Origin of the sequence: Bradyrhizobium sp. Arg816 (assembly GCF_029989365.1) — a bacterium.
GTDB lineage: Bacteria > Pseudomonadota > Alphaproteobacteria > Rhizobiales > Xanthobacteraceae > Bradyrhizobium.
This window is the reverse complement of the sequence record NZ_JAPRAQ010000019.1, coordinates 1-55,410: the sequence shown is the minus strand read 5'-3', so window position 1 is coordinate 55,410 and position 55,410 is coordinate 1. Positions and strand designations below refer to the sequence as shown.

Genomic DNA, 55,410 nt, shown 5'->3' with positions numbered 1-55,410 from the left:
AGGGATTTGTGCTCGACCAGGGCGACATCGACCTGCTGCGCACGGCAACGGACGATTTCAAGGACGATCCGGCATCGAGCGCCATCTTCCTCAACAACGGCCAGCCGTTCGGCGTGGGCGATCGACTGCTGCAATCCGAACTGGCGAAAACCCTGCGCGAGATCAGCAGCAAGGGCACCGACGGCTTCTATAAAGGCTGGGTCGGCAGCGCCATCGTGGCATCGAGCCAGGCCGGCAAAGGCCTGCTGACGCAGGACGACCTCGACGGCTACAAGACGCGCGAGCTTGCACCTGTCGAATGCGACTATCGCGGCTATCACGTGATTTCCGCGCCGCCGCCGAGCTCGGGCGGCGTCGTCATCTGCGAGATCCTGAATATCCTGGAGGGCTACCCTCTGAAGGAGCAGGGCTACCATTCCGCGCAGGCCGTGCACGTGCAGATCGAGGCCATGCGGCATGCTTACGTGGACCGCAACAGCTATCTCGGCGATCCGGATTTCGTGAAGAATCCGCTCGATCGCCTGCTCGACAAGAATTACGCGACCAAGATCCGCGCCGTGATCGATCCGAACAAGGCCGGGATCTCCAAGGACATCAAGCCGGGCGTCGCGCCGCACGAGGGCAGCAACACCACGCACTATTCAATCGCGGACAAGGACGGCAACGCGGTATCGGTGACGTACACGCTGAACGATTGGTTCGGCGCCAAGGTGACGGCGGCCAAGACCGGCGTGCTGCTGAACGACGAAATGGACGACTTCACGGCCAAGGTCGGGGTGCCGAACCTGTATGGCCTGGTGCAGGGTGAGGCCAACGCTATTGCTCCCGGCAAGCGTCCACTGTCCTCGATGAGCCCGACCATCGTCACCAAGGACGGCAAGACGGTCATGGTGGTGGGCACGCCCGGCGGCAGCCGCATCATCACGGCGGTCCTGCAAACCATGATCAATGCGATCGACTACGGCATGAACGCGCAGGAGGCCGTCGACATGCCGCGCATCCACCAGCAATGGCTGCCCGATCTGACCAACGTCGAGAACTATGCGCTGTCACCGGACACGCAGAAGATCCTGGAAGGCATGGGCCACAAATTCGGACCGCCGCAGCCGGCGAACCATCTCGCGGTCATCATCGTCGGCGCGCCGTCACTGAACGGCGAGCAAGTCGGCAATAATCGTTATTACGGTGCGAACGATCCGCGTCGGAACAGCGGGCTAGCTGCGGGATATTGATCGTCTACGCCATCCTCACGACTGTCATACCCCGCGACCCGGCTACGCCAAGGCTTCGCCGGGGCTGCCGTCCAGGGGCGCCGAAGCTTTAGCGTAGGCGGCAAGCGGGGTATCCAGTACGCCGCGGCCCCCCCCGCATCTCAATGCTGCCTCTGGAATACTGGATTGCCCGCTTTCGCGGGCAATGACGGCGGGAGATGTGGTCGGGATCCCTGCCCCTCACCACTTCTCCTTCGACGTCCGCACGTCGAGCTCGAACGACCAGGCGCGCTCGGGCTGGCGATAGAGGAAGGCGAAGGCATCGACGATGCCATCGATGTCGATCAGGCTGTCCTCGCGGCCGGCCGCATCCAGGAACCGTGAAAAAATCTTGTCGCCGGCGATCGCGCCGTCGACCACGACATGGCCGACATGGATGCCGTCGCTCGCGTATTCCTTGGCCATCGCCTGCGCCAGCGTGCGCAGGCCGGCCTTGGACGAGTTGAAAGCGCCGTAGCCGGAGCGTCCGCGCAGCGAGGCACTGGCGCCGGTGAACAGCAGCGTGCCGGTCTTCTTCGGCACCATGCGGCGCACCGCCTCGCGGCCGAACAGGAAGCCGCCGAAGCAGACCACGCGCCAGGCGTTCTCGAAATAGTCGGCCTCCATGTCGATGATCTTGCCGGGCGTGTTGTTGCCGGCGTTGTAGATGGCGAGGTCGAGGTTGTCGCCGGCGGCATCGAACAGCGCGACGATGTCTCCCTCCTTGGTCGCATCAGCAACGAAGGGCACGGCTGCGCCACCCGCCTTCGTGATGTCGTCGACAACGGCCTGCAAGGCAGACAGCGTCCGGCCCGCGACGATCACCTTGAGCCCATCGGCCGCAAAACGCTTGCAAAGCCGGGCCCCGAGCCCGCGGTCCGGACCAACGCCGATCACGATTGCCGTCTTCATTGCAACTCTCCTGGGGTTGATAGGGTCAGGCCGCCGAGGCGGGCTCGGGGCAATTGGTCAGCCGCGCGGGATTGCCGATCGCGGTGCAGCCGGCGGGCACGTCGCCGGTCACAACGGCGCCGGCGCCGATCTTTGCGAAATCGCCGATATTGATGTCACCGAGAATGGTCGCGCCGCCGCCGATGTAGACGCCGCGGCCGATGCGCGGCGAGCGCGCCGGCAATTCACCGCGGCGGCCGATGCTGACGTTCTGGAGGATGGTGACCTCGTCGCCGATCACCACATTCGCACCGATCACGATGCCGGTGGCGTGGTCGAGATAGACGGACGATCCAATGGATGCGGCCGGATGAATGCTGATCTGCAGCAGGTTGGACGCCTCGTTCTGAAACAGCAGCGCCGCGTCGCGATGGTCATGACGCCAGAGCCAGTTCGAGACGCGCCAGGCTTGCAGCGCGACATAGCCCTTGTAGTGCAGCAGCGGCGGCAGCAGTTCGGCGATGGCGGGATCGCGCCGTGCGATGGCCTGCAAATCTCGGCTGGCGGTTTCGATCAGGTCTGGCTCACCTTGAAAGGCGTCGTGGGAATAGGACGTGAAGCGCGTGCGCCCGGCGGGGCCGCTGCCGAGCCGCTGCCCGATCAAATCGGCCAAAGCGGCGGCAAAATCATCATGAGCGAGAATGGCACGCGCAAGGGCCTTGCCGAACACGGGGTCTGCATCGGCCGCGCGCTGCGCCTCGCTGCGAACCTGTTGCCAGAGGCCGTCGCTCGCCGTGATCGCAGCTTCCGCCATTGTCGCCTCCGGTCCGCCCACTCTTGTGAAGGCGAATATAGGCGGTCCGGATCGGGGCGCCAGTCACGCCGCCGGGACGCGCTTGCTTTCGCCCTGAAGACCGGGCCGGGCCTGCTTGCGCAGGCTGAGCGCGTAGAGCCAGCCGCCCGCCGCGATCAGGATGGGCAGGACGAAGAGCACGAAATCGCGGAGCAGGATCATGGGGCGATGCTCCCCTTCGCAAACGAGACCGCGCGGCCGAGTGCGAACGAGGCGAACCAATAGAGATAAAGGCTGAGAAAGAACCGCCAGGATTCGCCGAGCTGCCACTGCGGATAGAGCTGGACCTCCGTCGGCCATCCATTGAGGAACGCGATCGCCACCGGCACGGTGTTTCCGAACCGGTCGAACAGCGCCGCGGCGCGCTCGAGGAGCGCGATGCTAAGGCTGATCTCTTTGCGTTCGGCGTTGGCCATGCTCGTACCCGTTGGCGCCGCGGAAGGCGCGCCGTCAGGGCTTGGTCGGGCCCGGCGCGGATCGGGTTCTACCGGTCCTGCACATGTACGTGATCAACGCCGCAGAACGCACGCCCGCCGGCGCAGAGGCGAAAATGGCAATCGGGATCGGACGCGCAGCTGCCATAGACCAAGCGATGTAGCCCAACACCGCCAAGGCGGTCACGCCAAGCAGCAGGCGGGTGTAGAGGTCCATGATGTGTCGTCCAGACAAGAGCAGCCCGGCGGATCGAGGTGGCACGCGCAAGTCTTCGCGCAAGTCTTGGTGTCGGATCGTCGGCAGTTGGTTCTGGTCCCCGAAAAACCAAACCGCCCGCCTGCGGGTTGCGCAGGCGGGCGGCTCGGGGCCATCAGGACTTTGGGGGCATGCGCCTGAAGGCTTTGAGAGGCAGACCCCGGATCAGCCTTGAGACTGCTGATCGGTCGGCGGCGGGGTCGGGCGCGTCTTGTGCTGCGCCATGAACTGGTCGAACTCTTCCTTGTCCTTGGCGTGACGCAGACGGTCGAGGAAGTTCTTGAACTCGACCTGCTCTTCCTCGAGCCGTTGAAGCGTCTCGGTGCGGTACTCGTCGAAGGCGCGGTTGCCGCTCGAGGGCGGACCGAAGCCGAAGCCAAAGCCCCGGCGCTCCATGCGGCCGCGCATGCGGTCCATCTTGTACTGCATCCGCTCCATCTTGTTCTGCCAGCGATCCTGGTTGCTCCAGCACGACATTCTTCTGCTCCCGAGTGTGAAAAAGAGAAGGGCAAGTCCGATCGGCCACCAGATGATGAAGCCGAGGATGGTCACGGCGATCCAGCCGGGATGCCAGGGCGTGTCGAGCATGCGCGGATGCTCGTATTGTTGGTGTTGGTCCGAGGGGCCGCGCCATCGATTGACATCAGCGGTGTAGGCCATTTCCATCTCCATCACGGCACCAGCGCCGTTGTGAATGTAAATAACATTTACATAGCTAGACCATCCCGCGATTTTGTCAAGCCGGCCGCCTGACAGGGTCGCCAAATTATTTGCGCAATTTTATTTCGGCTTGCCCCAGGGTCCGCCGGGCGGCAGGCCAGAACCGGAGGATGCCTCCGGTGGCACCGGCGGCGGCTCGGCGCTTCTCGCCGGCGGACGGCGGTCGGTCGGAAAGCCGAGGCCGCGCAGATAGATCAGCACCTCGGCTTCGAGCAGCTCGTCCGGCGACATCGGCAGTTTTCGCCGCGCGGCGTCGCCGCGCGAGAACAGCGAGGCCACGCCGTGCGCCATCGACCAGATGTGCAGCGCCATCATCATGGCTGGTGGCCGCGGCGTGCCGGGCGGCGCCAGCGCGGCAAGCCGCTCGGCGGCGGCGCGAATGATGTTGAAGGCGCGTTCACTGGCGGCCTGCAGAGCCGGATTTGAATCGACCGGCACGCCTGATTCGAACATCGCGTTGTAGAAGGCAGGCTCCTCGCGGGCAAAGGCGAGATAGGCCTTGCCGACGCGCTCGAACGCCGTGACCGTATCCGGGCGCCCGTCGTCCCAGGCCGCGGTCAGGCGCTGCTCGAACTGCTCGAAGCCGCGCTGCGCGATCGAGGCCAGCAACTCGTCGCGGTCACGGAAATGCCGGTAAGGCGCCGCCGCGCTGACGCCCGCCATGCGCGCGGCATCGGCGAAGGTGAACCCGGCCGCGCCCTTCTCGGCGATCAGCCCGAGGGCGGCCTGCAACAGGGCTTCCTTCAGATTGCCGTGGTGATAGCCGCGCTCGGCGCGGCCCTGGTCCTTGCGCCAGCTCATGTGAACGAGCTTTACATGAGCCGGGCGTGAAGGTCACTAGCGCAGGCCGGACTTGATTAACCGGCCACCTCGTCATTCCGGGGGCGGCTCGACCCGGGGCTGCTCGACGAGCCGAACCCGGAATCTCGAGATTTCCGGGTTCGCGCGTGTGCGCGCCCCCGGAATGACACGGCCTAGCCGCCGGGAATCGGCAGCACCGGCATGATCTCGACGCGTTCACCGGGGAAGATCGCGAAGTGCGGGTGGTTCTCGAACATCTTGGCTGCGGCCTCATGGGACGCGGCGCGGACCACGGTGAAAGCGCCCATCTCGTTGGCGATGTCCGCGACGCCCTTGCCGTCGACCTTCTTGGTCTTGCCGAGAGGGCCGCCCATGGCCTGGATCGCGCCTTGATGCTTCTCGACCCAGCCTTTCCAGGCCGCCATGCCCTCCTGCTCCTTCGCCTTCCGCTCGGTCTCGGACATCGCGTTCCATGCGGCCCATTGCGGGCTGGTCTTGCTGCCGAGGAAAACGGCGAGATAGGTATCGGTGCTCATTGGTTCACTCCTTTGTTGATGGATGATGGATTGACGAAGCCGCGATTTGATCCGCGGCCGTCTCGGCTACGCCTTCAGATCGTCGAAGCCGGCGGCGGCTGCCTGTACCTCCGGCGAAAAGTCGGCCATCTCCTGCACCTGCCGGATCTCGATGACTTCATTGGCGGAGGCCGGGCACTTCTTCGCCCAGGCGATCGCCTCCTCGCGCGAGGCAACCTCGATCATCCAGTAGCCGCCCAGGACTTCCTTGGCTTCGGCGAAGGGGCCGTCGGTCACGATGGGCTCGCCGGTCGCGAACGAGACGCGCGCGCCCATCGACGGCGGGTGCAGGCCGTCGAGCGTGATCAGCACGCCGGCATCCTTCAGAGCCTCGTTGTAGCGCATCATCGCGGCGACGCGTTCGGGATCGAGTTGCACGTCCGGCGGCGCGGTCTCGTAGCCGAGCGGAATCATTAGCATCATGAATCGCATGAGCAGTCCTTGCTTGCTTTGCCGTTTCGGGTTTGCGCGGCGCGGCGCCACCCCCGGAAGGACGGGAGCGGCGGTCCGGGCCGCCCGCCCTTACCTCTAAGACGAACCAACCTTTACGGAACCGACAAGGTGATGAAAATTATTCCGGAGGTCATTGCGCCGGCCGCTAGCGCGGCTGTGGCAGGAAACGCCCATCCTTCCGAGCCGCGCCGAAATAGACGTCGATGCGGCGGACCTTGCCACCGCCAAAGGTGAAGAACTCCGTGTTGCGAAAGCTCCTGCCATCTTTCGCCAGACAGAGATAGGTGACGAAGGCCTCGTCGCCCCGGACGAAAATCCGCTCGATGTCGTGTCGCGCGATCCAGCCGGCGTCCCGCCAGCAGCGCTCGAAATAGGCCGCCTTGTCGAGGTCGTCGTCGAACGGACTGGTGAAGCGGAAATCGTCCGCCAATGCGTCGGCGACCCGTTGCCGGTCGTTGCCGAGATAGGCGGCGAACAGGTCTCGAATCAGGTGCTCGCGGTCGTCAGGCATCGATGGTCTCCGCTGAGAAGTTCCTCTTGAAGACAATGCACGAACGCGTGCCCCGACATTGCTCGCCGAATTTCAACAGAGACGATGCGAAAATATCGCGAGGCGGGTCCGTACGAATACGGTCCGAATATGTTCACCGCCGTGCATATAGGACGAGAATCTTCGCGCGCAGAACAACATGGCCAGCGCCGGAGACCGCGCAGCTTGCTGCAAGGGTTTACAGTTGATCAACGCGCGCATGCAACTTTTCGAGAAGGCCCATTGCAGCTCGGCCGACGCATAGTTGAAACATTACGGGGAACTTCAAGTGTTCAATTTCAACAGCAAGGCCAGGATCCAGCACGCGCTCGCGGAAGTCGACGCCCTCGATCGCTCGCAGGCCGTCATCGAATTCGATCTCGATGGCACCATCCTCGATGCCAACGAGAACCTTCTGAAAATGAGCGGCTATTCGCTCGCCGAGATCAAGGGCAAGCATCACAGCATCTTCGTCAGCCCGACTGAGCGCGAGAGCGCCCGCTACCGCGACTTCTGGGCCAGCCTGAACCGCGGCGAATTCCAGACCACGCAATACAAGCGCTTCGGCAAGAACGGCAAGGAAGTCTGGGTTCATGCCTCCTACGCCCCGCTGCTGGACAAGAACGGCAAGGTGGTCAGCTTCATCAAGTTCGCCACCGACATCACGGCGTACAAGATCAAGACCATGGAAGACTCCGGCAAGATCGCCGCGATCAACCGCGCGCAGGCCGTGATCGAGTTCAACATGGACGGCACCATCGTCACCGCCAACGAGAACTTCCTGGGCGCAATGGGCTATTCGCTCGACGAGATCAGGGGCAAGCATCACAGCATGTTCGTGACGCCCGAGGACCGCGCGAGCTCGGCCTATGCCGCGTTCTGGGCCAGGCTGAACCGCGGCGAGTTCGAGGCGGCCGAGTACAAGCGGCTCGGCAAGGGGGCTAAGGAGATCTGGATTCTCGCGACCTACAACCCGATCCTCGACGAGACCGGCAAGCCGTTCAAGGTGGTGAAGTTCGCAACCGACATCACCGCGCAGAAGATGAAGGCCGCCGACAATGACGGCCAGCTCGCAGCGATCCAGAAGTCGCAGGCGGTGATCGAGTTCAACATGGACGGCACGATCCGCACCGCCAACGAGACTTTTCTCAAGGCGGTGGGCTATTCGCTGGCCGAGATCAAGGGCCAGCACCATTCCATGTTCGTCGAGCCGAACGAGAAGCATTCGGCGGCCTACCGCCAGTTCTGGGAGACGCTCAACCGCGGCGAATACCAGGCCGCCGAATACAAGCGGATCGCCAAGGGCGGCCGCGAGATCTGGATCCAGGCATCCTACAATCCGATTCTGGATCTCAACGGAAAACCCTACAAGGTGGTGAAATACGCCACCGACATCACCGCGCAGGCGATCGGCCGCAAGAAGGCCGACAATGCGCGCGGGCTGATCGAGGCGGTGGCGGCCGGCAGCGAGCAGATGAGTGCATCGATCCGCGAGATCTCCGAGACCATGGCGAAATCGCGCGAGACCTCCAAGGTCGCGAGCAGCCGGGTCGACGCCGCCGACGGTCAGGCCCAGCGACTGAACGCGGCCGCGCAGGCCATGAGCGGCATCGTCGAGATGATTTCGGGCATCACCAGTCAGATCAACCTGCTTGCGCTCAACGCCACGATCGAATCGGCGCGGGCGGGCGAAGCGGGCCGCGGCTTTGCCGTGGTCGCCTCCGAGGTGAAGAACCTCGCCAGCCAGGCCAAGCAGGCCACCGACACGATTACCTCCGAGATCGACGCGCTGAACACCATCTCGGGTGACGTTGCGAGCTCGCTCACCGCGATCAAGGCCGCGATCGCCGGCGTCAACGAGTTCATCGCCTCCACCGCGGCCGCGGTCGAGGAGCAGAGCATCGTGACCTCAGACATGTCGTCGAACATGCAGCGCGCATCGGCGGAGCTGGCGTAAGCCCTGGCCCTATCACTATCCCCGTCGCCCTTCGAGGGCCGCTGCAGAAGCGGCCGCCCTGGGGTGACGGTGATAGAGACAGGCGCCCTTACCCTACCGCTCCCAGCGTCGCGTCGCTTCACTCGCCCCTTCCGGCAGCATCTCGAAGACCGGCGAGGCCAACACCGCATGCACGTGCAGCATGGTCGCTCCCGAATTGCGAAAGCCGTGCTTGCGGCCGGCGGGAACCAGCAGCGCCTGTCCGGCCGTCACCGTGATACGCTCGGCTTCGACCCACATCTCCGCCTCGCCCGCCCGCACGGTGAGCACCTCCTCGACCGTGTGACTGTGCGTCGGCGCGCCGGCGCCGGGATCGACCCATTGCTCGAAGATGCAGAGCGCGGTCGCGCCGTTGTGCGCGGATGCGACCATGCGGGTCTTCACACCTGGCCGCCATTCCTCGAGCGGGATCGTGCTGGGATCGATGAGCATGGCCTGGAGCCCTTCTTGCCGGGACGAAAGCGAAGTAAAAGGAGCCCGCGCTCGTGCGCGCCCCTTTCGGACACAGGACAGATTAGCAAATGCCGCAGGCCCTACAAAACGTCGCCCTCGTCACCGGAGCCGCGCGAGGCATCGGGCTGGCGACGGCCAAGAAATTCCTGGCCGAAGGGTGGCGCGTCGCGCTGCTCGATATCGAGGGGGAGCTGCAGGCAAGCGCGGCGGCGGCGCTGAAGAATCCCGATAACACGCTGGCAATCACCTGCGACGTCTCCGACGCAGCCGCCGTGGCAGCTGCAATGGCGGCGGTCATGAGCCGCTTCGGTCGGCTCGATGCTCTCGTCAACAACGCCGGCGTCGCCGTGTTCGCGCCAGTGCTGGAGACCAGCGATGCCGACTGGAACAGGATCATGGCGGTCAATCTCACCGGCCCGTTTTTGTGCACCAAGGCGGCCGCGCCGCTGATGCGCGAGCAAGGCGGCGGCGCCATCGTCAACGTCACCTCGATCTCGGCGGTGCGCGCCTCGACGCTGCGTTCGGCCTATGGCACCAGCAAGGCGGGCCTTGCGCACCTGACCAAGCAGCTCGCGGTCGAGCTCGCCTCGCTCAACATCCGCGTCAACGCGGTTGCGCCGGGGCCGGTCGACACCGCGATGGCGAAGCAGGTGCATACCAGGGAGATCCGCGCCGACTATCACGACGCCATTCCGCTCAACCGCTACGGCCTGGAGGAGGAACTCGCCGAAGCGATCTATTTCCTGTGCTCGGAACGATCGAGCTACATCACCGGCCAAATTTTGGCCGTCGATGGCGGCTTCGATGCGGCTGGCATCGGCCTGCCTACGCTGCGCGGCGAACGGCGGAACGGGTAGGCACAGGATTTGTAGGGTGGGCAAAGGCGCGAAGCGCCGTTCCCACCTTCCCTCCAGATTTGCGATGCCATTGGTGGGCTACGCTTTGCCCACCCTACGGGATCGAGCTTGTGGAGTGCTCCATGCGACGCATGTTCTTTGTTGGTGCCTGGATGCTCGCATCTGCGCTCTTTACCGCCACCCCCGCCATGGCCGAAATCCGCATCATCCAGTCGCCGGGCGGACAGGTCGGGCCGTTCCTCGACCTGTTCGAGCAGGTGCGCGAGAGCGGCGAGCGCGTAGTGATCGACGGTCCGTGCCTGTCCGCCTGCACGCTGGTGCTGAGCATCGTGCCGGGCGAGCGCATCTGCGTCACCAAACGCGCGGTGCTCGGCTTCCACGCGGCGCGTTCGGTCGACCGGCGCGGGCGCTTTTATGCCGAGCCCGAAGCCTCCGACGCGGTGCTGCAGGCCTATCCCGGCCCGGTGCGCGACTGGATCAGCCGGCACGGTGGCCTCTCGTCCAGATTGCTTTTGCTGAAGGGCCGCGACCTTGCCGCGATTTATCCACGCTGCCGCTGAGCAACAGGCGGCCGCCAGCGATGTGACCGGGTTGCATCCGCCACTGTCCGGCGATTAGGCAGTCTTGCAAAATTCCGGCGATCCGGGCACGAAATCCGCTCAACCGCTTCGCAATGCCTGCCCAATTTAGGCGGTTTGCGGCTTTTCCCGACCGTCTATGATGGTCCCGTCCAGATTGAGGCCGCTCGGGTCACGATGGCTGCAGGGCCGTCATAATCTCAGCAATGGTCGCAGACTAGGATGGTTCCGCTTTTTCGAGATTACTCATTTTCAAACCGGTCGCAGGTCGTGCAGCCCCTCGATTTTCACTACCGCCTGTCGGACCAGGGACGCATTGTCCTTGGCCAGTTGAGCTCCCAGGAAACCGTCGAATTCGAATTGCTGTCGCGGCGCGACCGCGAGGGTCTGATGGACCTGCCGTCCGAGCTGCGGCTGCTCGAGCTCTATGTGAAATATATCGGCTCGGGCGCAGAGGCTGCGCTCGCGCCGTCGGAGCCCGCATGGCAGGTGAGCGAACAGCGGCGGAGACCGCCGCGCGCGCGAACGGCACGGCCGCGCAACTACATCCTCTCGATGGTCGTGATCGCGAGCGTCAGCTTCACGCTCATCGCGTTGCTGGTGGGCTAGCAGGCAAGCGCGACGGCGAAATTGCGCCGGTCGCGCATTTCGTCGGGCCTAGTAGAGCCTCTGGATGGTCTGCGCCAATTCCAAGGTCGCGCAGATGAGCATGCCCCAAAGTGCAAAATTGATTTGTAGCGCCGCTGCCATCGGTCGCTCCCCTTCCAAGTTGCGCCCACCCCAGTTTGTAGAATTTATGAAGAAATTATTAGCGATTCTGTCGTGGAGTTCACAGCCTAATATTTCGCCAGTTGTTGTGCGATGCGATCCGCATCATTTCACGAAGCGGCCTCACTGCTCTCGCAATGTGATGCGAGAGAACGATTCCATATTGGATCTGGCGGCCACGTCGTTTCCCTTAGGTTCCATTTAACCGGCGCGATGCAAGGCTCCGCACGCGGAGTTTGCGTGTCGCGTACCGTACCAAGGGTCCGGCATGCTGCGTCACGGCTTCATCTTGCTCACTTTTTGCGCAGCGCTCCTCGGATGCGCGGCCGCGCCGGCGCAGGAGCGCCGACCGATCGCATGGGACGGCCTCGGCCGGGATCCGAACCAGGCCCATCACCGTCCCTCTGTCACAAAGCGGAGCGCAGCCAACCCGGCGCCTGCGCAGGACAATCCCAATCAGGAGCGGGAAAGAGTGCTCGGCACCTTACGCCCGTTCTCCGAGGCGTGGTGGGTGGTCCATGACGAAATCGAGGCGGAGAACGACAGGCAGCTTGGCACGAAACTCGTGATCTGCCCTCGCTGCGTCGAACCGTCCCCGCCAAGCGATGACGCGACCGGATCGATCCGGTGAGCGATCCAGCCGACCGGCCGTGTGACGCGACGACAGCATAAGCGGCCCTCTCCCGCAACTACGGGAGAGGGATCACGGCTTGCCGCATCAGGCGGTCACGCCTGTCACATTCCCTCGGCCGGGCAGTTCACCATCCAGGGAATCCCGAACTTGTCGACGCACATGCCAAAACCCTTGGCCCAGAACGTCTTGCTGTAGGGCATGGTGACGGTGCCGCCGTCGGCGAGCGCGTTGAACTTGCGCTCACCGTCCGCGGGGTCCTTGACCGTGAACGAGATCGCGAAGCCCTGCGGCTTGCTAAAGTGCTCGGGCGGCACGTCGGAAGCCATCAGCACACTGCCATCGGGCAGCGACATCCGCGCATGCATGATCATCTTCTCGCGGCCGGGCGCGGCGGGCATGTCCGGCGGCGCGTCCGATGAGCGCATCATGGCGTCGATCTTGCCGCCCAAAACCTTGGCGTAGAAGTTGAACGCCGCTTCGCAGGTGTCCTGATAGAACAGATAGGCATTGAGCATCGTTTCTCTCCTTCGCTTTCTTGTCGGTTTCTTGTCGGTTCCTTGGCAGTTCCTTACAGTTTCTTGGCGGTTTCCTGGCTGCTCCTTAGCTGCTCCTTGGGGCAGCAAGCCTTGTTACTTCTCGGTGAGCTTCTTCAGGCTGGCGAGGCCGGCCTCGAAGTCCTTGCCGATCATGTTGTCCATGTTGATGAACACCTGCATCACCTTGGACATGAACGGCGCCGGACCGTACATCGCCCATGTGACCAGTGTGGCATCGCCTTGCGGCACAAAGGTGAACTCGGCGGTGTTGTGGCCTTCGAACGGGCGCTCGAAATCGAGCTTGATGCGAAGCTTCGACGACGTGCTCGCCTCGAGGATCTCCATATGCCCGGCGCCGACATTGTTGTTGCCGTCCCAGGCATAGGTCGCGCCCTTGCCTGACGTGGTTCTGCCGAAGGTCCGCTTCATGGCGGGGTCGCGCTCCTCATAGGGCGACCAGCTCATCCAGAAATGGAAATCGGCAACGTGCGGATAAATCGCATCGGCCGGCGCCTTCACGGCGAGCGAGCGCTCGACACGGAACGTGTCGGGCTTTGTCAATGCGAAGACGAGGACCGCGGCTATGCCGACGGCGAGCACGACGGCGATGATGGCAATGGCTTTCAGCATGAGTGGGCTCCCTGGATATGGAATTAAGACGAAAGGGAACGGCGGGAGCCGACAATTGGCGGGACGAAATTTTTGGCCGTCACTTTGCCTTTGCGCCCTGCCTGGCGCCGCCATTGGCGCCCTTCGGCTGGCTGTCCCGGATCAGGCGATCGATGTGCATGCGGATATGGGCGGCTTCCGCCGAAGTATTGGCGAGTGCGATGGCGCGGTCGAAGGCGATGCGGGCTTCGTCGTTGCGGCCGAGCTGCATCAGGAAGGCACCACGCACGCCGTGGAAATGAAAGTAGTTGGCGAGTTTCGGCGCCAGCGGCTCGATCAGCTCGAGCGCCGCTTGCGGCCCGCGCACCTTGGAGACCGCAACCGCGCGGTTGAGCGTCACCACCGGCGAAGGCTGCATCACTTCGAGCGCGCCGTAGAGCAGGTCGATCTGCGTCCAGTCGGTTTCCTCGGGCGTCGACGCGCGCGCATGCAGCGCGGCGATCGCGGCCTGGACCTGATAGGGGCCGCTGCGGCGATGGCGCATCGCCTTGTCGATCAGCGCCAGGCCTTCCGCGATCATGGTGCCGTTCCACAGTTTACGATCCTGGTCGTCGAGCAGGATCACCGCGCCGTCCGCGGCAAAGCGCGCGGCGCTGCGCGCATGCTGCAACAGCAGCAGCGCCGCGAGCCCCATGATCTCCGGCTCGCTCTGGAACAGCCGCAACAGCAACCGCGCCAGCCGGATCGCCTCCTCGCACAGCGGCTTTCGGATCTCCGCGGTGTCGCCGCTGGCCGAATAGCCTTCGTTGAAGATCAGGTAGATCATTGCGGCAACGCCGGCGAGCCGCTCGGAGCGCTCGACCGCGCCGGGCGTTTCGAACGGCGTCCCCGCTTCCGCAACCTTCGCCTTGGCACGGGTGATGCGCTGCTCCATCGCCGCTTCCGAGACCAGGAAGGCGCGCGCGATCTGCTTCACGGTGAGACCGGAGACGATGCGCAGCGCCAGCGCGATCTGCTGGGTCGCCGGCAGCTGCGGGTGGCAGCAGATGAACATCAGGCGCAGGATGTCGTCGCGGTAGTGCGAGCCGTCGAGCCGCTCGGCGAGCGCACCCTCGGCATCGTCGAGATCGGAGATGGCCTGGTCGTCCTCGGGCAGCGGCTGCTGCTTGCGGGCGCGGCGGACCTCGTCGATGGCGACGTTGCGGCCGACCATGATCAGCCAGGCCGCGGGATCGCGCGGCGGCCCGTTCTGCGGCCAGGTCTTGAGCGCGCGCAGGCAGGCGTTCTGGAAGGCCTCTTCGGCGGTGTCGAGATCGCGGAAATAGCGCAGCAGCGCGCCGACCGCCTGGGGTCGCGCCGAGGTCAGCGCGGTCTCGATCCAGGCGGTGTCGGCCTCGCTCACGTCAGATTTCCTCCGGGCCGGAATACGCCCACGGGCCGCACCTCATAGGCACCGCCTGGATTGGCCGAGCCGAGGTCGCGCGCAACGTCGAGCGCTTCGTCGAGGTTCTTGCAGTCGACGATGTAGAAGCCGAGCAATTGCTCCTTGGTCTCGGCATAGGGGCCGTCGAGCACCAGCGGCGGGTCTTCCTTGCGCAGCGTCGCCGCCGCGGTGGTCGGCAGCAGCCGCGCCACCGGACCGAGCCGGCCCTGCTGTGTGAGCTTGTCCTGCACCACGGCGAGCTTCTTCATCACGGCCTCGTCCTGGTCCTTGCTCCAGGAGCCGACGAAGTCCTCGTCGTGATAGCAGAGGATCGCATAAAGCATGGGCAGCACCTTCCTGAACGCTTGTTTTTAAGACGATCCAATATGCCCCGCCCCGACAGGGCTGCGGAAAAAATTTGCGAGAAAAATCCGTCGGATCGTGCCAAGGAGGGTTTTCAAAGCGGAACCGACGAGGCACTTCGAATGAGCATGGGCACACTGGCCGTCCTGATCAACAGCACGCAGCAGAACTGGCTGCCGGAGCGCTGGAAGGCCCGGTTCGACGCGGTCTGCGACGGCCGCCGCGTGGTGCTGCTGCCCGACGCCTCCCTCGATCCGGCCGAGGTGCACTATGCCGCGGTGTGGAAGCCGGTGCCGGGCGACCTCGGCGCTTTCCCCAATCTGCGTGCGATCTTCAATCTGGGCGCGGGCGTCGATGCGCTGATGGCCGACAAGAGCCTGCCCGACGTACCGCTGGTGCGCGTCGCCGTGCCTGATCTCACCAATCGCATGACCGAGTATGTCGTGCTGCACGTGCTGATGCACCACCGCCAGGAGCTGTACTTGCGGGACTCGCAGCGCGCAAAACGCTGGGAGCCGCAATATCAGTGGCCGGCGAGCGCCGTCACCGTCGGCGTGATGGGGCTTGGCACGCTGGGTGCCGATGCCGCCGACGTGCTGCGCCGGCTCGGCTTCCGCGTTGCCGGCTGGAGCCGCAGCCCGCGCACGATCGCGGGCGTCGAATGCTTCCATGGCGCCGCGCAGATCGATGCATTCCTGCGCAAGACCGACATCCTGGTCTGCCTGTTGCCGCTGACGCCTGATACGCACGGCATCCTCAACCGCGACGTCTTCACCAAGCTCAACCGCAACAGCCCGCTCGGCGCGCCCGTGCTGATCAATGCGGGTCGCGGCGGCTTGCAGAACGAGGCCGACATCCTGGCCTGCCTCGACGACGGTACGCTTGGCGGGGCCTCGCTCGACGTTTTCGTGCAGGAGCCGCAGCCTGCGGACAGCCGGTTCTGGACCCACCCCAAGGTGCTGCTGACCCCGCACAACGCGGCCGACACCGACGCCGATGCAATCTCGGCCTATGTCGCCGAGCAAATCGCAAAGTTCGAGGCCGGCGGTGCGCTGGAGAACGTGGTGGATCGGTCGCGGGGGTATTAGGGCTCTTCAGACACCCTCGGTTGTCGTCCCGCCCTCGTTCACCCTCTCTTAGCGAGGAGTTGATAGGCGTTGTTAACCAACGCTCAAACAACGAGTCGGACATGCGGGCAACGCTCGGCCTCAGGATGCGGATCACGGTTGCGCTGGCGGTGACTGCGGCGGCGACCGCGCTGTTTGCAGTGCTCGGGGCGATGTGGATCATCGCCGGGATCATCGACCGGGCCGACCAGCGGGAGCTGCGCAGCCATTACGATGCCTTGCAGTCGCGCATCGCCGAGGAATCGCAGCGCGCCGCCGCGATGAGCGCCGTGGTGGCGGCCATGCCGGCGACCCAGGAGGCGATGGCAAAGCAGGACCGGGAGGCGCTGGTGCGCCTGTTCGGGCCGGTGTTCGCCGCCATCAAATCCGACTACGGCGTCGATCAATTCCAGTTTCACGTGCCGCCGGCGACCTCCTACCTGCGCGTCCACCAGCCGGCCAAGTTCGGTGACGACCTCTCGGGCTTCCGCAAGACCGTCGTCGTCGCCAACCAGGACCACAAGGTCGTGGTCGGTCTGGAAGGTGGCGTGGCCGGGCTCGGCATCCGCGGCGTGGTGCCGATCGCGCAAGGCGGCAAACATCTCGGCACGGTCGAATTCGGTCTGACCTTCGGCCAGCCCTTCCTCGACGACTTCAAGGCCAGCCGCCATGTCGACGTCGCCTTCCATCTCGCCGACGGCTCGGGCTTCAAGCTGTTCGGCGGCACGCTGAAGGGCAAGAGCTTCTTCGACGCGGCCGACTACGGCCGCGCCGCCGGCGACGGATTCACGGTGCGGCAGGCCAGGCTCGACAACACGCCGGTCGCCGCGCTGCTCGGACCGATCAAGGACTTTTCCGGAAAGCCGTTGGGCGCGGTCGAACTGGTGATGGACAACGCCGATTACGAGGCCTCCGCCGACCGCGCCTGGTTGCTGGCGATCGGAATTGCCGCGCTCGGCCTCGTGCTGGCGGCGCTCGTCGGCTATCTCATCGCCCGCAGCATCTCGCGCCCGATTCTCTCGATCACATCGGTGATGCGCGAACTCGCCGACGGCCGGCTCGACGTCGCCGTTCCCGCCATCAAGGCGAATGACGAGGTCGGCGCTATGGTGAGGGCGGTGGCGGTGTTCCGCGACAATGCGGTCAACTTCAACAAGCTTCAGGCGGAGCAAGCCGACATCCAGGCGCGGTCCGAAGCGGAGAAGCGCCGCGCCTTCGCCGCGCTGGCCGACAATTTCGAGGCCAGCATCCGCGAGGTCGTCACCACGGTGTCCGCGGCCGCGGTCGAGATGGAGCACACCGCGCGCTCGATGTCCGGCATCGTCGAACAGTCGCGGCAGCAGACCCGCGCGGTGTCGTCGGCCTCGGCCTGGCCTCGGAGAACGTGCAGACGGTCGCGGCCGCCGCGGAAGAATTGTCCTCGTCGATGACCGAGATCAGCCGCCGCCTCGCCCACGCGACCGAAGTCGTCGGCAAGGCCGCAAGCGACGGCCGGCAGTCGAACGCACGGGTCCAGAGCCTCGCGGACGCCGCGCAGAAGATCGGCGACGTCGTCTCCTTCATCAATGGCATCGCGGGGCAAACCAATCTGCTCGCGCTCAACGCGACGATCGAGGCGGCGCGCGCCGGCGAAGCCGGTCGCGGCTTTGCGGTGGTTGCTTCCGAGGTGAAGGCGCTCGCAACCCAGACCGCGAAGGCGACCGAGGAAATCGGCGCGCAGGTGACGGCGGTGCAAGGCGAGACATCAGGCGCAGTGGACGGCATCCAGTCGATCTGCGCGACGATCCAGCAGGTCGACGAGATTTCGGCTGCGATCGCCGCAGCCGTCGGCCAGCAGGGCACCGCGACGCAGGAAATCGCACAGAACGTCCAGCAGGCGGCAGCCCGCACCGGCGAGGTCTCGCAAAACATCTCCGGCGTCACCGCCGGCATCGCCGCGACCGGCACGGCGGCCGAGGAAGTGCTGGGCTCGGCGGTCGAGCTGTCGAAGCAGTCGCAGCGGCTGCGGGACGAGGTGGATCGCTTCCTCGCACATATTCGCGCGGCGTAGCGAGGCCACGATCTCGCCCCATCCCCGGTGTCGTCCTCGCGAACGCAGGGACCCATACCGCGTGATCTATCGATAGCGCACGGTCGGCGTACCGAAGACCCTTCAACTCCGAATTTTCGCCAAACCACTCCCTGTGGTTATGGGTCCCGGGCTCTTGCTGCGCGCGCCCCGGGACGACGGCTAGGGCCTGGGCCCCACCATCACGTCGATCGCTCCCTTCACGATCGCCTCGAGCTCTTTGCGCGACACGCGGGCGCGGGAGCGGATAGCGATTGAATGCACGGTTGCGGACGCGACCTGCGCAAGCACGGCCGGGTCGGCGCTCGCGGGCAACTCGCCCTTCTCCTTGGCGCGTCGGAAACAACTGGCAAAGGCCTTGTCGAGCTCGGTCAGTCCATCCAGCACCATGGCACGGATCTCGGGATCGCCGACGGCTTCGGACGCCGCGGTCACCACCGTGAAGCAGCCGCGCGGACCGGTCTCGCCGGAGAGATAGATGTTCAGCGCGGACGCGAAGACGCGCTCGAGCCGCTGGCGCACCGGCATCTCCTGGCGAAAGATCTCGACCATCGAGGCGCGCGCGTCCTCGCGGTAGCGCTGGTAGCTCTTGATGTAGAGCTCGCGCTTGTCGCCGAAGGCGCCGTAGAGGCTCGGCCGGTTCATGCCGGTCGCTTCGCTGAGATCGTCCAGCGACGTCGCCGCAAAGCCCTGCCGGCGGAACAGGTCGAGCGCCTTGCCGAGCGCGACCTCTGGCTCGTAGGCACGCGGACGGCCACGGCGCTTCGGCTCATTGGCAGCAGCTGGCGGCTTCGATTTTTGTACCATTTCGCAAATTAATCCTTGACCGCCGCCATATTATACAAGATGGTACAAAAATCAATCTGGCCAGGTTGAGCGACACTGACAACGAGGAATTGCCCAAGGAGGCCCAAGATGGATCTTTATTTCTCGCCGCTCGCCTGTTCGATGGCGACGCGCGTCGCGCTGTACGAAGCCGGCGCCGAAGCGAATTATCTCGAAGTCGATCCGCCGACCAAGACAGTGCTGAACGACGGCACCGACTTCCGGACCGTCAACCCGATCGGCCTCGTGCCGACGCTGCGCACCGACGAGGGCGTGGTGCTGACCGAGAACGCCGCGATCCTGCAATATGTCGCGGATCGGTTCCCGCAATCCGGCCTCGGTGCGGCCCAGGGCATCGATCGCACCCGGCTGCATCAATGGCTCTGCTTCATCGGCACCGAGCTGCATAAGGGCCTCTTCATCCCCGTGCTCGACCGCAAGGCGCCGCAGGAGATGAAGGCCTATGTGCTGGAGAAGAACCTGTCGCGGCTCGACTATCTCGACAATTACCTGAAGGGGCGCGAGTTCCTGCTCGACCAGTTCAGCGTGGCCGACGCCTATCTCGTCACGGTCATCAACTGGACCATGGCGACCCCGCCGATCGAGCTCGCCAAATGGCCGAACGTGAAGGCGTATCACGACCGCCTGCGCCAGCGGCCGTCGGTCGCGAAGGCGATCGCCGAAGAGTTCGAGCTGTACAAGGCCGAGCAGGCGCGGAAGAAAGCTGCGGCGTAAGACCAAAGCGAGATCTTCATAGCGACGTCGTCCTGGCCAAACCGGGACGGCGTCGTTCTCTCGGCAATTCAGCTACCTCGGCGCTTGCAGCACGATCCCATAGCGACCGTATATCCGATCGATCGTGCCGTCGTTGCGCAGCCGTTCCAGCGCTCCGTCGATCGCCTCGCGCAACGCATCATCCGGGCGGACCATGCCGACGGCGACATTCCAGTTGAGGTCGGCCACGCCCTCGTCGCGATCCAGGATCCGGAGTGCCTTGTCAGGATGCGTCAGATTGAAATAGCTCGCCGCGGTGGGCGTGACCGCAGCCGCATCGATCTCATGGTTTGAAACAGCATCGAGGCTGTCGGTCTCGAAGCCGAAGGTCGATATGGGCACGCGCCGTTGACCGATGATCATGGCGGCGACAGAGCCGACCTGCACTCCCACCTTGGTATGCTCGCTGAGGCTCTTGAACGATGTGAGCGCACTGGATGACGGCACCGCGAGCGCGACGCCCGTGCGGTAGTATGGTTTCGAGAGCCTCAAACGGGTTTCGCCTTGCGCTTCGCGATCGGCGATGACATCCAGAAGAATGTCGCAATTGGCGCTGCGCATTTGATACTGCGTGATGATCCAGTCGAGCCGTAGCGGGACACCGAGCTCGCGTGCCAGCACCTGTCCCAACTCGACCTGAAAGCCGGGCGGATCGCCGCTCTTGCGCGCAAAAGGAAGCGAGTTGGGATGCGCGCATAGTCCGAGCGCGCCACTCGCGCGGATCGCGTCGAGGGTTCGCGCCTGCGCCGGTCCGCACAGCCCGATGGCGGCACCGACGATAACCAGGACAATTGCCTTCATGCCGCGTCCTCATCTGGATGGATCAGGTTCCGGAGGGTCAGCCCTCGCGCGGCTTCAAGGCGCGGATATATTTGACGATCTGGTCGATCTGCGCGTCACTGAAGCTCTCGCCGAATGCCGGCATCGCACCTTGCTTGCCGATCTTGATACGGTTGTGCAGAAATTCGTTGTCTCGTTGCGAATTCATCAGTTGCGGTCCCCTGCCAGCAGCCCGGCCGCCGTCGGAGTGGCAAAAGCCGCAGGTCCCCGCGAACAATTGCTCGACGTCCAACGACCCGTTGTCCGGCGCCGGCGTGGCAGATTGAGCTCGAGCCACCACAACGCACAGCAACGAAGCGCCCAGCACCGCCGGAAGCGACTTCAAATGCAGTTTCAACACGTCCGCTCCATTCCTGAATCACGCGCGGCCGCTGCAATCGACCGAGAAGCGGGCTTGCACCCGCTTCTCGGCAGATCGCTTGAGGCAGACTACTTCAAGCTGTAGACGATGAGCGCGCCGTCGTCGCGCGGCATGCTCTTGTAGACACCGCCGAAGGTCGGCGCGTAGTCATCCGAAGCCATGCCGCCGAAGCCGGCGACGACCGCGACGTACTGCTTGCCATTCACGGAATAGCTGATGATGCCGCCCTGATGGCCGGTACCGTCGCCGTGGCTCCACAGCTCGGCACCGGAGTCGGCATCGTAGGCATGAACCGTGCCCCGCGAATCCGGCACGAACACCAGATTGCCTCCGGTCGACAATACGCTTCCGAGCGGTGGCTCAGGGAAGCGGACTTCCCACTTCTTGGCGCCGGTGATGGGGTCGCGCGCGTCGAGATGGCCATAGATCTCACCGCTAGGCGGCGGCGCGATCTTGAAGTCGGCGCCGATGTTGAGCTGAGCCTGAGGAGCAACGATCGGAGTCGTCTTCTGAACTTCGAGCGTCATGCACCATTCCTGGCCGAGCTTGTAGTAGAGCCCCGTCTTCGGGTTGTACGACCCGGCGTTCCAGCTCACCCCACCGGAAATGTGCGGGCACAACGGTTCGGAAACCTTGCCGGCGGAGAAGTCGCGACGGCCGATCAGTTCGCCCGTCTTGGGATCAATGTCCTTGACGAAATTGCTGTTCTGCGTGATCCGCCAGACGTTCTTGACGCCGAGGTTGCGGTCATAGACGAAGATGTATCCGCTCTTGTTCGGATGCACGACGTACTTCTGGCCGTCGCGATCGAGCATCACGAACTCGCCGACCGCGCTGTCGAAGTCCCAGGCGTCATGAGGCAGCTCTTGGTGATAGGATTTCAGCTTGCCGGTATCGATATCGAGCGCGATCACCGAGGTGGTGTAGAGATTGTCTCCCGGACGCGCGCCCTGCGTCTTGTAATCGGCTCCCGACCAGTCGTAGAGCGGCGCCGGGTTGGCAGTGCCCCACAGGACGGTGTTGTTCTCAGCATCGTAGGTGCCCGGCATCCATCCGCCGCCGCCGCCAGTCCGCCAGGAGTCATTGCCCCAGGTCTTCACGGCCTCGTCCGTGCCGGCAACCGTCAGGAATTCCCATTTCTTCTTGCCGGTGGTGGCATCTACACCGAAGATCGGACCCCGGCCCGGCCATTCGCCGCCCTGCGAGCCGATCACCACCGTGCCTTTGGCGTAAAGCGGCGCTCCGGTGAACCCAACGGTCAGCTTCTGGGAATCAATCAGCTTGGTGTCCCACATGACCTTTCCGGTCTTCATGTCGAGCGCGATGAGATGGCCATCCATTGTCCCGACATAGACCTTTCCCTCGCCGAGGGCAGCACCGCGATTGTAGGGCGAATGGGTCTGCCGCGCGACCAAGGCTTCATCCAGCTCGGGGAAGTAGGACCAGATCACCTCGCCGGTAGCGCCGTTCAGCGCAAAGGTGCGGCTATAGGAGCCGGTGTAGTAGAGCACGCCATCGGCCGCGAGCGGCATCGATTGCAGCCCCCGGGTCGAACGTCCGGGGATGTGGATCCACGCGACACCCAGATTGCTCACATTACCGGTATTGATCTGTGAGAGGGGACTGTAGTGATACGACTTGTATGAGCCGTGATAGGTGAGCCAATCGTTCTGACCGCCGGCCTCGATCCGGGCAGTATCCACGGCTTGGGCCCATGCCGATGACGCGATCAGCGTCGCGCCTGCAACAAGAGGTAGGCCAAACTTACACCAACGCTTCTTCATCCGTTCCTCCCGCTTTTGTGTTTTGTTGAACTCGCGTCTCGCAGACGCGGCGAGGGATGTTTGCAGCTCGCTAAGTGTCGGTTCTTCTCCATCGCATATGAGCTGCCAACAGCTCTCGATCTCTCTCGGCGGACATCGCCAAAAGGAGCTACGTTTCCTGGACTGGTTGCTGTTGCACTCCTGCTCGCTCTCACAGAGTACGCCGGATGAGGGAGAGCGCAAAGATGGAATGCGCGAGCGGCGCGAATTTGACGCGCAGCACGAATTTGAAACGGCAGTGGCGCTGACCGTTTCGTCCCAGCCGACAGATCTTCGGACTGAAGCGGGTTATCCGAACGGCACGCGCGGTTGCACCGTGACGATCCCGCGCCAGAGCGTCAGCGGCCGTACGAAGCCGATCGTGATAACGAGGTCGGACAGCGTGACGCGCGCGATAGCGGAGCCCGTCACCTCACCTCGCGCGTCCATAGATCGCAACCGCATTGTCGGCAGACACCAGGCCGCTTGCGACATCGTCGTTGACCGCCACGCGATCGCGCTCGCGCGGATCGCCGATGCCGGCACCGCCCGGCGTCATCACCACCAGCCGGTCATCCGGCGGCACGGTCTGAAAACCCTTGCCGCGCATCTTCTGGCCGGACTTCAGGCCGACATATCCGGCCTCGCCATTCTGGCCGCCATCGCGTCCGCGCGGCGGATGATCGATGCGGTCGAACGCAGCCAGGATATCGAACGGTGCATCGATGCCGCTGCCGACCTCGATGATCTGGCCGAGACCGCCGCGGGTGCGCCCGGCACCGCCGGAATCCGGGCGAAGCTCCTTGCGCCAGAAGATCAGCGGCGTTTGCGTCTCCGCGATCTCGACCGGCGTGCCGCGCACGCCGCTGGGATAGGCGGTCGCCGACAGCCCGTCCTTCGCAAAGCGCGCACCGGTGCCGCCGTTCGAAGTCACCGCCATCGAGAACCCGTAATTGCCGCCGACGCCGCTTCGCGTCTGGCCGCGGACATTGAGATTCCACAGGCACGAGGTGCCTTCCGCCGGCACTCGTTCGGGAATGATCTGGCGCAGGCAGCCGAACACCACGTCGGGCAGCATCTGGCCGATGATGTGGCGCGAGGCGACCGACGCGGGCTTTGGTGCGTTCAGGATCGCGCCAGGGGGAGCCGACACCGTCAGCGGCGAGAGCGAGCCGGCATTGTTCGGGATCTGCGAGGCGACGACGCAGCCGAGGCCGAATACGGTGTAGGCCGTGGTGTAGGACAGGGGCACGTTGATGCCGAACTTCGAAGCGGCCGAGGTGCCGTCGAAATCGACGTGGATACCCTCATCCGAGATCGTCAGCGTCGCGGCGAGCGTGACCGGCGCATCATAGCCATCGACGACCATGGTGTTGTGCCAGCTTCCCTTCGGCAGTTTTGCGATCTCGGCCAGCACGGCCTCGCGCGAGCGGTCGCAGATGTAGTCGCCGAGCTCGTCGAGCGTGTCGATCTCGAACTCGGTCATCATCTCGACCAGGCGTTCGCAGCCGACGTCGTTGCAGCCGGCGAGCGAATAGGTGTCGCCCTCGGTGTCGATCGGCAGCCGCGTGTTGGTGCGGATCATCGCCATCAGCGTCTCGTTGACGACGCCCTGGTCGATCAGCTTGAGCATGGGGATGTAGAGCCCCTCCATGAACACGTCGGTGGCGTCAGGGCCGAACCCGATGCCGCCGATGTCCATGAGATGGCTGGTGCAGGAGAACAGCGCGACCGGCTTGCCGTCCTTGAAGCAGGGCGTGGTGACGACGAAGTCGTTGAGATGACCTGTGCCCATCCAGGGATCGTTGGTGATGTAGGCGTCGCCTTCCTTCATCGTCTCGATCGGGAAATGCGCGATGAAGTGCTTGACCGATTCCGCCATCGAGTTGACGTGGCCTGGCGTGCCGGTCACCGCCTGCGCCAGCATCCGCCCCCTGAGGTCGAACACGCCGGCGGAGAGGTCGCCGCATTCACGCACGATCGGGCTGAAGGCGGTGCGGAGCAGCACCTGCGCCTGCTCCTCGACCACGGCGATCAGCCGGTGCCACATGATCTGAAGATCGATCAGGCTCGCGCCATTTGCCTTGCTCATGATCAGGCCGCCTTTCGTTCCATGACGATGCTGCCGGCACCGTCGATATGGGCGTCAAAACTGTTGGAGACGAAGGTGGACGTCTCGTCCTCGGCGATCACGGCGGGGCCGGCAATGGTCGCGCCCGGTGCCATGTCCTCGCGGCGATAGAGCGGGATCTCGATCACCTCCCCCGCCCGTCCGTCGAAGAATTTGCGGCTGCCCGAGGCCTTGCCGGCGGGCTTGCGCGCAACGGAAGCGACGACAGAAGGATTATGCGCATCGGTGGTCGCGAGCACCGACCAGCTCAGGACCTCGATTGCGGCGCCTGGGATCGGACGCTCGAACATCGCCGAATAGTCGGCCTCGAACTTCTGGCGCAGCCCGGCGAGATCGGCCGATGTCAGCCGCCGGTTCGGCAGCTCGACCGGGATCTCGTGGCCCTGGCCGACATAGCGCATGAAGGCCGCGCGGCGTTCGCGCACCGGCGCACCGGCCGCGCCCGGCTCCACCAGCGCGCGCGCCTCGGTCACCATTTCCTGGAGCAGCTCCGAGACCCCCTCCGTGTCGAAATCATCGAGGCGGACATGGCGGCTGCGCACCAGCTCATAGGCAATGGGAGCAGCCAGGAAGCCGACGGCCGAGCCGACGCCGGCATTCGAGGGCACGATGACCCTGGAGACGCCGATCTTCTCGGCGACGCGCGCCGCATGCAGCGGCGCCGCGCCACCGAAGGCGATCAGCGTGTGCTGGCCGACGATCTCGCCGCGCTCGACCGCATGCACGCGCGCCGCGCTCGCCATGTTCTCGCAGACGACCTCGTGCACGGCATAGGCCGCGGTTTCCGCCGACAGCCCCAGCGGCTCACCGACGGCGCGCAACAGCGCCGCCTTCGAAAGCTCCGGGCTGAGCTTGATCGTGCCGCCCGCGAAGGCATCAGGATCGATCATACCGAGGGCTACGTCCGCATCCGTCACGGCCGGACGCTGGCCGCCGCGGCCGTAGCAGGCAGGGCCCGGCTCCGACGAGGCGCTCTCGGGGCCGACGGTGACGCGCTTCATCGCATCGACATGCGCGATCGAGCCGCCGCCGGCGCCGATCTCGACCATCTCGATCACGGGGATGCGCACCGGCAGGCCGGAGCCCTTCAGGAAGCGCGCCGCACGATCGACCTCGAACACGCGCGAGGTCTCGGGCTGGTATTTTTCGATCAGGCAGATTTTTGCGGTCGTGCCGCCCATGTCGAAGGACAGCACCTTGCTCTCGCCAAGCCGCGCCGCGATCTGCGCCGCGAAGATCGCGCCGCCGGCGGGACCGGATTCGACGAGGCGCACCGGAAAGCGCCGCGCCGTCTCGATCGAGGTGACGCCGCCGCCGGAGGTGACGAGATAGATCGCGCCGCGGAACTGCTCGACCTGCAAGGCATCCGCCATGCGGGCGAGATAACCGTCGATCAGGGGTTGCACATAGGCGTTGGCAACTGCGGTCGACGTGCGCTCGTATTCGCGGATCTCCGGACACACCGCGGAGGACACGGTCACGGAGATGCCGGGCATCTCCTCGCCGAGGATCGCGGCCGTGCGGCGCTCGTGCTCGGGATTGGCATAGGAGTGCAGAAAGGCGATTGCGACGCTCTCGACGCTCAGCGCGCGCAATTTTGGCGCGAGTGCGCGGACCGCTGCTTCGTCCAACGGGAGACGAACGGCGCCGTGCGCGTCGATCCGCTCAGGCACGGTGAAGCGGAGCGACCGCGGCGCCAGCGGCCTCGGCTTGTCGATGCTGAGATCGTACTGGTCATAGCGGCTCTCGGTGCCGATATCGAGCACGTCGCGAAAGCCGTCGGTCGCAATCAGCGCGGTCTTGGCGCCGCGGCGCTCGATGATCGCATTGGTCGCGAGCGTCGTGCCGTGAATGAAGACGTCGATGTCGCTGATATGCGCGCGCGCGTCAGTGAGAATGAGACGCATGCCGTCCAGCACCGCCTGCTCGGGCCGCTGCGGCGTCGTCAGCACCTTGCGCGTCTTGCGATCATGCCCCACGTCCAGCACGATGTCGGTGAACGTGCCACCGATATCAACGGCAAGCCGCACCTCGGCTCCCTCAAGCATTCCAAATTCTCCGTGCTGACCGATAAACTGCGCGAAAACCGCAGCAATTTTCATACCAGCGACAACGCCCGGGGTGAAGCGTCCGAGCCGTTTTGCGTGGCACCTATGCGGTAGAAGGGTGCGGCCCGCGCGCTCAGAGCAGGAATGCAAGCGCCGCCTCGCAGCGCTCCTCGACCTTGAGCGTGAGGAGATCGTCGGCGCGGGTGCGTCCGAGATTGACCGCGGCGATGGGAATTTGCCGGTTTGCGGCCGCCCGCACGAAGCGGAAACCGGAATAGACCATCAGCGAGGAGCCGACGATCAGCATGGCGTCGGCCTGCGCCAGATGATCCTGCGCGGTGGCCACCACGTCGCGCGGAACGTTCTCGCCGAAGAACACCACGTCGGGCTTGAGGATGCCGCCGCAGGCTTCGCAGGCCGGCACCTTGAACGACGAGAAATCCGCATGCTCGAGATCGGCGTCACCATCAGGCGCATCCGCGGCGTCGAGCGTCAGCCATTCCGCATTGGCACGGCCGAGCCTGTCCTGGAATTCGTTGCGCGGGGTCTTCGCCCCGCAGCCCATGCAGCGGACCAGATCGAGCCGGCCATGCAAATCGATCACCTGCCGGTGGCCGGCGGACTGATGCAGCCGGTCGACGTTCTGGGTCAGCAGCATCTCGCAGCGCCCGCTCGCCTCGAGCCGGGCCAGCGCATGATGCGCATCGTTCGGCCTCGCCTGGCCGAACCGCCGCCAGCCGATCAGGCTGCGCGCCCAATAGCGCTGGCGCGTAGGCTCCTCCGACATGAAGGCCTGGAAATTGACCGGCTGGGTCCGCTTCCAATTGCCATGGCTGTCGCGGTAATCGGGAATGCCCGAATTGGTGCTGCAGCCGGCGCCGGTCAGCACGAACAGACGTTCGTGCCGACCGACGAAATCCTCGAGCGAACGGTTTGCCTGCGGAGGTTTTGCCATGGCGCAGATGTAGTCTGCGCCGTGTCGTTTTGCCAGATGTCCGCCGCCGCAACGTGCGCCAGCCCCCCGCAGTCGAAGCTGATCAAATCTAGCTCGCCCAATTGTCCCGAAACTCCGGGAACAGCGTCAGGCCTCCGCAGGCATAGATGGTCTGGCCCGTGATGTAGCTCGCTTCATCCGAGGCGAGGAAGGCGAACACGGCGGCGATCTCTTCCGGCGTGCCGACCCGTCCCAGCGGAATGTGACTGGTGACGACGCCGCGCTTGGCGGGATCACCCGTCCACGCCGCGTTGATCGGCGTGTCGATCGCGCCGGGGCCGACCGCATTGACACGAATGCCGCGGCCGGCGAATTCGAGCGCCAGCGTACGCGTCAGATTGGCGATGCCGCCCTTGCTGATCGAATAAGCGAGATAGCCAGGCTTCGGAATGATCTGGTGGACGCTGGAGCAGTTGATGATGCTGCCGCCTGCCCCGCGCGCGACGAAATGGGCGAGCGCCTTCTGCGCGCAGAGCACGGCGCCGTTGAGGTTGACGTCGATGATGCGGCGGTAGGTGTCGATGTCGAGCGCCTCGCTCGGCGACTCCCGCTGGAAGCCGGCGTTGTTGACGAGACAGTCGAGCCGCTTCCAGCGCGAAAGCACCGTCTCGAACATCGCACCGACCTCCTGCTCATTGCTGACATCGGCCTTGACGACGACATGATCGAGCTTGCCGTGGCCGCGGTCAGCCGATCCTGTCCTTGCAAGCGCAAGTGTTTCCTCGGCCCTCTCGGGATGATCGACATAGTTGATGGCGACGGTCGCGCCCTCCTGCGCGAGCCGGATGGCGACGGCGCGGCCGATGCCCTGGGAGGCACCGGTCACCAGCGCGTATTGGCCGACGAGGCGCGAGGAAAAGGTGGTTGAGCGATCGGTCTGTGGCATGAGCTTTCTCCAGAATGAATCATCATGGATGGAACCGGCGTTTTGTTCCATCCCGCTGGCGCATCGCAGGGATTCAGTCGGCGGGGCGTGCGAGCGGCGAGGTCAGGATCTGGTAGAGGATGATGGCGCCGAAGGTCGCCGTGCCGATCCCGCCGATCGTGAACGCGCCGAATTTGAGCGTGAGGTCACCCGCGCCCGCGGTCAGCGCCACGGCGACGGTGATCAGGTTGGCGGGATTGGCGAAGTCGACCTTGTTCTCGACCCAGATCCGTCCGGCCATCGCGGCGATCAATCCGAACAGCACGATCGACAGGCCGCCGATGACGGGACCGGGAATCGACAGGATCAGTGCGCCGAATTTCGGCGAGAAGCCGAGCAGGATCGAGACCGTCGCGGCAAACGCGAACAGCAAGGTTGAATAGACCTTCGTCGCCGCCATGACGCCGATGTTCTCGGCATAGGTGGTGACGCCGGTGCCGCCGCCGCTGGCCGCCACGATGGTCGCGAGGCTGTCGGCGAACAGCGCGCGGCCGAGATAGCCATCGAGGCTCCGGCCCGTCATGGCGCCGACGGCCTTGATGTGACCGAGGTTCTCGGCGACCAGAATGACCGCCACCGGCGCAATCAGAAAGATTGCATCGGCGTGGAACGTCGGTGTGGTGAAGCTCGGCATGCCAAGCCACGGCGCGGCCGAAAGCTGGGCGAAGTCGATCGGCTTGCCGAAGCCGAGGCCGTTCGCGAACAGCAGGTACAGGAGATATCCACCCACCGCACCGAGGATGATCGGCAGGCGGCGCCACAGGCCCGGAGCGGCAACGGCCACCACACCGATGATCAGAACGGTCGCGAGCCCGATCCAGGTGTCGAACGCGCCTGCGCTCACCGCCTTGACCGCCACGGGCGCGAGATTGAGGCCGATCGCGGCGACCACGGCGCCGGTAACGGCCGGCGGCATCAGGCGCTCGACCCAGCCGACGCCCGACCACATCACGATCAGCGCGATTACGCCGTAGAGCACGCCGGCACCAACGATGCCGCCGAGCGCGACGGAGAGATTTGGATTCGGCCCCTGCCCGGCATAGCCGGTGGCGGCGATGACGACGGCGATGAACGCGAAGCTCGAGCCGAGATAGCTCGGCACGCGCCCCGCGACGATGACGAAGAAGATCAGCGTGCCGATGCCGGAGAACAGGACCGCAACATTGGGATCGAACCCCATCAGCAGCGGCGCGATGATCGTCGAGCCCGACATTGCGATGCAATGCTGGAGACCGGAGATGATGGTCTGGCCCCATGACAGCCGCTCCTCCGGCATGATCACGCCCGAGGCCTTGAATTTCCAGCGCGGAAAATAGCTCTGCGGCTGCTCGTCCGAGCCCATCGTGGTTGTCATATTCCCCCCGTTGCGGTGCAGCGACCGATCTTCGTGCGATCCGACAAAAATGTGATTGTCGCTTCTGCGGCGACCATCACATGATGCGAGTCATGCAAGATTCAAAACTTGCAAGATTCAAAGTTTGCAGAATCCAGATCTTGCAGAATCAAAATCAATGCGTTCCGGGGCACACACTATGACACAAGTCGCGATCCAGCCAGCCATCCATCGCCGGCATCAGCCCTGGTACAAGATCCTCTACATCCAGGTGCTGATCGCGATCGCGCTCGGGGTGCTCATCGGCTATTTCTATCCCGATCTCGGCAAGGAGCTGAAGCCGCTCGGCGACGGCTTCATCGCGCTGATCAAGATGATGATCGCGCCCGTGATCTTCTGCACCGTGGTGCACGGCATTTCCTCGATGGGCGACCTCAAGCGCGTCGGCCGGGTCGGGCTGAAGTCGCTGATCTATTTCGAGACGGTCTCGACCGTCGCGCTCGCCATCGGCCTGCTGGTCGGCGAGATTCTCCAGCCGGGCCACGGCTTCAACATCGATCCCGCCACGATCGATCCGAAATCGGTCGCGACCTACGTCACCAAGGCCAAGGAAGAGGGCATCGTCGCCCATCTGATGGCGATCATTCCCGACAGCTATGTCGGCGCGATCGCGCGGGGCGACCTGCTACAGGTGCTGCTGATCTCGATCCTGTCGGGCTTCGCCATCGCCTTCCTCGGCAAGGCCGGCGAGCCGATCGCGGAGGCGATCGACAAGGCCGCGAAAATGTTCTTCGGCATCATCCGCATCATCGTGCGCGTGGCGCCGATCGGCGCGTTCGGCGCGATGGCCTTCACCGTCGGCGCCTACGGCCTCGGCTCGCTGCTCAACCTCGCCGCCCTGATCGGCACGTTCTATCTCACCAGCATCCTGTTCGTGCTGATCGTGCTGGGCTCGATCGCGCGGCTCTCCGGCTTCTCGATCCTGCGCTTCATCGCCTACATCAAGGACGAACTCTTGATCGTGCTCGGCACCTCCTCGTCGGAAACGGTGCTGCCGCAGATGATCCAGAAGATGGAGCATCTCGGCGCCTCGCGCTCGGTGGTCGGCCTCGTCATTCCGACCGGCTACAGCTTCAACCTCGACGGCACCAACATCTACATGACGCTGGCGACGCTGTTCCTGGCGCAGGCGACCAACACCCATTTGACGATCTGGCAGGAGCTCGGCATTCTCGGCATCGCCATGATCACCTCGAAGGGCGCCTCGGGCGTGACCGGCGCCGGGTTCATCACGCTTGCCGCGACGCTCTCGATCGTTCCTGACATCCCGATCCAGTCGATCGCGATCCTGGTCGGGATCGACAAGTTCATGAGCGAGTGCCGCGCGCTGACCAACCTGATCGGCAACGGTATCGCCTGCGTCGTCATCAGCATCTCCGAAGGCGAGCTCGATCGCGAGGCGCTGCACGAGACCATGGCTCATCCGCTGGAGATGGGCGAGGCGCTGGAACCGGGCGGCAGCGCGGCCTCGTAGGCCGCGCCAGGCAGCTTTCCATGCGACGCGCAGGGCGTCGGGTTTTTGTTGTCGACCAATGAGGCTTAGAGAGCCGAGCTGGCGACCAGCACGACCCTGCGCGTGATATCGATCTCCTGCAGGAACGCCTCGTCGTGACTGACCACGAGCAGCGCGCCGTCATAGGCCCTCAAGCCTGCCTCGACGGCTTCGATGGAGTCGATGTCGAGATGATTGGTCGGCTCGTCCAGGATGAGCAGGGACGGCGGTGTCGCCCCGCCCAGAACGCAGGCGAGGCCCGCACGAAACAGCTGTCCGCCGCTCAGGCTCCCCACGATCTGCGAGGCGGCAGCAGCGCGAAACGCGAACCGGGCCAGGGCCGCATGGCACTCGTTCGCGCCCGCTTTCGGATTGAGACGCCCGAAATTGTCCAGGATGGAGATCGCGGGATCGAGCAGGCCGACCTGCTGGTCGAACAGCGCGAAATCCGGCCTGACCCGCACGGCGCCCGAGACAGGGCGGATCTCGCCTGCGACGAGCTTGAGCAACGTTGTCTTGCCTGAACCGTTCGGCCCGACGACCGCAACGCGTTCCGGACCAACGATGGTGAGCGAGAGATCGCGCAAGACCGGCTGCTCCGGCTGATAGCCGGCGCTGACGCGATCGAGCCAAACCACCTCCCTGCCCGCCGGCAGGCCGGTCGGGGGCAGCTTCACCGACAGCGGCTGACGAATCTCGACGCGCCGGCGTGCCGCGGCGACGGCATCGATCGCCTCCGCGCGCCGCCGCTCGGCGATTTGCGCGGTCTTTCCGCCGCTGTCCTCGCTGCGGTCCTTGCGTGCACCGGCGAGAATGCGCGGCATGTCGCCCTTGGCGCGCTTCTTCCTGCCGCCGCTGTCCTTGCGCGCCTTCCGTTCGGCTGCCTCCTGCGCCTTGCCGTCAATCTCGGAGAGGCGCCTTTCGGCATGCGCAAGGTCGTGCCTGACGGCAGCGAGCTCGATGGCCTTCTGCTCGCGGTAACTGCTCCAATTGCCGCCGTACCGTCTTGCCCCCAGCGATGTCATCTCGACGATGGCGTCCATGGTCTCGAGCAGGTCGCGGTCGTGACTGACGACGATCGCCCCGCCCCGCCAGCCTGCGAGCAGGTCGACCACTGACTTACGTCCATCCCGATCGAGATTGTTGGTGGGCTCATCGAGCAGCAGGAAGTCCGGCTCGGCGAAGACCGGCGCGGCCAGACGGATCCGCGTGATCTGCCCGCCCGACAAACGATCCAGCTCCGTGTCGGTATCAGGATCGAACCCGACACGCGCGAGCGCGGACGCAAGCCGCGCTTCAAGCGTCCAGTCGACGTCGGTGACTTCGTCGGCGAATGCATCGCCCCGCTCGGCACGGCGAAGCAGCTCCAGCGCTGCGCGCGCGCCGAACAGATCGATCACCGCGGCGCCCGCAGGAAGCTGGACGTCCTGGCGGAGCATTCCCACGGTTCCGCTCACGAGAACGCGTCCCGCTTGGGGAATGTGCTCTCCGGTGATCGCAGCAAGCAGCGTTGTCTTGCCGACGCCGTTGCGGCCGACGAGACCAGCCCGTTCGGCACCAAATGTCAGGTTGAGGTCGGAAAGGAGAGGACGGCCGTCAGGCGTGGACAGCGAGAGGTTCGACAGAATGATCGATGCAGGCATGGAATTCCCCGTGAGCAAGGCGGATGGGCGTTGCGGTCGGGGTGAAATCCATGGATGCGAAACTCCTGATTGATGTCTCGCTGATAATCCCGCCGGGCGCCGAGATCAAGGCGCATTCCGTGCAACGCGTCCGGGCCAATCAGCAAAGCATCACGAAGCTGTTGATGGACGCTGCATGGGGCATGCGGTAAGGGGCAAAAAACAACGTGTCTCAACCAAGAGGCCATCTCTTGAGCGGCAAGCCGAATAGCCCCCTCGCCCAACTGCTTCAGCAAGCCTTTCTGGCGCTACGTGCAAAGCAGTTCGACATTGCAAGGCAGCTTGCGACCGAAGCCCTGAAATCAAATCGCACCGACCGGAATGCCGTGCTGATCCTCGCCCATGCCCTGCTCGGCCAGGAGCGTGCGGAGGAGGCGATTGCGCCGCTGGAGAAAGCCGCGAAGCGCAATAGCGATCCCGAAATCGAGACGCTGCTCGGCCATGTGCTGTGTGCCGCGCGGCGCAGAAGCGATGGACTGGCGCAACTGCGGCGAACCGCAGCGCGCCGTCCGCCCTATCTGCCCGCGTTCCAGGAGCTTGCGGGCCAGCTTGCGAACGCCGGCGAGGTTGGCGAGGCGGTCGGGATGATCGAGCAAGCCCTCGCGCTCGCCCCGGCCAGCGTCGATCTGCAACTCGACCTTGGCCGCATGCATGTCCGGAATAACAATCGCGCCAAAGCGCGTACCGTGCTGACCGCGGCGCGCGCGATCGGGCCGGGACGCACCGATATCCTGACCGAACTTGCCTGGGCCGAGCTTCTCGACGGCGCCTATGCGGAGGCCGCCGACACCTACCGTCACGCGCTCGGGCTTCGCCCGGACGACGCTCTCTCCCGCGCCAATCTCGCGATCTGCCTGATGGAGATGGGCGAACGCGATGGCGGCGAGGCGGCGCTGCGGTCCGTGTATGGCGGACGGCCGCAGATGCTCAGCCGCGCCGCCCTCACACTCGCCGCCTCGTCGCACGGCCGCTTCTTCTTCCGCCCGAGCGCCGCGGCGAAATTCCTGGGAGCCAGGCCCGAGCGGGCTACGCCCTGAATTTCCGCCGGTACAGACCCGGCTCGCGCTTCAGCGCGGCGCGCAGGGCGTGGACCTTCTGCGCTTCATCCTCGGTGAAGGCCGAGGTCTGCCGCGTCCAATCCTCACGCTTGACCGGAATGCATTGCGCGATCGGTGTGCCCTTGGGCAGCACGCCGCGAAAGCCCGTATTGTGCCAATGCGCCGGAAAGTGGATCCAGCTGTCGCGATAGCGATCGCAATCGACGAGGCCGCTCAGCGTGATGAACGGCAGGTCGAAGCGATTGACCGGATGGGTGAAGAACAGCGAATAGCCTTCCGGCGCCTCGATGGTCCAGAGATTGTGAAACTTGATGACGAAGCGATCGGTCTCGAACAGCGGCGAGCCGGTGAGCTGGCCCTGATCGTGAAAGCTGATCGGCGAGCGCGGAAAATCGATCTCACCGCCGGGCGGGATGTCGTTGTCCCAGCTGATCTCGCCATCCTCGACCCTGATATCGCAGATTAGCGGGATCAGAAAACCGCATGTCATCGCGTCGATGAACGGCGGGCAGCGCTTGACCGTCTCGTCATCCTGCTGATTGAGGGCACTGAAGGCCGTGGTCGGCATCGCCCTGAGCCAGTCGGGAACGCCGAGATTCGCCGGCACCGGCTGCGGCAGCAGGCCTTCGAGTTCTCCGGGGCAGCGAAATTTGATCGCGAGCTTGTTGTTATTATTCTGCGAGGACATTGGGCATTCCAGCCGAGTCCCCTACTGATAAACGGAAACTGCGGCGCGTCAAAGCGCCGCAGCTAATCCAGACCATTACATCTTCGTCATGTTCGGATCGACGGCTCTCTTCACGAGCCCGTGAGAAGAGCGCAATCAGCCCTTGAGTGCGGTCACCACCACCTCGATCAGTGCACCGCCGCCGAGATCGGCGACGCCGACGGTGGCGCGCGTCGGCAAATTGTCACCGAAGAACTCGGTCCAGACCGCGTCCATCTCCTTCTTCTTGGAAAGATCCGTGACGAAGATCGAGGTGCTGACGATTCGCGACTTGTCGGTGCCTGCTTCCTTCAGATAGCCGGCGATCTTGCCGAGGATGTTGCGGGTCTGCTCGCCCATCGAGACCGAGGTGTCGTCGGCGATGGTGCCACCGATGAAGACGAAGCCGTTGGCCTCGACGGCGCGGTGCATGATGGGCGTGCGGATGCTGCGGGTGATGCTCATGATGTCCTCTTCTTAGAGCGTGGAAGGATGGAAACGGTCGATGCCGAGATCGCCTACGCGGGTCTGGGTGCCGCCGTTGACGATCAGCTCGGCCATCACGGCGCCGGCGCCGGGGCCGAGCTGGAAGCCGTGCAGCGAGAACCCGAACTGGTGATAGAGACCCTTGTGGCGGCTGCTCGGTCCGAACACGGGGATGTCGTCCTTCATCTTCGCCTCGATGCCGGCCCAGGCGCGGACGATCGTCGCGCTGCGCATCACCGGGAACAGCTCGAACACGGTGCGCGCGCTGATCGCGAGGCTCTTCCAGTCCAGCACGGTCTCGTTGCGATCCTGATAGGGCGTCGCCAGATGGCCGCCGCCGATCAGCACGGTGCCGTTGGAGAATTGCTTGAAGGACAGTTTGCGCCCGCGCAGGATCACGACGGGGTCGATGAAGTGCGGCACGCGCGAGGTGATCATCAGCATCGGCGCCACGGTCTCGACCGGAACGGGCTCGCCCAGCGCTGCGGCGATGTTTCCGGCCCAGGCGCCGGCGGCATTGACGAGCACCGGCGCGGCAAAGGTTTCAGTGCCGACATCGACGTGCCAGAGGCCGCCGCTCTGACGGATGTTGCCGGCCGCCACGCCCTCGCGCACGGTCGCGCCGAGCTGCTCGGCCTTGCGCCGGAATGCCGTCGTCGTCTGTGCCGGATTGGCGGCACCATCGCGACGCGACACCACGCCGCCCGGACATGTCTCAGCCACCGCCGGCACCAGCCGCCGCAATTCAGTCGCGTCGATCAGCTCCTCATGGGTGAAGCCGAGCGCGTTCAGCTCAGCGACGCGCGCGCGGCAGACGGCGAGCTCCTCCTCGTTTTCCGCGACGAGAACCTGACCGTAACTCTCGAAGCTGCAATCGTCGTCGAGGAGATCGGTGATCTTCTCCCAGATCCCCATCGAGCGGATCGAGAGCGGGATTTCGGGCACGTGCCGCGCGAGCTGGCGGACGCCGCCGGCATTGACGCCGGAAGCATGGCGGCCGGCGTAGTCTTTCTCGATCAGCACCGGCTTCATGCCGGCGAGGCACAGATGCAGCGCGGTCGAGCATCCGTGGATGCCGCCGCCGACGACGATCGCATCCACGTTTTGGCTCATCCGCGCACCACCGCCTTGACGTCGGCCTCGCTCTTCGGAACGGCGGCGAGCTCGGCGAGCGTGATCGGCTTGACCGGTGCGCGCAGCCGGTAATAGCCGATCTCCTGTGCCGTCTTGCCCCGCGCCTGCGCCATCAGCTCGGTCACGGTAAGGCCGCAGAGCCGGCCCTGGCACGGCCCCATGCCGGTGCGGCGATAGGCCTTGAGCTGGTTCGGGCCGGTCGCGCCGATGGCGACGGCATCGAGAACGTCCTTCGCGGTGACCTCCTCGCAGCGGCAGACGATGGTGTCGCCCGTGGGGATGCGGAACTGCGGCGCGGGGCGGAACAGCGTGTCGAGGAAGACGCGGCCGCGCTCGGCCTTGGCGAGATCGGCGCGGAGGGTCGCCATCGGCGCAAGTTTTGTCGCAACCGCAGGCGCCAATGCCTCCACCGCCGCGCGCGCCGCGATGCGGCCACGGACCACAGCGGCATTGGCACCACCGATGCCGGCCCCGTCACCAGCGATGGCGATGCCAGCGACCGATGAATTGCCGCTCGCGTCCAGCACTGGCGACCAGCACAGTTGCAGATCGTCCCAGCGATGCTCGATACCGGCGGCCATCGCCAGATTGACGTTGGGCACGACGCCCTGATGCAGCAGCAACAGGTCCGCCGGAATCGTCTCACGCTTGCCGCCCGCGACATAGCTCACGTTCGCAAGCTGGCCATCACCGGATGCTGAGAGCTCGGTGACGCCGGAGACGACCTGCACTTTGGCCTTCACCTCGCGCATCATTGACAGGCCCTTGGTGAAATAGGGCGAGGTCAGGAAGGCGAAGGCATGCGGGAGTGCTGCGAAGTAGTTGCCGCGCTCGGTGGTGTCGAGGATGCGGTCGATGCGGCCGCCGAGCCGCAAGATCTGCGCGGCGAGCAGCCAGAGCAGAGGCCCCTGCCCCGCGATCACCGTGCGTCCGTCAGGCACCAGAGCCGATGATTTCAGCATCGTCTGCGCCGCGCCCGCGGTCATCACGCCAGGCAAGGTCCAGCCGGGAATCGGGAACGGCCGCTCCAGCGCGCCGGTCGCGAGGATCACGCGCTGCGCCTTGAGGAAAGCGGACGCACCGCCGATCGAGACGGCGATCTCGAGATTGCGGTCGAGGCTCCAGACGGTGGCGCGATGGATAATCTCGGCGCGGCTCGCGCGGAGCGACTGAACGAGGTCGGCACCGACCCAATAGTCGGCGCCAAGCTGGTTGCGGTCGGTCACGGGCGTGGACGAGATGGCACGAAACACCTGGCCGCCCGGGCCGATGTTCTCGTCGAGCAACAGCGTCGACAGGCCGGCTTCGGCGGACGTCGCAGCGGCCGCGAGGCCGGCGGGCCCGGCCCCGATCACCACGACGTCGTAGGCTTCGCGCTTGGGAGCCACAGTCATTTTCCGATCTCCCGCTTGCCCTTCTGGATCTCGATCTGCATGCCCTCGGCGACGGGCACCAGACAGCCCTGGCGGTTACCGACGCCGTCGATGGTGACGAGGCAGTCGAAGCACACGCCCATCATGCAATAGGGCAGACGCGGCGCGCCGCTCACTGCGGTGGAGCGCCGTGCATCACAGCCGGAGGCCAGCAGCGCGGCGGAGACGGTGTCGCCCTGGCGCGCCGCGACGGCTGTGCCATCCACGAAAATCTGGACCTGCGGTCGCTTGTCCTGTTCGGATCGTCTAAACATGGGATGCCTCTTGGCTCCTTTAGATATCTCTAATAGCCGCTGTTGTTCGCAGCACCGGCGGCGCCGAAACGGCTGGCCGAGAACGCGCCGACCAGCTCCGGCTCGAGCGCGCCAGCTGCGACCATGCGCGCGATCTCGAAAGCGTGGTTGGAGGCGAGCGTCACGCCGGAATGGCAGCAGGCGACGAAGGCACCGGGATGCGTCTCCGACTGGTCGTAGATCGGAAAGCCGTCCTGCGGCATGACGCGGATGCCGGCCCAGCTCCTGACCACGTTGAGCCGCGACAGATGCGGAAACATCCTTTGCGCGCGATCGGCCATCACGGCACTGACCGAATGCTTCAGCGCGCGATCGTCGAGCTCGTCCTCCTTGCTGTCGCCGATCATCACCGTGCCCTCGTCGGTCTGGCGGATCGTGGTCAGCGGATGCGGCAGGAACGGCATGGTGCGCTCGGTCACCACGATCTGGCCGCGGGTCGGGCCCATCGGCGCGTAGAGGCCGACCATCGGCGCCAATGTCTGGTTGGCATTGCCGGCGGCGAGCACGATCTTGGCGGCGCGCAGCTCGCCCTTCGGCGTCGTCAGGCGGAATTCGCCGCCGCTTTTGCTGATCGCCGAGACCGGGCGCTCCGGAAAATAGTCGATGCCGAACGCCCTGAAGCCGGTGTGGAAGGCGCGGAACGTCCGCAGCGAATTGACGTGGCCGTCGAGCGGGCAATAGCTGCCGCCGGACACTTCCGGCCCGATCAGCGGCAACGACTTCTTCACCTCGGATGCCGAGAGCATCTCCATCTTGTAGTCAGCAGCGCCGGTCTGATTATGCATGCGCTTGACCAGCTCGGTGCGCTGGCCGAATTCGTCGTCGCCGAGCGTCAGATGGAAGCCACCGTTCTGCTGGAGCGAGACGTCGAGCCCGGTCTGCTGCTTCAGCTCCGACGCAAGCCGGCCCCACGCTTGCGACGCCTGCACGGTCCAGACAGTATAGGCCGGCATGCCGAGGCCCTTGCTCTGCACCCAGACCAGCGCAAAATTCGCACGCGAGGCGCGCTTGGTGATGTCGCCTTCGTCGAGCACGGCCACGCGCTTGCCAAGCCGGCCGAGGCCCCAGGCAATCGCGGAGCCGAGCAATCCGCCGCCGACGACGGCGACGTCATAGTCCCTGGACATGGGTTCTCCTATCGTCCCGTATCGCCCTTGCCGGCGAGCACGCGGTCGAGCCCGTAGAAGCGGTCGAGCAGAATGAGGGCGGTCATGGTAACAGCGATCACGCAGGCCGAGACCGACGTCACCAGCGGATCGATGTTGTCCTGGATATAAAGGAACATGCGCACCGGCAACGTCTCGGTGCCGGGTGCCGCGAGGAAGACGGTCATGGTGAGATCGTCGAAGGACTGGATGAAGGCGAGCGCCCAGCCGCTGATGACGCCGGGCAGGATCAACGGCAGCGTCACGCGGCGAAACAGCGTCCAGCCGTTGGCGCCGAGCGAGACCGCCGCCATCTCGACCGAGAGGTCCATGCCGGTCGCCGCCGCCAGCGTCAGCCGCAGCGCGAACGGAAACACGATGATGACATGCGCGATGATCAGCGCGGCAAAGCTGCCGCCGAGGCCAGCCGAGGTGAAGAAGCGCAGGAAGGCGATGCCGAGCACGACATGCGGGATCATCAGCGGCGACAGGAACAGCGCCGCGAGCGCATCGCGGCCGCGGAAGCGATAACGCGCGATCGCGAGCGCTGCCGGCACCGCGAACAGCAGCGCCACGAAGGATGAGAGCGCACCGAGCCCCAGGCTGACCCAGAAGGCATGGATGAACTCGGGGTAGTTGGTGATCGCCCTGAACCAGCGCAGCGAAAAACCGTTGGTCGGCAGCGACAGAAAGCCTTCGGGCGTGAAGGCAACGAGGCAGACCACCAGGATCGGGGCGACCATGACGATGACGAAGATGGTGTGGAAGATCAGCGCGAGCGGGCCGTTCCGGCTCATCGGAACACCTCCGCGTAGCGGCGCTCGATCAGCGCGTTGCTGCCGACGACGATCAGCACCAGCGCGACCAGCAGCAGCGTTGCGACCGCTGCACCGAGCGGCCAGTTCAGCGTGTTGAGGAATTCGTCATAGGCCAGCGTCGCCGCGACCTTGAGCCGACGGCCGCCGATGATCGCGGGCGTCGCGAAGGCACTGGCCGAGAGCGAGAACACGATGATCGCCCCCGACAGCACGCCCGGCACGATCTGCGGCATGATGATGCGGCGGATGATGGTCACGGGCCCCGCGCCGAGCGACATCGCGGCGTTCTCGATCTGCGGGTTGAGCCGCTGCAGCGCGGCCCACACCGACAGCACCATGAACGGCATCATCACATGGGCGAGCGCAACCACCATCCCCGTCTCGGTGAACATGAAGGGAATGGGCGAGCGGATCACGCCTGCCGACATCAGGAGCTTGTTGACGAGGCCGTTGTTGCCGCCGAACAGCAACGCCCAGCCGAGCGTCCGCGCCACCACGGAGATCAAGAGCGGCCCGAGGATGATCAGCAGGAAAAAGCTCTTCCAGCGGCCGCTCATGCGGTTGAGGATGTAGGCTTCGGGCGCGCCGAGCAACGCGGTGAGCAGCGTTGTCAGGATCGCGATGCGAAACGTCCGCCAGAACATCTCGGCGTAATAGGGATCGGTCGCGATCTCGTGCCAGTTCTTCAGGATGAAGACCGGCTCGATGCCCTTGTACTGACCCCAGTCGTGGAACGACAACATCACCGTCATCGCCAGCGGGATCAGCAGCACGCCGACGAACAGCATCAAGGCGGGCGCCGTCAGCGCCCATGGCGCGCGCGCGTTGCGCTCGTCGGCGGCCGTGCTCATGCGCCGGCCCTCGCGCGCACGCTCATGTCCTCGGGTCGCCAGACGAGGCGAACCGCATCGCCCTCAGCCGGCGGCGCCGTCCCGTCATTCTGGCGGATCACGATCGCGGGCCCGCATTCGCTATCGCACTGGAACAGCCAGTGATTGCCCTGGAAGATACGCGTGACGATCTTTGCGCCGAGCCCCACATCGCCAAAGCCGATCCGTTCAGGGCGAATGCTGACAGTGACAGGGCCGCTGAGCCCGGCCGGCGCCGGCGCGTTCCAGGAGCCGGCCACCAGCCGCACCGGCGTCGCGGTCCGATCAATCGTCGCCGCAAAGTCGTTGGTCTTGCCGAGGAACTGCGAGACGAAGGCCGAGGCCGGCTTCTCATAGGTCTCCTGCGGCGAGCCGATCTGCTCGATGCGGCCCTGGCTCATCACCACGATGCGGTCGGACAGCGACATCGCCTCGTTCTGGTCGTGGGTGACGAGAATCGTGGTGGTGCCGATGGTGCGCTGGATCTGGCGCAGCTCGATCTGCATCTCCTCGCGCAGTTTGGCGTCGAGATTGGACAGCGGCTCGTCGAGCAAGAGCACGCTCGGCTTGATCACCAGCGCGCGCGCCAGCGCCACGCGCTGCTGCTGACCGCCGGACATGCGGCGCGGATGACGGTCCTCGTAGCCGGCGAGGCCAACCATCGCGAGCGCGGCGCGGACGCGCTCGGCTCTTTCGGCGCGCGGCACGTTGCGCATCTCGAGGCCGAACGCGACGTTCTCCGCCGCCGTCATGTGCGGAAACAGCGCGTAGCTCTGGAACACGATACCGAGCCCGCGTTTGGCCGGATGGATCGCGGTCAGGTCCTTGCCCTCCAGGCGGATCGCGCCGCGTGTGGGATCGAGGAAGCCCGCGATCATCTGCAGGGTCGTGGTCTTGCCGCAGCCGGACGGGCCGAGGAAGGAGATGAACTCCCCCTTGCCCACCGACAGACTGAAGTCGTCAACCACAGTCTGCGCGCCGAATTGCTTTGCGACCCGATCAAGCTCGAGATAGGCCATGCGCTGTCTCCGCTACGAACGATCAGATCAACGCTCGACCTCGCGATTCCAGCGCTTGGTCCACTCCTCGCGCTTCTCGTTGATGACCGTCCAGTCCGGATTATAGAGCTTTGCCGCGCGCTCGCCGATCGGCGCCATCTTGCCGAGCTCCGGCGGGACCACCAGTGATTTCAGCACCGGGCCGTAGCCATAGTCCTTCAGCATCACGAGCTGGATCTTTGGATCGAGCAGCATCTTGACGAAGTTTGAGGCCAGCGGCGAGGCATTCGGCTTGGTGATCGGACACGCCGTCGTCAGCAGCGTCGCCGCGCCCTCCTTCGGATAGACGAAGTCGACGGGGAAGCCGGTGTTGGCGAAGCTCTGCACGCGGCCGGTGCCCCACACCGCGATCACGGCCTGGCCGGACTGGAACAGCTCGGTCATCTTGCCCGGCGACGGCTCGTAGGCGAGCACGTTCGGATTGATCTGCTCCTTGAAAATCTTGAAGCCGGAATCGACATTGGTCTCGCCGCCGCCGTTCATCTTCGACAGCATCACCAGCGCTTCGAGGCCGTAGGTGTTGTTGATCGGCGGGATCACCAGCTGCTTGGCGTATTTCGTGTCCTTCAGATCGTTCCACGAGGTCGGCGGCGCCCAGCCTTTCTCGGCGAACACCTTGGTGTTGTACATCAGGCCGGTCGCGACGATGCCGATCGCAACAGCGCGATCGTCCTTGAAGCGGGCGGTGTCATAGAGATCGGCGGCCGGTAAGCCTTCGAGCTTGCCGCAGAAGCCGAGCTGGATCGCCTGGTACATCGGGCCGTCGTCGACGATGGCGACGTCGATCTGCTGGTTGCCCTTCTGCGCCTGGAGCTTGGCCAGCGTGTCCGTGGAGTTGCCGGCGACGTACTCGACCTTGACGCCGTTCTGCTTCTCGAAGGCCGGGATCACCTCATCGCGGATGGTCTTCTCGAACGAGCCGCCGTAACCGGCGACATAGAGCGTTTTCTGCTGGGCCGAGGCGGCCGACGGGACGGCGATGAGCGCTGCGATGCTGACCGCGGTCAGAAGGCTGAGAGTCTTCATATGGACCGATCTCCAATACCGGGATGAGGTGACGTGCCGAAAAATCTCTGACTGAGGCGCCTTCCGCATTTCCTTCCGCGCCGACCCTCTGCGGACAGGGCTCCGGCCCCTGTTCGGTGGGTTTTGGCGCGATTCGGAGGTTTGAACCCCTCCAATCTGCCGAAAAAGCGGGCTGACTCCAGTCCTGATGAAAAAGATCGCAAACCCTGGCTTCCATCGTCCAATGAATAATGGCACCCTCTGCATGCCTAAATGTTATGGATGGAAATTGGGATGGCCCGGATCAATTCGCGGCAGGTGGAGGCCTTCCGCGCGACGATGTTGACCGGCAGCGTGACTGAGGCGGCAGCGCTGATGACCGTGACGCAGCCGGCGGTCAGCCGGTTGCTCCGCGACCTCCAGGCGCTGCTGAAAATGGAGCTGTTCGAGCGGCGCGGTACTGGCCTCGTGCCGACCGCCGCGGCGATGGCGCTCTATACCGAAGTGGAGCGCTCCTTCGTCGGCCTCGAACGCATCACGGCGGCCGCCGAGGAAATCCGTGGCCGCCGCACCGGCTCGCTGCGAATCGCGGCACTGCCGGCGCTGTCGAACGGCTATCTGCCGCGGCTCGCCGGACATTTCCTGAAAGAGCGGCCCAACCTCAACCTCGCCTTCTTCGGCGTGATCTCGCCGATCGTGGTCGATTGGGTGCTCAACAATCAATGCGACATCGGCTTTGCCGAGGTGCCGATCGCCCATTCCGGCCTGCCGAGCCAGCGGCTGCCCGCGCTGGCGCGCGTCGCGGTGCTGCCGACCGGCCATCGCCTTGCAGAGAAGGACGTGCTGGAGCCGCGCGATTTCGAGGGCGAGACATTCATCTCGCTGTCGGCGGGGTCGTCGAGCCGTCATCTCGTCGACCAGGTCTTCCATCGCCATGATGTCCGCCGCGTGCTCAGGGTCGAGACCACGCTGTCGGAGATCATGTGCGGCATGGTGTCATCAGGGCTCGGCGTCGCGATCTGCGATCCGTTCACCGCGCAGGAATTCTCCACCCGCGGCATCGTCGTGCGCCGCTTCCTGCCGCGCATCGATTTCGAATTCTCCGCGGTCTTTCCGGCGCAGCGCAGCCCCTCGCCGGTGGCGCTCGATCTGGTCGAGACCATGCGCAAGGCGCTGGTGGAATTCGAGGACGACGCAACGCTCAGCCGTTGAACGCGGCCTGCGCCTCCGGCAAATCCCAGATCTTGCCGATCGCTGCCGTACCCGCCGCCGTGATCGCCGCTTCGTCGGCGCCGAGATAGCGGCCGTCATCGACCAGCATGCGGCCGTCGACCATGACCTGATCGATGTTGGCGCGGTTGGCGAGCGCGATCAGCGCGCGGCGCGGATCGAACAGCGGTTGAAGATGCGGATGGGTGAGATCGACGACGGTGAGATCGGCGGTGGCGCCCGGCTCGATCCGGCCGAGATCAGGCCGCTTGATGACGTCGGCGGCGACTGCCGTGTTAGCCTCGATCAGCTCCGGCGAGTTCGCGACGTCGGCGCGGGCCGAGGTGACCTTGGAGATCAGCGACGCCGCATTGAGCTCGCCGAGCAGGTCCATGTTGTAGCCATCGGTGCCGACCACGGTGCGCACGCCATGCTCCGCGAAGCGGCTGAACGCCGCGGTGACGCCGGCGCGCGCGAATACGCGCGGGCAATTGAGCACGGTCATGCCGCGTGCGGCCATCAGCTTGAGATCGTCGTCGGTGCTGAACATGCAGTGCGCCGCCATGAGGTCAGGCGCGAGCAGGCCGAGCCAGTCCAGGTACTCTGCCGGCGTGCGGCCGCCATAGCGCTTGCCGATGGTCTCGACCTCGGCGCGGCTCTGCGCCATGTGCGTCGTGATGGGCACGCCAAGCTCGCGCGCCCGGGTGGCGCAGGCTTTCAGCAGATCGGGGCCGCAGGTGTCCGTGGCGTGCGGGCTCATGGCGAGCGAGATGCGGCCGTCGCCGCGATTATTCCAGCGCTGATAGAGCGCGTCCCAGGTTGCCATGTCGGCGGTGCCGTCATCGCCGGAATAGCAGACGACGCCATCAGGGCCCGCCTTGGCGTCGGACGTCGAGAACAGATAGGGCGCGCCGTAGAAGCGGATGCCCATCTCCTCGGCCGCATCGAACATCTCCGGGATCGAATTCCGGAACGGCTCCATCACGGTGGTGGCGCCGCCCTTGAGGAGCTGGAGGATGCCGAGCCGCGCGACCGCGAGGCGCTCTTCCGCCGACAAGATGTCGGCGCCGCGCTTGGTCAGCGGCAGCAGCACCGTATAGACGATGCTCTGGTTGTTCTTGCGGCCGTTGCCGTCCTCGCTGTGGCTGCGCGCCACCGCTTCCGAGAAGCAATGATTGTGCAGGTTCAAAAGACCGGGCAGCACGAAGCGGCCGGGACGATCGTGGACCTCGTCCGCGCTGGGCTTGTCGCGCGTGATTGCCGCAATCTTTTTGCCTTCGACCAGGACCCAATGGTCGCGCAAAACATCCTGCGCGCCGTCCTTGCGTGACAGCACATAGCTGCCGAAGATTGCCGTGGTGCTCATGCGGGGCGTACGTTCCAGAAGACGGCGGTGCCGTCGAGAATACCGGTGATGGCTTTGCGATAGGCGGTCGGCTGCTTGTACAGGCCGATCGGAATATAGGGGATTTCCTCGAACGCGACCGCCTGGATCTCGCGGCAGATGCGCTGCTGCTCGGCAAGCTGGGACGCCGCCAGCCACTGGCTGCGCAAGGGTCCCATCTTCTCGCTCGCGTACCAGCCGGCGACCTTGCCCTCGCCGCGGATGTTGGTGTTGCCGGCCGGATTGAGCCAGTCGATGCCCTGCCAGTTGCCGACGGCCGCGCTCCAGCCGCCCTGCCCAATCGGGTCTTTCTTCAGCTGGCGCTGCAGCACGACGGCGAAATCGAGCCCGGCATATTCGACGTTCATGCCGGCCTTGCGCAAGCTGTCGACCGCGATCTCGCCGAGCGGTTTTTGCGCCAGCGAATTGGTGGGGACGAGCAGCACGATCTTCTCCCCGTTGTAACCGGCGGCCTTCAGCTCGGCCTTGACCTTGGCGTAGTCGCGCGGACCGCGGAACACATTGAGGCCGACCTCGCTCGCCATCGGGGTATCCGGCGCGAAATAGCCGATCGGCGACACCTGGAACGCCGGATCGGTGCCGGCGACCGCCGTCATGAAGGCGGATTGATCGATCGCACCCAGCAGCGCGCGGCGGATGGCGGGATTGTCGAACGGCGGCTGCAGATGATTGAGTCGCAGCATGCAGGCGTAGCCTCTGGGGTCGAGGATGCGCGTCTCGATATCGCCGGCGGCCTTGATGATCGGCAACAGATCGTGCGGCGTGGTCTCCTGCCAGTCCTGCTCGCCGGTCTGGAGCGCGGCGACGCCGGTGCCGGCGTCGGGCGTGGTGGTCCAGACCACGCGATCGTAATGCACGATCTTCGGACCCGCGGTCCAATCCGGCTTGCCGTCGGTGCGAGGCTGGTAGCGGTCGAACTTGGCATAGGCGTTGCGCGCACCCTGCACGCGCTCGTCGGCAAGATAGCGGAACGGGCCGCTGCCGATCACCTCGGTCAGCGGCTTGAACGGGTCCTGGCTCGCCAGCCGCTCCGGCATCATGAAGCAGGGATTGATCGCGGCCTTGCCAAGCGCCTGCGGCAGCAGCGGGAACGGGCGCTTGAGGCGGAAACGAATGGTGCGGTCATCGGCAGCCGAAAGCTCGGCGGTCGCCTCGATCAGCTCGCCGCCAAAGCCGTCGCGCGCCGCCCAGCGGCGGATGCTGGCGACGCAGTCGCGCGCCAGCACACGTTCGCCATCGTGCCAGAACAGGCCATCGCGCAAGCCGAGGTCCCATTGCAGCAAGTCAGCGGAGATGGCGTGGCCCGACAGCATCTGCGGCGAGACCTGGAGCGAGGAGCTCATGCCGTAGAGCGTGTCGTAGACCATGAAGCCGTGGTTTCGCGACACCTGCGCGGTCGAATAGATGGGGTCGACGAAGGCGAGGTCGATGACGGGAATGAAACGCAAGGTGCTCTGCGCTTCGGCGCGGACGATGCCCGGCAGCGACAGCGCCGGCACTGTTGCGGCAGCCTTGAGGAGCGAGCGGCGGGAGATCGGCATGACAAAAGGCTCCTGAAGGATCTTACGTGTTCAACAAGACCGCGCCGATCGCGGCGGCCACGGCCTGCTGCGCCGGCTCGATCACGGGCACGCCGATCGCATCCGCGATCGCCGCGCGGTGCGAGGCCATGCCGGCACAGCCCATCACCACGACATCGGCGCGGCATTGGGTGACCAGCGCCCGGCCGGCGTCGATCAAGCGGCCGCGGATATCGGCGCCTGCCGTTTCCGCCGCACTCGCGCCGACCGACCAGCTTCCGGCGTAACGGCTATCGACGCCCATCACCCGCGCCATGCGCTGCTGGCGGCGGATGCTCGACGGCGACAGCGCGATGATGCCGAAGCGTTCGCCCAGCATCAGCGCGCGAAAGATGCCGCATTCGGCGATGCCCAGCACCGGGCGGCCGCCTGCCGCCTCGCGCACCGCATGCAGGCCGGGATCGCTGAAGCAGGCCAGCACGAACGCATCGGCATCATCGCGCGCGACGCGATTGACCAGCGGCATGACGACGCTGTCGGCATCGCGTTGCGAGCTGATGCCCGGCGGTCCCTCGGCGAGGCCAACCACCTCGATGTCAGGGCCGCCGCCAATGCGCAGCGGCGCAACCGCCTCGTCGATCGCCGCCGTCACCGACGCCGAGGAGTTGGGGTTGATGACGAGGATGCGACGACGGGTCATGGCACTGCTCAGCGGTTACCGGCTTCGTGGCGCAGGAAGTTTTCCGCGATCCTCTCGCCGGTCGTGATCCAGACGTCCGGGCACGACTTTGCGTAGGTCAGGAACTCGCGCAGCAGGCGCAAACGCATCGGTCGGCCGCTGCATTGCGGATGCAGCACGGTCGTCACCATCGCGCCCCAGTCCCTGGTTTCGTCGAGCTCGTCCTTCCAGATCGAGAGCACATGCTCCTTGGGGAAGATCGAGCGCGGGCTGAAGCGGGCCGAGAGGCCGTGCATCCAGTCGTCATAGCTCGCGGTCACCGGCAGCTCGATCGTGCCGGGCTTGCCGTCGGCGAGACGATGGCGGTAGGGCCGCACGTCGTCGCGGAACGAGGACGTGTAGACGATGCCGCGACGTACCAGTGCTGCGCGCAGCTCCTCGGTGAACTCGCCATAGGGCGCGCGATAGCCGGTCGGCCTGACGCCAAGCCGGCGCTTCAGCGCCTCAAAACCGCGCTCCAGCTCCTCCTCGATCCAGGGATCGCCGGGATCGGGCAGCAGATGGTGATATCCGTGATGCCCGATCTCATGGCCGGCCTTGAGGATGGATTCCGCCATCGCCGGATGCGCGTCGACCGACCATCCCGTGACGAAGAAGGTCGCCTTGAGATCGAGCTGGTCGAGCAGCTCCAACAGCTTCGGCGTGCCGACGCGCGCCTCATAGCCGCCATAGCTCATGGTGATGAGCCGCTGCGCGTGCACCGCGTCCTTGCTGGTCCACGCACTCTCCGCGTCCACATCGAAGGAGAGGAACATCGCCGAAGTGTACGGCTTCGGCCAGGGATATTCGGGCGCGGGATCGGCGGTGTTGGCCGGAACGAGCGGGATGCTCTTGAGTGCCTTACTGTCCAGCATTGATGGTCGCCTTCTCTAATCCGTTGTCGTTCAGTTTCCACTTGGCAAGCAGGGTCTTGTAGGTGCCGTCGGCGATCAGCGCATCGACCGCTTCGAGAATGGCCTGCTGAAGTGCCTTTTCCTTGACCGGCAGGGCAATGCCGGTGAATTGCTGCGCGATGGGCTCGCCCACAGGCGCATAGGCACCGGGCTCGAGGTCCATGATGTAGGGCAGCGTCTCGTTGCCCTGGGCGGCGGCATCGATGCGGCCCTGCCTGAGCTGGGTGCGCGCGTCGGCCGAGCCGTCGGTGCCGACGAACTGGATCGGATTGCTGCCGCAATTCTTCTCGCTCCACGCCGCGATCTGCGCCGGGAACATGGTGCGGCGGCTGGCGCCGACCTTCTTGCCGCAGAGCGATGCCGCGTCCTTGAACTCCGCCTTGCGCGACTGCTGCACGAAGAACTGCGGGCCGCTCCTGAGATAATCGACAAAGGACGCGATGTCGTGACGGCTGGCGTAGTCCGTGAAGCCGGACAGGATGGCGTCCACACGCCCGGTCGAGATCGACGGCATGAACTCGGCAAAGCTCGTCTCCTGCCATTCGATCTTGACGCCGAGCTTGCGGCCGATGGCTTCGCCGAGATCGATGTCGAAGCCGGACAGCGCGTTGGTGGCGGGATCGCGGAATTCCATCGGCGGATAGTTCGGCACCAGCGCCACCTTGAGCCTGCCGCGCTTGGCGATCTCCGCCGGCAGCTCGATGGACAAGGCCGAAACGGTCATGGCGCCGAGCAGCGCCGCCGCAACCCAAAGTCTCTTCATCAACACGTCCCCATTTCAGATCACTGCCGAAAGAAATGCCTTGGTGCGCTCCTCGCGCGGCGCACCCAATACGTCCGAGGCGCGCCCCTGCTCGACGATCGCGCCCTGATCCATGTAGACGACGCGGTCGGCGACCTCGCGCGCGAAGCCGAGCTCGTGCGTCACCACCAACATGGTCATGCCGCTCCGTGCCAGCTCTTTCATCACCGCAAGCACCTCGCCGACGAGCTCGGGATCGAGCGCGCTGGTCGGCTCGTCGAACAGCATCAGCATCGGCTTCATGGCGAGCGCGCGCGCGATCGCCACGCGCTGCTGCTGGCCGCCGGACAGCTGCGCGGGATACCAGTCCGCCTTGGCGGACAATCCGACGCGCCGGAGCAGTTCGAGCGCCTCCGCGCGCACCTCGTCGGACTTGCGCCCCTGCACCTGAAGCGGACCTTCGGTGACATTCTCCAGCGCGGTCTTGTGCGGAAACAGGTTGAAGCGCTGGAACACCATGCCGGTCTTCAGCCGCTGCCGCCCGATCTCCCGCTCGCTGAGGCGATAGAGCCGCCCGTTTTGCTCGCGCACGCCGAGCAGCTCGCCGTCGAGCCAGATACCGCCGGAATCGATCGCGGCAAGCTGGTTGATGCAGCGGAGCAGCGTGGTCTTGCCGGAGCCGGAGGCGCCGATCAGACACATCACCTCGCCGGGCCAGACGTCGAGCGAGACGCTTCTGAGAGCCTGGAACTCGCCAAAGCTCTTGCTGACGGAACGGATCGCGACGAGGGGTTTTGTCATCGCGCCAGCCGTAATGTGCCGCGGGCAAAGCGGCGTTCGAGCAGCATCTGGAGCGGCGTCAGGATCGAGACCACGAGCAGGTACCAGAGCCCGGCAACGATCAGCAGCTCGATCACGCGCGAATTGGCGTAGTAGATGTTTTCGGCGTTGTGCAGCAATTCCGGATACTGGATGACGCTCGCGAGCGAAGTCGCCTTCACCATGCCGATGAACTCGTTGCCGAGCGGCGGGATCACCACCCGCATCGCCTGCGGCAGGATGATCCGACGCAGCGCGCGCAGCCGTCCCATGCCGATCGCCTGCGCCGCCTCGTATTGCCCGATGTCGACCGACAGCATGCCGGCGCGCATCACCTCGGACGTATAAGCGCCCTGGTTGATGCCGAGCCCGAGCAGCGCGGCGAGGAATGGCGTCATGACGTCGACGGCGCGCGCAGACCATAGGCCGGGAATGCCGATGGTCGGAAACACCAGCGCGAGATTGAACCACAACAGCAATTGCAGGATCAGCGGCGTGCCGCGGAACAGCCAGGTATAGCCGGCCGCGACCGTCTTCAGCACCGGATTGGGCGACAGCCGCATGACCGCGACGACGACGCCGAGGACAATGCCGAGCGCCATCGCCAGCACCGCCATCACCATGGTGTTGACGATGCCTTCGAGAATGACTTTTGCGGTCAGGAAGCGACTGACATAGGACCATTCGATCTGACCGCCGGCGAAGGCGCGCACGATCGCCGCTAGCACGAGGACGATCAGGGCCGCGCTGAGCCAGCGAAACCAGTGCGGCTCGCGCGCAATCCGCATCCCCGACAAGTCAGGGAAACCTTCCGCGAGTGCCGGCACCGGCTTCATTGCGGTGCCGCGTTCAGCATGGGCTGGGCCACCGCGTTGGCCCCTAGGCCCCATTTGTCGAGAACGGCCTTGTAGGCGCCGTCGGCGATCATCGCCGTGAGCTTCTCCGTCACGACCTCGCGCAACGCCGCATCGTCATTGCGGAACATGATGCCCTGGTAGCCTTTGGCGAAGGGCTCGCCGACGACGCGATATTTGCCGGACTCCTGCGTCTGCGCGTAAGGCAGCGTCTCGCTGCCCTGCACTGCGGCGTCGATGCGGCCTTGCTTGAGCTGGTTGCGGACGTCGATCGAGTTCTCGCCGGGGACGTACTGAATGGCCGGCTTGCCGGCCGGCTCGCAGTTCTGCTTGCTCCACTTCTCGATCTCGACCGGGAAGCTGGTGCTGCGGGTGGTGCCGACCTTCTTGCCGCAGAGATCCGTCGCGTCCTTGGCCGCATTGTCCGCCATCACGAAGAACTGCGGGCCGGTCGCGAGGTAGTCGACGAAATCGGCGGTCTCGCGCCGCGAGGCGCGGTCGGAGATGCCGGAGATGATGAAGTCCGCGCGCCTGGTCTGGAGCGACGGGATCAACTCCGCAAACGGCGTCTCGCTCCAGACGATCTTGACGCCAAGCCGCTTCGCAAGCTCGTTGGCCAGATCGACGTCGAGCCCGACGAGCTCGTTGGTCGCGGGATCGCGGTACTCCATCGGCGCGTAGGTGGAGTTGACCGTGAGCTTCAACGTGCCCGCCTGCTTGATCTCCGCCGGAAGCTCCGCCGCTTGCGCTGACGTTACGGCAGCCAGTACTGCGAGACCGAGAGTGAGCGAGAGGCGTATCATGTCAGCTCCTTTGCCAACGTTTTGCTTTGATTCCTTTGCCAGCGCCGTGCCAGTCAGTCCGCGTCGAGAACGGCCGGCTCGATGACGCCGGCGCGTTCGGTGATCACCCTGTATTGCTCCGGCCGCCGGTGGGCGGCGAAATTGAACATCTTGTCCTTGCCCTGGCGGCAGAGATCGAGATCGATGTCGGCGACGATCACCTCGTCGGCCAAAGTCTGGGCTTGCGCGACGATGCGCCCGTTGGGATCGACGATGCAGGAGCCGCCGATCAGGCCCGAGCCGTCCTCTTCGCCCGCCTTCGCCACCGAGATCGCCCAGGTCGCGTTCATGTAGGCGTTGGCCTGCGTCACCAGCGTCGAGTGGAAGGTGCGCAAGGACGCGTCTTCGGTGACGCCGCCATTGGGATCGTAGGCGGCCGAATTGTAGCCGATGCAAACCAGCTCGACGCCTTGCAGGCCGAGCACGCGCCAGGATTCCGGCCAGCGGCGGTCGTTGCAGATCATCATGCCCATGATGGCGTGGGCCCAGGCCGAGCCGGCGCGGAAAGCGGGAAAGCCGAGGTCGCCATATTCGAAATAGCGCTTCTCGAGCTGCTGGTAGCGCGCGCCTTCGCGCGGCTCGACCGAGCCCGGCAGATGCACCTTGCGATAGCGGCCGAGGATCTCGCCGTCGCGATCGACCAGGATCGCGCAATTGTAGCGGCGGCCGTCCGGCGTCAGCTCGGCATAGCCGACATAGAAGCCGACGCGCAGCGCGCGCGCACGGTCGAACAGCTTTGCCACCCCCGGGTTCGGCATGCCGCGCTCGAAATAGTGATCGAGCGCGGCGCCTTCGAGCAGCCAGCGCGGGAAGAAGGTGGTGAAGGCAAGCTCGGGAAACACCACGAGGCTGGCGCCGCGGCCGGCGGCCTCCTCCAGCATGTCGAGCATTCGCGCCAGCGTATGCTCGCGCGTATCGGCTTTTTGCGTCGGCCCCATCTGTGCGGCGGCGGCGCGAAGGACACGAACCAAGATTGCCTCCAATATGTGCGCAGTGCTGCCTCAATGGGCGAATGAACCCTTTGATGCGACGTGCAAATCCGCCGCCATTACGCGGAAGCGGGGCTGCAAAATCAATTCGTTCTGCTATGATGTTTTGGCCCAGAGTATAATTGGCAGTGATATGAACCTGCGTCAGCTCGAGATCCTGCGTGCCGTCATCCGCCATCGCACCACGGTGGCGGCGGCGGACGAACTGGCGCTGTCGCAGCCCGCGGTCAGCAACGCGCTGAAGACGATGGAGGCGCAGGCGGGCTTTGCGCTGTTCGAGCGCGTCAACAACCGGCTGTTTCCGACCGCGGAGGCGATGGCGCTCTACAAGGAGAGCGAAGCGATCTTCGCGCTGCACGCCAAGCTCGAGAACCGTGTCCGCGATCTACGCGAGAACCGCTCCGGGCATCTTTCCATCGTCGCGACGCCGCCGCTGGCCTACAGCATCATCCCTTCCGCACTATCCGGCTTCCTGCGCCGCCGCCCGGAGACGCGCGTGTTCTTCGACGTGCGGCGCTACGAGGGCATCATCGAGGGGGTGCTCAGCCGCGTTGCCGAGCTCGGCTTCGCGCTCGGGCTGACGCATCATCCTGGTATCGCGCATGAGGTGGTGCATACCGGCGAGATGGTGTGCGTGCTGCCGCCGCAGCACCCACTCGCCGACGAGCCGGTGATCTCGGCCGCCGATCTCTCCGGCATGCCCTTCATCGGGCTCGAGCGGGGCACGCGCCTCGGCGAAGCCGTGCGCGACAGCTTTGCCCGCGCCGGCGCGCCGTTCCAGCCGACGGTCGAGGTGCGCTACTGCAACACGGCCTGCGTGCTCGCCACCGCCGGCGTCGGCGCCGCCGTGGTCGATCCCTTCTCGCCGCGGCAGAACGGCGGCAGCGGCCTTGTGGTGCGGCCGTTCACGCCCACGACGCATGCGGTGGCCTATATGCTATGGTCGGAAGCCGAGCCGCTGTCGCGCCTGGCCAAGGCGTTTCTCAACGAGGTCCGGAAAGAGAGCACACTTCTGGAGCGCACAGCGCCACACCAGCAACATGGGACAGAAAGCGACTGAGCTTCGCAATCTTTTGACTTTGTCCTTTTGACCTTTGGGGGCACATGGCACGCATCACCATCATCGAGACCGGACAGGTCCCGCAGAAATACCGCGAGCAGCACGGCTCGTTTCCCGACATGTTCGAGCGCATGGTCCGCGCCGAGGATCCGACCGCCACGGTGGACGTGGTCAGCATCCCCAATGGCGACGCGCTGCCCGATCCGAGCAAGCTCGAGGCCGTGCTGATCACCGGTGCTGCCGCCGGCGTCTATGACGGGCTCGACTGGATCGCGCCGCTGGAAGATTTCGTGCGCACGGCTTACGCCAACAAGACGCCGATGGTCGGCGTCTGCTTCGGCCATCAGCTGATCGCGCAGGCGCTCGGCGGCACCGTGCAGAAGTCGGAGAAGGGCTGGGGCATCGGCCGGCACGTCTATCAGGTGCTGCCGGAGAACGGTGTCGTCGGCGGCGAAGCGGTTGCGATCGCCGCCTCGCATCAGGACCAGGTGGTCGAGCCGCCCATCGATGCGCTGACGATCCTCTCGTCCGAATTCACCCCGCATGCCGGCCTGCTCTACGCCAACGGCACCACGCTGACCGTGCAGCCGCATCCGGAATTCGACCTGGAGTTTGCGCAAGTGTGCTGCGAGCTGCGCGACGGCAAGGCGCCGGACGATGTCGTTGCAACGGCACGGGAGTCTCTCGCGCAGCCGATGGATAACGCGAAACTGGGTGGGGCAATCACGCGGTTTTTGGCGCGGCGCGCGGCTCCGTAGTCCGCGGCGCTCACCGCGCGGACTCTTCCCTTCTCCCCTTGTGGGCCTGTTGCGTAATTCGTCAATTGTGATTCCCTCGGGCAAAGCCTTGGAGGGTAGCGATGGCGGTTAAGCAGACGGGACAGCCGAGCTTTGTGGAAGCGCTGATGCCGAAG

58 protein-coding genes and 1 pseudogene (1 of these 59 only partly in view) are annotated in these 55,410 nt (G+C 65.1%); 15 read left to right on the top strand and 44 right to left on the bottom strand.

Annotated elements, in window-relative coordinates:
* A protein-coding gene (ggt, locus tag OWC48_RS33440; protein ID WP_282523871.1) for a gamma-glutamyltransferase crosses the window boundary here: on the top strand, positions 1–1,232 show its 3' portion. The gene continues 475 nt to the left of window position 1, outside the view; only the last 1,232 of its 1,707 coding nucleotides appear in the window; the start codon falls outside the window, past its left edge; it ends in the stop codon at positions 1,230–1,232.
* A gap of 219 nt (positions 1,233–1,451) precedes the next feature.
* Here the strand turns inward: ggt and OWC48_RS33435 are convergent, their stop codons facing one another.
* The 9 genes from OWC48_RS33435 to OWC48_RS33395 form a co-directional block, all read right to left on the bottom strand.
* Positions 1,452–2,162 carry an SDR family NAD(P)-dependent oxidoreductase gene (locus OWC48_RS33435; protein WP_282523800.1) on the bottom strand — a complete coding sequence of 237 codons (711 nt, stop codon included), beginning with the start codon at positions 2,160–2,162 and terminating at the stop codon, positions 1,452–1,454.
* A 25-nt stretch (positions 2,163–2,187) separates the two neighbouring features.
* Complete coding sequence (locus tag OWC48_RS33430; RefSeq protein WP_282523799.1) at positions 2,188–2,955, bottom strand: serine acetyltransferase; 768 nt, start codon at positions 2,953–2,955, stop codon at positions 2,188–2,190.
* Between the two features lie 63 nt (positions 2,956–3,018).
* Positions 3,019–3,156 carry a hypothetical protein gene (locus OWC48_RS33425; protein ID WP_282523798.1) on the bottom strand — a complete coding sequence of 46 codons (138 nt, stop codon included), beginning with the start codon at positions 3,154–3,156 and terminating at the stop codon, positions 3,019–3,021.
* On the bottom strand, positions 3,153–3,410 hold the full coding sequence (locus OWC48_RS33420; RefSeq protein WP_282523797.1) for a hypothetical protein: 258 nt from the start codon (positions 3,408–3,410) through the stop codon (positions 3,153–3,155). The genes OWC48_RS33425 and OWC48_RS33420 overlap by 4 nt, the downstream gene beginning before the upstream one ends.
* Before the next feature lie 439 nt (positions 3,411–3,849).
* Complete coding sequence (locus tag OWC48_RS33415; protein WP_282523796.1) at positions 3,850–4,344, bottom strand: DUF2852 domain-containing protein; 495 nt, start codon at positions 4,342–4,344, stop codon at positions 3,850–3,852.
* Positions 4,345–4,464: 120 nt separating this feature from the next.
* On the bottom strand, positions 4,465–5,205 hold the full coding sequence (locus tag OWC48_RS33410) for a TetR/AcrR family transcriptional regulator (protein ID WP_282523795.1): 741 nt from the start codon (positions 5,203–5,205) through the stop codon (positions 4,465–4,467).
* A gap of 173 nt (positions 5,206–5,378) precedes the next feature.
* Positions 5,379–5,741 carry a YciI family protein gene (locus tag OWC48_RS33405; RefSeq protein ID WP_028152209.1) on the bottom strand — a complete coding sequence of 121 codons (363 nt, stop codon included), beginning with the start codon at positions 5,739–5,741 and terminating at the stop codon, positions 5,379–5,381.
* Between the two features lie 66 nt (positions 5,742–5,807).
* Positions 5,808–6,212, bottom strand: a complete 405-nt coding sequence (locus tag OWC48_RS33400) for a YciI family protein (protein WP_282523794.1) — start codon at positions 6,210–6,212, stop codon at positions 5,808–5,810.
* 166 nt (positions 6,213–6,378) lie between these two features.
* Complete coding sequence (locus tag OWC48_RS33395) at positions 6,379–6,744, bottom strand: nuclear transport factor 2 family protein (protein ID WP_282523793.1); 366 nt, start codon at positions 6,742–6,744, stop codon at positions 6,379–6,381.
* Positions 6,745–7,051: 307 nt separating this feature from the next.
* Here OWC48_RS33395 and OWC48_RS33390 point away from each other — a divergent pair, with 307 nt between their 5' ends.
* Complete coding sequence (locus OWC48_RS33390; protein ID WP_282523792.1) at positions 7,052–8,719, top strand: PAS domain-containing methyl-accepting chemotaxis protein; 1,668 nt, start codon at positions 7,052–7,054, stop codon at positions 8,717–8,719.
* A 93-nt stretch (positions 8,720–8,812) separates the two neighbouring features.
* On the opposite strand, the gene OWC48_RS33385 is transcribed toward OWC48_RS33390, so the two are convergent.
* Complete coding sequence (locus tag OWC48_RS33385) at positions 8,813–9,190, bottom strand: cupin domain-containing protein (protein ID WP_282523791.1); 378 nt, start codon at positions 9,188–9,190, stop codon at positions 8,813–8,815.
* Between the two features lie 89 nt (positions 9,191–9,279).
* Between OWC48_RS33385 and OWC48_RS33380 the strand changes: the two genes are divergently transcribed.
* The 4 genes from OWC48_RS33380 (at position 9,280) to OWC48_RS33365 (ending at position 12,045) form a co-directional block, all read left to right on the top strand.
* Positions 9,280–10,068: an SDR family NAD(P)-dependent oxidoreductase gene (locus tag OWC48_RS33380; RefSeq protein WP_282523790.1), complete on the top strand. Its 789-nt coding sequence runs from the start codon at positions 9,280–9,282 to the stop codon at positions 10,066–10,068.
* 131 nt (positions 10,069–10,199) lie between these two features.
* Complete coding sequence (locus tag OWC48_RS33375) at positions 10,200–10,628, top strand: hypothetical protein (protein WP_404979850.1); 429 nt, start codon at positions 10,200–10,202, stop codon at positions 10,626–10,628.
* 288 nt (positions 10,629–10,916) lie between these two features.
* Entirely contained in the window at positions 10,917–11,255 is a 339-nt protein-coding gene (locus tag OWC48_RS33370; RefSeq protein ID WP_282523788.1) for a hypothetical protein, read from the top strand.
* A 427-nt stretch (positions 11,256–11,682) separates the two neighbouring features.
* On the top strand, positions 11,683–12,045 hold the full coding sequence (locus tag OWC48_RS33365; protein WP_282523787.1) for a hypothetical protein: 363 nt from the start codon (positions 11,683–11,685) through the stop codon (positions 12,043–12,045).
* Positions 12,046–12,149: 104 nt separating this feature from the next.
* Here the strand turns inward: OWC48_RS33365 and OWC48_RS33360 are convergent, their stop codons facing one another.
* The 4 genes from OWC48_RS33360 to OWC48_RS33345 form a co-directional block, all read right to left on the bottom strand.
* Positions 12,150–12,563 carry a VOC family protein gene (locus tag OWC48_RS33360; RefSeq protein WP_282523786.1) on the bottom strand — a complete coding sequence of 138 codons (414 nt, stop codon included), beginning with the start codon at positions 12,561–12,563 and terminating at the stop codon, positions 12,150–12,152.
* Positions 12,564–12,677: 114 nt separating this feature from the next.
* Positions 12,678–13,214, bottom strand: coding sequence for an SRPBCC family protein (locus OWC48_RS33355; protein WP_282523785.1), 537 nt, complete (start codon positions 13,212–13,214; stop codon positions 12,678–12,680).
* A 79-nt stretch (positions 13,215–13,293) separates the two neighbouring features.
* On the bottom strand, positions 13,294–14,595 hold the full coding sequence (locus tag OWC48_RS33350) for an RNA polymerase sigma factor (protein ID WP_282523784.1): 1,302 nt from the start codon (positions 14,593–14,595) through the stop codon (positions 13,294–13,296).
* Positions 14,592–14,960, bottom strand: a complete 369-nt coding sequence (locus OWC48_RS33345; RefSeq protein ID WP_282523783.1) for a YciI family protein — start codon at positions 14,958–14,960, stop codon at positions 14,592–14,594. Before OWC48_RS33345 ends, OWC48_RS33350 begins: the two co-directional genes overlap by 4 nt.
* Positions 14,961–15,101: 141 nt before the next feature.
* On the opposite strand from OWC48_RS33345, the gene OWC48_RS33340 reads away from it, so the two are divergent.
* Positions 15,102–16,067 (top strand): glyoxylate/hydroxypyruvate reductase A, encoded by a 966-nt coding sequence (locus tag OWC48_RS33340; protein WP_282523782.1) that lies wholly within the window; start codon positions 15,102–15,104, stop codon positions 16,065–16,067.
* A 101-nt stretch (positions 16,068–16,168) separates the two neighbouring features.
* Positions 16,169–18,135: pseudogene (locus OWC48_RS33335) on the top strand (cache domain-containing protein).
* A gap of 180 nt (positions 18,136–18,315) precedes the next feature.
* Here the strand turns inward: OWC48_RS33335 and OWC48_RS33325 are convergent.
* Complete coding sequence (locus OWC48_RS33325; RefSeq protein WP_282523779.1) at positions 18,316–18,960, bottom strand: TetR/AcrR family transcriptional regulator; 645 nt, start codon at positions 18,958–18,960, stop codon at positions 18,316–18,318.
* Positions 18,961–19,068: 108 nt separating this feature from the next.
* On the opposite strand from OWC48_RS33325, the gene OWC48_RS33320 reads away from it, so the two are divergent.
* Entirely contained in the window at positions 19,069–19,713 is a 645-nt protein-coding gene (locus OWC48_RS33320) for a glutathione binding-like protein (RefSeq protein WP_282523778.1), read from the top strand.
* A 72-nt stretch (positions 19,714–19,785) separates the two neighbouring features.
* Here OWC48_RS33320 and OWC48_RS33315 read toward each other — a convergent pair whose 3' ends face one another.
* The 9 genes from OWC48_RS33315 to OWC48_RS33275 all read right to left on the bottom strand — a co-directional run bounded on the left by OWC48_RS33315 (position 19,786) and on the right by OWC48_RS33275 (position 30,207).
* Positions 19,786–20,553 (bottom strand): ABC transporter substrate-binding protein, encoded by a 768-nt coding sequence (locus tag OWC48_RS33315; protein WP_282523777.1) that lies wholly within the window; start codon positions 20,551–20,553, stop codon positions 19,786–19,788.
* Between the two features lie 37 nt (positions 20,554–20,590).
* Complete coding sequence (locus tag OWC48_RS33310; protein WP_282523870.1) at positions 20,591–20,869, bottom strand: cytochrome c; 279 nt, start codon at positions 20,867–20,869, stop codon at positions 20,591–20,593.
* A 152-nt stretch (positions 20,870–21,021) separates the two neighbouring features.
* The gene (locus OWC48_RS33305) at positions 21,022–22,737 is read right to left on the bottom strand and encodes a PQQ-binding-like beta-propeller repeat protein (protein WP_282523776.1); all 1,716 of its coding nucleotides are present in this window, start codon (positions 22,735–22,737) and stop codon (positions 21,022–21,024) included.
* A gap of 327 nt (positions 22,738–23,064) precedes the next feature.
* Positions 23,065–23,187 (bottom strand): hypothetical protein, encoded by a 123-nt coding sequence (locus tag OWC48_RS33300; protein WP_282523775.1) that lies wholly within the window; start codon positions 23,185–23,187, stop codon positions 23,065–23,067.
* Position 23,188: 1 nt separating this feature from the next.
* The gene (locus tag OWC48_RS33295; protein WP_282523774.1) at positions 23,189–24,847 is read right to left on the bottom strand and encodes a hydantoinase B/oxoprolinase family protein; all 1,659 of its coding nucleotides are present in this window, start codon (positions 24,845–24,847) and stop codon (positions 23,189–23,191) included.
* 2 nt (positions 24,848–24,849) lie between these two features.
* Positions 24,850–26,934, bottom strand: a complete 2,085-nt coding sequence (locus OWC48_RS33290) for a hydantoinase/oxoprolinase family protein (protein WP_282523773.1) — start codon at positions 26,932–26,934, stop codon at positions 24,850–24,852.
* 133 nt (positions 26,935–27,067) lie between these two features.
* Positions 27,068–27,889, bottom strand: a complete 822-nt coding sequence (locus tag OWC48_RS33285; protein WP_282523772.1) for an NAD-dependent protein deacetylase — start codon at positions 27,887–27,889, stop codon at positions 27,068–27,070.
* Between the two features lie 88 nt (positions 27,890–27,977).
* Positions 27,978–28,814, bottom strand: a complete 837-nt coding sequence (locus tag OWC48_RS33280; protein ID WP_282523771.1) for an SDR family oxidoreductase — start codon at positions 28,812–28,814, stop codon at positions 27,978–27,980.
* Between the two features lie 73 nt (positions 28,815–28,887).
* On the bottom strand, positions 28,888–30,207 hold the full coding sequence (locus OWC48_RS33275; protein WP_282523770.1) for a solute carrier family 23 protein: 1,320 nt from the start codon (positions 30,205–30,207) through the stop codon (positions 28,888–28,890).
* Positions 30,208–30,385: 178 nt separating this feature from the next.
* Here OWC48_RS33275 and OWC48_RS33270 point away from each other — a divergent pair, with 178 nt between their 5' ends.
* Positions 30,386–31,720: a dicarboxylate/amino acid:cation symporter gene (locus OWC48_RS33270; RefSeq protein WP_166344500.1), complete on the top strand. Its 1,335-nt coding sequence runs from the start codon at positions 30,386–30,388 to the stop codon at positions 31,718–31,720.
* A 65-nt stretch (positions 31,721–31,785) separates the two neighbouring features.
* Here the strand turns inward: OWC48_RS33270 and OWC48_RS33265 are convergent, their stop codons facing one another.
* Positions 31,786–33,381: an ABC-F family ATP-binding cassette domain-containing protein gene (locus OWC48_RS33265; RefSeq protein WP_282523769.1), complete on the bottom strand. Its 1,596-nt coding sequence runs from the start codon at positions 33,379–33,381 to the stop codon at positions 31,786–31,788.
* Positions 33,382–33,404: 23 nt separating this feature from the next.
* Between OWC48_RS33265 and OWC48_RS33260 the strand changes: the two genes are divergently transcribed.
* Both OWC48_RS33260 and OWC48_RS33255 read left to right on the top strand, forming a co-directional pair.
* Entirely contained in the window at positions 33,405–33,572 is a 168-nt protein-coding gene (locus OWC48_RS33260) for a hypothetical protein (RefSeq protein ID WP_282523768.1), read from the top strand.
* A 39-nt stretch (positions 33,573–33,611) separates the two neighbouring features.
* Positions 33,612–34,457 carry a lipopolysaccharide assembly protein LapB gene (locus tag OWC48_RS33255; RefSeq protein ID WP_085401814.1) on the top strand — a complete coding sequence of 282 codons (846 nt, stop codon included), beginning with the start codon at positions 33,612–33,614 and terminating at the stop codon, positions 34,455–34,457.
* Here OWC48_RS33255 and OWC48_RS33250 read toward each other — a convergent pair.
* The 10 genes from OWC48_RS33250 to OWC48_RS33205 form a co-directional block, all read right to left on the bottom strand.
* Positions 34,447–35,166, bottom strand: a complete 720-nt coding sequence (locus tag OWC48_RS33250; RefSeq protein WP_282523767.1) for a hypothetical protein — start codon at positions 35,164–35,166, stop codon at positions 34,447–34,449. The two genes, OWC48_RS33255 and OWC48_RS33250, sit on opposite strands and share 11 nt — an antisense overlap.
* Positions 35,167–35,301: 135 nt before the next feature.
* Positions 35,302–35,649 (bottom strand): RidA family protein, encoded by a 348-nt coding sequence (locus tag OWC48_RS33245; RefSeq protein WP_282523766.1) that lies wholly within the window; start codon positions 35,647–35,649, stop codon positions 35,302–35,304.
* A 12-nt stretch (positions 35,650–35,661) separates the two neighbouring features.
* Positions 35,662–36,783: an FAD-binding oxidoreductase gene (locus OWC48_RS33240; protein ID WP_282523765.1), complete on the bottom strand. Its 1,122-nt coding sequence runs from the start codon at positions 36,781–36,783 to the stop codon at positions 35,662–35,664.
* On the bottom strand, positions 36,780–38,198 hold the full coding sequence (locus OWC48_RS33235) for an NAD(P)/FAD-dependent oxidoreductase (protein ID WP_282523764.1): 1,419 nt from the start codon (positions 38,196–38,198) through the stop codon (positions 36,780–36,782). The genes OWC48_RS33240 and OWC48_RS33235 overlap by 4 nt, the downstream gene beginning before the upstream one ends.
* A complete protein-coding gene (locus tag OWC48_RS33230) occupies positions 38,195–38,491 on the bottom strand; it encodes a (2Fe-2S)-binding protein (protein ID WP_282523763.1) in 297 nt (98 codons plus the stop codon). The genes OWC48_RS33235 and OWC48_RS33230 overlap by 4 nt, the downstream gene beginning before the upstream one ends.
* Positions 38,492–38,520: 29 nt before the next feature.
* Positions 38,521–39,657 (bottom strand): FAD-binding oxidoreductase, encoded by a 1,137-nt coding sequence (locus OWC48_RS33225; RefSeq protein ID WP_282523762.1) that lies wholly within the window; start codon positions 39,655–39,657, stop codon positions 38,521–38,523.
* Between the two features lie 8 nt (positions 39,658–39,665).
* Entirely contained in the window at positions 39,666–40,472 is an 807-nt protein-coding gene (locus tag OWC48_RS33220) for an ABC transporter permease (protein ID WP_282523761.1), read from the bottom strand.
* The gene (locus OWC48_RS33215; protein ID WP_282523760.1) at positions 40,469–41,344 is read right to left on the bottom strand and encodes an ABC transporter permease; all 876 of its coding nucleotides are present in this window, start codon (positions 41,342–41,344) and stop codon (positions 40,469–40,471) included. The genes OWC48_RS33220 and OWC48_RS33215 overlap by 4 nt, the downstream gene beginning before the upstream one ends.
* Positions 41,341–42,381: an ABC transporter ATP-binding protein gene (locus tag OWC48_RS33210; RefSeq protein WP_282523759.1), complete on the bottom strand. Its 1,041-nt coding sequence runs from the start codon at positions 42,379–42,381 to the stop codon at positions 41,341–41,343. The genes OWC48_RS33215 and OWC48_RS33210 overlap by 4 nt, the downstream gene beginning before the upstream one ends.
* A 27-nt stretch (positions 42,382–42,408) precedes the next feature.
* Positions 42,409–43,446 (bottom strand): ABC transporter substrate-binding protein, encoded by a 1,038-nt coding sequence (locus OWC48_RS33205; RefSeq protein WP_282523758.1) that lies wholly within the window; start codon positions 43,444–43,446, stop codon positions 42,409–42,411.
* A gap of 273 nt (positions 43,447–43,719) precedes the next feature.
* On the opposite strand from OWC48_RS33205, the gene OWC48_RS33200 reads away from it, so the two are divergent.
* Positions 43,720–44,637: a LysR substrate-binding domain-containing protein gene (locus OWC48_RS33200; protein ID WP_282523757.1), complete on the top strand. Its 918-nt coding sequence runs from the start codon at positions 43,720–43,722 to the stop codon at positions 44,635–44,637.
* On the opposite strand, the gene OWC48_RS33195 is transcribed toward OWC48_RS33200, so the two are convergent.
* The 9 genes from OWC48_RS33195 to OWC48_RS33155 are packed head-to-tail and all read right to left on the bottom strand — an operon-like array spanning position 44,627 to position 53,419.
* Positions 44,627–46,000, bottom strand: a complete 1,374-nt coding sequence (locus OWC48_RS33195) for an amidohydrolase family protein (RefSeq protein WP_282523756.1) — start codon at positions 45,998–46,000, stop codon at positions 44,627–44,629. The genes OWC48_RS33200 and OWC48_RS33195 overlap by 11 nt on opposite strands.
* On the bottom strand, positions 45,997–47,580 hold the full coding sequence (locus tag OWC48_RS33190; protein WP_282523755.1) for an ABC transporter substrate-binding protein: 1,584 nt from the start codon (positions 47,578–47,580) through the stop codon (positions 45,997–45,999). The genes OWC48_RS33195 and OWC48_RS33190 overlap by 4 nt, the downstream gene beginning before the upstream one ends.
* A gap of 22 nt (positions 47,581–47,602) precedes the next feature.
* Entirely contained in the window at positions 47,603–48,259 is a 657-nt protein-coding gene (locus OWC48_RS33185; protein WP_282523754.1) for an aspartate/glutamate racemase family protein, read from the bottom strand.
* Between the two features lie 8 nt (positions 48,260–48,267).
* Positions 48,268–49,152, bottom strand: coding sequence for a polysaccharide deacetylase (locus tag OWC48_RS33180; RefSeq protein ID WP_282523753.1), 885 nt, complete (start codon positions 49,150–49,152; stop codon positions 48,268–48,270).
* Positions 49,139–49,954, bottom strand: a complete 816-nt coding sequence (locus OWC48_RS33175) for an ABC transporter substrate-binding protein (protein ID WP_282523752.1) — start codon at positions 49,952–49,954, stop codon at positions 49,139–49,141. The genes OWC48_RS33180 and OWC48_RS33175 overlap by 14 nt, the downstream gene beginning before the upstream one ends.
* Before the next feature lie 15 nt (positions 49,955–49,969).
* Complete coding sequence (locus OWC48_RS33170) at positions 49,970–50,734, bottom strand: amino acid ABC transporter ATP-binding protein (RefSeq protein WP_282523751.1); 765 nt, start codon at positions 50,732–50,734, stop codon at positions 49,970–49,972.
* Positions 50,731–51,588, bottom strand: a complete 858-nt coding sequence (locus OWC48_RS33165; protein ID WP_014492344.1) for an amino acid ABC transporter permease — start codon at positions 51,586–51,588, stop codon at positions 50,731–50,733. Before OWC48_RS33165 ends, OWC48_RS33170 begins: the two co-directional genes overlap by 4 nt.
* Positions 51,585–52,409, bottom strand: a complete 825-nt coding sequence (locus tag OWC48_RS33160) for an ABC transporter substrate-binding protein (RefSeq protein WP_282523750.1) — start codon at positions 52,407–52,409, stop codon at positions 51,585–51,587. Before OWC48_RS33160 ends, OWC48_RS33165 begins: the two co-directional genes overlap by 4 nt.
* A gap of 53 nt (positions 52,410–52,462) precedes the next feature.
* The gene (locus OWC48_RS33155) at positions 52,463–53,419 is read right to left on the bottom strand and encodes an N-carbamoyl-D-amino-acid hydrolase (RefSeq protein WP_282523749.1); all 957 of its coding nucleotides are present in this window, start codon (positions 53,417–53,419) and stop codon (positions 52,463–52,465) included.
* 151 nt (positions 53,420–53,570) lie between these two features.
* On the opposite strand from OWC48_RS33155, the gene OWC48_RS33150 reads away from it, so the two are divergent.
* Together OWC48_RS33150 and OWC48_RS33145 are read left to right on the top strand one after the other, a co-directional pair.
* Positions 53,571–54,497, top strand: a complete 927-nt coding sequence (locus OWC48_RS33150) for a LysR family transcriptional regulator (RefSeq protein ID WP_282523748.1) — start codon at positions 53,571–53,573, stop codon at positions 54,495–54,497.
* 44 nt (positions 54,498–54,541) lie between these two features.
* Complete coding sequence (locus OWC48_RS33145; protein ID WP_282523747.1) at positions 54,542–55,255, top strand: type 1 glutamine amidotransferase; 714 nt, start codon at positions 54,542–54,544, stop codon at positions 55,253–55,255.
* The last annotated feature ends 155 nt before the right edge of the window (positions 55,256–55,410 follow it).

Coding starts and splice junctions, on each gene's coding strand:
- OWC48_RS33435 (WP_282523800.1), bottom strand. CDS start 2,162: ATGAAGACGGCAATCGTGATCGGCGTTGGTCCGGACCGCGGGCTCGGG.
- OWC48_RS33430 (WP_282523799.1), bottom strand. CDS start 2,955: ATGGCGGAAGCTGCGATCACGGCGAGCGACGGCCTCTGGCAACAGGTT.
- OWC48_RS33425 (WP_282523798.1), bottom strand. CDS start 3,156: ATGATCCTGCTCCGCGATTTCGTGCTCTTCGTCCTGCCCATCCTGATC.
- OWC48_RS33420 (WP_282523797.1), bottom strand. CDS start 3,410: ATGGCCAACGCCGAACGCAAAGAGATCAGCCTTAGCATCGCGCTCCTC.
- OWC48_RS33415 (WP_282523796.1), bottom strand. CDS start 4,344: ATGGCCTACACCGCTGATGTCAATCGATGGCGCGGCCCCTCGGACCAA.
- OWC48_RS33410 (WP_282523795.1), bottom strand. CDS start 5,205: ATGAGCTGGCGCAAGGACCAGGGCCGCGCCGAGCGCGGCTATCACCAC.
- OWC48_RS33405 (WP_028152209.1), bottom strand. CDS start 5,741: ATGAGCACCGATACCTATCTCGCCGTTTTCCTCGGCAGCAAGACCAGC.
- OWC48_RS33400 (WP_282523794.1), bottom strand. CDS start 6,212: ATGCGATTCATGATGCTAATGATTCCGCTCGGCTACGAGACCGCGCCG.
- OWC48_RS33395 (WP_282523793.1), bottom strand. CDS start 6,744: ATGCCTGACGACCGCGAGCACCTGATTCGAGACCTGTTCGCCGCCTAT.
- OWC48_RS33385 (WP_282523791.1), bottom strand. CDS start 9,190: ATGCTCATCGATCCCAGCACGATCCCGCTCGAGGAATGGCGGCCAGGT.
- OWC48_RS33380 (WP_282523790.1), top strand. CDS start 9,280: ATGCCGCAGGCCCTACAAAACGTCGCCCTCGTCACCGGAGCCGCGCGA.
- OWC48_RS33375 (WP_404979850.1), top strand. CDS start 10,200: ATGTTCTTTGTTGGTGCCTGGATGCTCGCATCTGCGCTCTTTACCGCC.
- OWC48_RS33365 (WP_282523787.1), top strand. CDS start 11,683: ATGCTGCGTCACGGCTTCATCTTGCTCACTTTTTGCGCAGCGCTCCTC.
- OWC48_RS33360 (WP_282523786.1), bottom strand. CDS start 12,563: ATGCTCAATGCCTATCTGTTCTATCAGGACACCTGCGAAGCGGCGTTC.
- OWC48_RS33355 (WP_282523785.1), bottom strand. CDS start 13,214: ATGCTGAAAGCCATTGCCATCATCGCCGTCGTGCTCGCCGTCGGCATA.
- OWC48_RS33345 (WP_282523783.1), bottom strand. CDS start 14,960: ATGCTTTATGCGATCCTCTGCTATCACGACGAGGACTTCGTCGGCTCC.
- OWC48_RS33340 (WP_282523782.1), top strand. CDS start 15,102: ATGAGCATGGGCACACTGGCCGTCCTGATCAACAGCACGCAGCAGAAC.
- OWC48_RS33325 (WP_282523779.1), bottom strand. CDS start 18,960: ATGGTACAAAAATCGAAGCCGCCAGCTGCTGCCAATGAGCCGAAGCGC.
- OWC48_RS33320 (WP_282523778.1), top strand. CDS start 19,069: ATGGATCTTTATTTCTCGCCGCTCGCCTGTTCGATGGCGACGCGCGTC.
- OWC48_RS33315 (WP_282523777.1), bottom strand. CDS start 20,553: ATGAAGGCAATTGTCCTGGTTATCGTCGGTGCCGCCATCGGGCTGTGC.
- OWC48_RS33305 (WP_282523776.1), bottom strand. CDS start 22,737: ATGAAGAAGCGTTGGTGTAAGTTTGGCCTACCTCTTGTTGCAGGCGCG.
- OWC48_RS33295 (WP_282523774.1), bottom strand. CDS start 24,847: ATGAGCAAGGCAAATGGCGCGAGCCTGATCGATCTTCAGATCATGTGG.
- OWC48_RS33290 (WP_282523773.1), bottom strand. CDS start 26,934: ATGCTTGAGGGAGCCGAGGTGCGGCTTGCCGTTGATATCGGTGGCACG.
- OWC48_RS33285 (WP_282523772.1), bottom strand. CDS start 27,889: ATGGCAAAACCTCCGCAGGCAAACCGTTCGCTCGAGGATTTCGTCGGT.
- OWC48_RS33280 (WP_282523771.1), bottom strand. CDS start 28,814: ATGCCACAGACCGATCGCTCAACCACCTTTTCCTCGCGCCTCGTCGGC.
- OWC48_RS33275 (WP_282523770.1), bottom strand. CDS start 30,207: ATGACAACCACGATGGGCTCGGACGAGCAGCCGCAGAGCTATTTTCCG.
- OWC48_RS33270 (WP_166344500.1), top strand. CDS start 30,386: ATGACACAAGTCGCGATCCAGCCAGCCATCCATCGCCGGCATCAGCCC.
- OWC48_RS33265 (WP_282523769.1), bottom strand. CDS start 33,381: ATGCCTGCATCGATCATTCTGTCGAACCTCTCGCTGTCCACGCCTGAC.
- OWC48_RS33260 (WP_282523768.1), top strand. CDS start 33,405: ATGGGCGTTGCGGTCGGGGTGAAATCCATGGATGCGAAACTCCTGATT.
- OWC48_RS33250 (WP_282523767.1), bottom strand. CDS start 35,166: ATGTCCTCGCAGAATAATAACAACAAGCTCGCGATCAAATTTCGCTGC.
- OWC48_RS33245 (WP_282523766.1), bottom strand. CDS start 35,649: ATGAGCATCACCCGCAGCATCCGCACGCCCATCATGCACCGCGCCGTC.
- OWC48_RS33240 (WP_282523765.1), bottom strand. CDS start 36,783: ATGAGCCAAAACGTGGATGCGATCGTCGTCGGCGGCGGCATCCACGGA.
- OWC48_RS33235 (WP_282523764.1), bottom strand. CDS start 38,198: ATGACTGTGGCTCCCAAGCGCGAAGCCTACGACGTCGTGGTGATCGGG.
- OWC48_RS33230 (WP_282523763.1), bottom strand. CDS start 38,491: ATGTTTAGACGATCCGAACAGGACAAGCGACCGCAGGTCCAGATTTTC.
- OWC48_RS33225 (WP_282523762.1), bottom strand. CDS start 39,657: ATGTCCAGGGACTATGACGTCGCCGTCGTCGGCGGCGGATTGCTCGGC.
- OWC48_RS33220 (WP_282523761.1), bottom strand. CDS start 40,472: ATGAGCCGGAACGGCCCGCTCGCGCTGATCTTCCACACCATCTTCGTC.
- OWC48_RS33215 (WP_282523760.1), bottom strand. CDS start 41,344: ATGAGCACGGCCGCCGACGAGCGCAACGCGCGCGCGCCATGGGCGCTG.
- OWC48_RS33210 (WP_282523759.1), bottom strand. CDS start 42,381: ATGGCCTATCTCGAGCTTGATCGGGTCGCAAAGCAATTCGGCGCGCAG.
- OWC48_RS33205 (WP_282523758.1), bottom strand. CDS start 43,446: ATGAAGACTCTCAGCCTTCTGACCGCGGTCAGCATCGCAGCGCTCATC.
- OWC48_RS33200 (WP_282523757.1), top strand. CDS start 43,720: ATGGCCCGGATCAATTCGCGGCAGGTGGAGGCCTTCCGCGCGACGATG.
- OWC48_RS33195 (WP_282523756.1), bottom strand. CDS start 46,000: ATGAGCACCACGGCAATCTTCGGCAGCTATGTGCTGTCACGCAAGGAC.
- OWC48_RS33190 (WP_282523755.1), bottom strand. CDS start 47,580: ATGCCGATCTCCCGCCGCTCGCTCCTCAAGGCTGCCGCAACAGTGCCG.
- OWC48_RS33185 (WP_282523754.1), bottom strand. CDS start 48,259: ATGACCCGTCGTCGCATCCTCGTCATCAACCCCAACTCCTCGGCGTCG.
- OWC48_RS33180 (WP_282523753.1), bottom strand. CDS start 49,152: ATGCTGGACAGTAAGGCACTCAAGAGCATCCCGCTCGTTCCGGCCAAC.
- OWC48_RS33175 (WP_282523752.1), bottom strand. CDS start 49,954: ATGAAGAGACTTTGGGTTGCGGCGGCGCTGCTCGGCGCCATGACCGTT.
- OWC48_RS33170 (WP_282523751.1), bottom strand. CDS start 50,734: ATGACAAAACCCCTCGTCGCGATCCGTTCCGTCAGCAAGAGCTTTGGC.
- OWC48_RS33165 (WP_014492344.1), bottom strand. CDS start 51,588: ATGAAGCCGGTGCCGGCACTCGCGGAAGGTTTCCCTGACTTGTCGGGG.
- OWC48_RS33160 (WP_282523750.1), bottom strand. CDS start 52,409: ATGATACGCCTCTCGCTCACTCTCGGTCTCGCAGTACTGGCTGCCGTA.
- OWC48_RS33150 (WP_282523748.1), top strand. CDS start 53,571: ATGAACCTGCGTCAGCTCGAGATCCTGCGTGCCGTCATCCGCCATCGC.
- OWC48_RS33145 (WP_282523747.1), top strand. CDS start 54,542: ATGGCACGCATCACCATCATCGAGACCGGACAGGTCCCGCAGAAATAC.